Source organism: Pseudomonas sp. XS1P51, assembly GCF_054897845.1.
Window position 1 is genome coordinate 1,819,913 of sequence record NZ_CM142707.1, and the last position, 57,671, is coordinate 1,877,583.

Genomic DNA, 57,671 nt, shown 5'->3' on the forward strand with positions numbered 1-57,671 from the left:
CCGCGACTCCATTGGTGGCATCACCTCCAGCCGCTGCACCAACGAAGAAACCTACCTCGTACAAAAACTGGTGCGCGCTGCGTTCGGCAATAACAACGTCGACACCTGCGCACGGGTCTGCCACTCGCCGACCGGCTATGGCCTGAAACAAACTTTGGGCGAGTCCGCCGGTACCCAGAGTTTCGACTCGGTGATGAAAGCCGACGTGATCCTGGTAATGGGCGCTAACCCCAGCGACGCCCACCCGGTGTTTGCCTCCCAGCTCAAACGCCGCTTGCGTGAAGGCGCGCGGCTGATCGTCATCGACCCACGGCGCATTGATCTGGTGGACTCGGTGCATGCCCGCGCCGAATTGCACCTGGCCCTGCGCCCAGGCACCAACGTCGCCATGCTCAACGCCCTGGCCCATGTCATCGTCACCGAAGGCCTGCTCAACCAGGCCTTTATCGATGCCCGATGCGAGGGCAGTGATTTCGCCCGCTGGAGCGAGCTCGTCAGCCGCGCGGAAAACTCACCGGAAGTCCTTGGCCCCATCTGCGGCGTAGAACCTGCCGACATCCGTGCCGCCGCCCGTTTGTATGCCACCGCCGGCAACGCGGCGATCTACTACGGCCTGGGCGTTACCGAGCACAGCCAGGGCAGCACCGCGGTCATGGGCATCGCCAACCTGGCCATGGCCACCGGCAACATCGGCCGCGAAGGCGTGGGCGTGAACCCGCTGCGTGGGCAGAACAACGTTCAGGGCTCCTGCGACATGGGCTCCTTCCCCCACGAGCTGCCGGGCTACCGACACATCTCCAACGAGGTGGTACGAGCACAGTTCGAACAGGCCTGGAACGTTACCCTGCAACCCGACCCGGGCCTGCGCATCCCCAACATGTTCGAGGCAGCGCTGGGCGGTAGCTTCAAAGGCTTGTATTGCCAGGGCGAAGACATCGCCCAGAGCGATCCGAATACCCAGCACGTCACCGCGGCGCTGTCGGCCATGGAATGCGTGGTGGTGCAGGACATATTCCTCAACGAAACCGCCAAGTTCGCCCACGTGTTCCTGCCGGGCAGTTCGTTCCTGGAAAAAGACGGCACCTTCACTAACGCCGAGCGGCGCATCTCCCGGGTACGCAAGGTCATGGAACCTCTGGGCGGCAAGGCAGACTGGGAAGGCACCGTGGCCCTGGCCAACGCTCTGGGCTACCCGATGAACTACCAGCATCCGTCGGAAATCATGGATGAAATCGCTAGCCTGACGCCGACCTTCACCAACGTCAGCTACGCCGAACTGGAGCGCCACGGCAGCCTGCAATGGCCGTGCAACGCCGCGGCACCGGACGGCACGCCGACCATGCACATCGAGGAATTCGTGCGCGGCAAGGGGCGTTTCATGCTCACCGGCTACGTGCCCACCGAGGAAAAGGTCAACAATCGCTATCCCCTTCTGCTGACCACCGGGCGCATCCTCAGCCAGTACAACGTCGGCGCCCAGACCCGGCGTACCGACAACGTCGCCTGGCACGACGAAGACCGCCTGGAAATCCACCCGACCGACGCCGAGAGCCGTGGCATCAACGAAGGTGACTGGGTCGGCATCGGCAGCCGCGCCGGGCAGACCGTACTGCGTGCGCGGGTCACCGAACGGGTCGCTCCAGGTGTGGTGTACACCACCTTCCACTTTCCTGAATCGGGAGCCAACGTCATCACCACCGACAACTCCGACTGGGCCACCAACTGTCCGGAGTACAAGGTCACCGCCGTGGAAGTCAGTCGCGTCTACCACCCTTCCGAGTGGCAAAAACGCTTCCAGGAGTTCAGCGACGAACAACACCGCCTGCTCAACGAACGCCGCCAGGCACGCACCGCCGAAACAAAAGCCGAGGTACGCCGATGAGCACTGACAACCTGATCAAAATGGCCAACCAGATCGCCCAGTACTTCGCCGGCGAACCGGATCACCAACAGGCTGTGCTCAGTGTGCGTAATCATCTGCAGATGTTCTGGACGCCCGGCATGCGCAAGGAGTTGCTGGCCTGGCAGACAGCGCATCAGGGGGCAGACTTGCATCCGCTGGTGCAGGCGGCGGTCAGTGGGGCGGGCTGGGAGGCTTAGGCAGCACACGATGCTTCGGGATTCCGTGAAGCCCCCCCAAAAAAGGCAGGCTGACGCATTGCACGTCAGCCTGCCCTTTTAGTTACCCGAAGCGTTATGGCTTGGCGATATCCGCCCGCGAAACCGCAGGCGACTCTTTCGGCAGCGTATCCCTGAGCTGCCTGACCTGAGCGGCGCTCACCTCAGGCGCCTGATTGCCCCAACTGTTGCGGATAAAGGTCAGCAACTGTGCCGTCTCATCATCCGACAAGCGCCAGGCAAAACCCGGCATGCCGAGCTCGGAGGGCGCCGTCGCGGTGGCGGGCAGCTTGCTCCCTACCAGCACCAGACGAATCATCGACACCGGGTCTTCCGAGAGCACCGACGAGTTGCCGGCAATCTTCGGGAACACCCGCGCGTAGCCTTGACCGTCGGTGCGGTGACAGGCTGCGCAGTTGTCGACGTACAGCTCAGCACCGCGACTGTCTTCCTGTCCGACGGCCAAGGCTTTAGCCGTGCGTGGATCGGCCTTGAAGCCAGACACCTGGCGCTCGCTGGGGGGCAACGTTTTCAGGTACGCGGCCACCGCTTGCAGATCGCCGTCGTTGAGGTGCTGAGTGCTGTGAACGACCACATCGCCCATGGCGCCACCCAATACCGCGTGGGTCAAGTTGCGTGCGCTACGCATCGTCGCGACGATGTCCCCGACACTCCAATTGCCCAAGCCGTCCGCCGGGTTCCCGCGCAGGTTGACCGCCAGCCAGCCGTCGATCACCGGCCCGCCTGACAGGTAGACCGGGCTCGACTCATCCAGCGCTTTTTCCTGCAGGGTCAACGCCCGTGGCGTATGGCAACTGCCGCAATGCCCAAGGCCTTGAACCAGATAAGCACCGCGCGCCACCTGAGAGTCCTTGTAACCATCAGCCTTGAATGCCACCGCATCGGGGTCGGGTGCGAACACCTTGCGCCAGATCGCCAGCGGCCAGCGCATCGACAATGGCCACGGCACCCCATTGGCGCGGTTCTCGGCATTGACCGGGGCGACACCGTGCATGAAATACGCATACAGCGCCCGCACGTCGTCATCGCTGATCTTCGCGTAAGCCGGGTATGGCATCGCCGGGTACAGGCTGTCGCCATTGGCCGCGATACCGTGGCGAATCGCGCGATCAAAATCATCCAGCGAGTAAGCGCCGATGCCCGAGGCTTTGTCGGGCGTGATGTTGCTGCTATAGAGCGTGCCAATCGGCGAGGCAATCGGCAGGCCACCGGCGAACGGTTGGCCACCCTTGGCGGTGTGGCAAGCCGTGCAATCGCCAGCATCCGCCAGGTAGCGCCCCTTCTCGACCAGCGCCGCCTGCTCTGCTTCAGGTGCCGCCTGCAACGCACGGGTGTGGGTCGGCCAGAAGGCGAACGACAACACGACAACCAGCACCACCATACCCAGCCCAACCAGGCTCAAGAGAAACTTTTTCATGGATTTCTCTCCTTAGGCCTGAACCAGCGGGCCGGGATTTTTCAGGTATTGCTCGCGAATGGCCTTGGCAGACCAGTACGCCAGCGCGCCCACCATCCCGGTCGGGTTGTAGCCGTTGTTTTGCGGGAACGCATTGGCGCCGATGGCGAACACGTTATGGACATCCCAGGATTGCAGATAACGGTTCAGCGCCGAGGTTTTGGGGTCACTGCCCATGATCGCGCCACCACAGGTATGGGTGCTCTGGTACTTGGTGATGTTGTAATGCTCGCCCGGTTTCTTGGCGTCGCCGGCCAGGGCAGTCGGGTTGAGGATTTTCGACATTTCCAGCGCCTTGCCTACCAGGAATTGCGAGGCCTTGATTTCATTGTCATGCCAGTCGAAGTTCATCCGCAGCAGGGGTCGTCCGAAGCCGTCCTTGTAGGTCGGATCAAGGCTCAAGTAGTGCTGACGGTACGACATGCAGGCGCCCTGCACTTCGAAGTAAAACGAGTGACGGAAAGCATCGCTGGCGGCCTGTTTCCACTGCGTGCCCCAAGCTGGCGTGCCCGGCGGCACGTTGATCCCGCGTACCGGACCGGCACCCGGTTGTCGCGCCCAGATGATCCCGCCGCCGACGAACCCGGCCTTGGCATTGTCCAGCTGGTTACCGTTGAGGTTGTCCATGGTCGTGCCCGCGCCACCGATGCCGATGAACTGGTTGGCCTGCACTTCCTTGCCGAAAAACAGCACCACGCGGTTGAGGTTCTGGTACGAGTAATTACGGCCGATGGTGCCTTCGCCACTCAGCGGGTCGTACGGTTTGCCGATGCCCGAGAGCAGCATCAAATGCACGTTGTACAAAGAAAACGCGCAGAGCAGAACCAGGTCGGCCTGTTGCTCGACTTCACGTCCCTGAGCATCCAGATACGTGACGCCGGTCGCCTTTTTGCCATCGCTGTCGAGATTGACTTTCAGGACTTGCGCATGGGTGCGCAGTTCAAAGTTTTTGCGCTGGCGCAGGACTGGCAAGATGCTGATGTTCGGGCTGGCCTTGGAGTAGTTCAGGCAACCGTAATCGCTACAGAACCCGCACGCGTTGCACGGGCCCATCTGGCATCCGTACGGGTTGACGTAAGGCGCCGACGCGTTGGATGCCGGAATCGGATACGGGTCCCACCCCATCTCGCGGGCCGCACCGTAAAACATTTCCGCACCGAGATAATTAGGGTTCGGACCCAACGGGAATTCACGCGAGCGCGACCCTTCGAAAGGGTTGCCGCCCGGCTGTTTAGCGCCCTGAATCACACCGGCCTTGCCAGACGTGCCGCAAACGTATTCGAAGTGATCAAAGTGCGGCTCAAGATCTTCGTAGCTGACCGGGAAATCCTGGATGGTCATGTCGGCGGGAATGAAGTTGGCGCCATAGCGCTGCTCGACATTGCTGCGCAGCTTGAAATCTTCCGGCAGCGCGCGGAAGTGACAGCCCGACCAGTGACTGCCCGCGCCGCCGACGCCGGTGCCCGGTTTGAATGAGCCCATCTGCCGATACGGCACGGCGTTGGAGGTCAGGTTATGCCGCGCGGTGACGGTTTCCTGGGACAGGCTTTGCAGATAGCGGCGATGCACCGAACCTTCAAGTTCATCGACCACTTTCGGGTAAGCGAAATCAGGCTGCGTGTCGCGATCAGCACCGCGTTCCAATACCACGACCGTCAACCCCGCATCGGTGAGTTCCTTGGCCATGATCGCCCCGGTCCAGCCCATGCCGACAATAACTGCATCTACTTTTGGTTTAACGTTCGCCATGCTCAACCCCTCCGCCCGGCAAGATCCACCGGGGGTAACGGGTACGGCTTGTCACGCACCGTCACCCAATCCATGTAATCGGCGCGCATGCCGGGATAGCCGATCATCTTCCACGCGCCCATGTTTTTATTACCGCCGTGGGAAGGGTCGGCGAAGTAGCCGTTGCGCACTTCGTTGAGCAAGTTGCTGAAGAACAGTTTCGAAGAAATGTCTTCCAGCGCCAGCTTGCCGCTCTCGGCATTTTTCAGCAGTTCTTCCTGCTGGGCAGTCGACAGCTGCGCAAAGGTCTTGCCGGAGAACGTTTTCATGCAACTGGCGTCAACGGCCTTGATGCCGACCCGCAGGGTTTCGCGCAATGTCAGGCGGCCCTGATAACCAAACTCCGGCGCCGCTTCAATGAAGGGTCCCTGCATGTACCAGATGCCACCGTTGGCGTAGGGGGTTTGCATGTGCCGGTCGAGGAACTCCGGCACGCCCAGTTCGACGGCGCCGGGGCCAACCGGGTCGGACGGGATCAGACGGTCGCAGGCAGCAATCAGGAATGCCCACTCTTGAGGGGTGAAGAACGTGGGTTTGTAGTCATCGGCCTTCTCCGGTGCTCGCGCGCCGGACTGGGCGTCACTGGCCGGGGTCTGGGCGAATGTGGCGGTGGGAAGGCCAGCACTGGCCAGGGTTACGACAGGGATAAGCGTCAACGACTTGCGCAAAAAGTCGCGACGCCCGGGCGAGGTATCGTTATCGGACATTGGTTACTCACTCCTGGGTCTAAGCACGGGTGTACTTTTGTCTTTCTGGTTTTTCTTATGATTTGCCGCACGGCAAAAAAATAGATTGCCACCTAATCATGATCAAGCTAACTAATAAGTCGTTACTAAAACAGCTATCGCCGCCTGTTGCCAGGCAAGCGACGGGTTTAAACGGTTCATCAGATTTTGAATTGGCTCACCAGGCTGTTCAGGTTGGCACCCAGCGAAGACACTTCCCGCATGGTGCGTGCGCTTTGCTCGGTCTCATCGGCAAGGCTTTCCACCGCACCGGCAATCTGATGCACGCTGCGGTTGATTTCTTCGGCTACCGAGGTCTGCTCTTCTGCCGCGCTGGCAATCTGTGCGTTCATCGCGTTGATCGTACCGATCAAGCCCGAGATCGAGTCCAGCGACGCCCCGACTTCGTTGGTCTGCTGGTTGGCCCCCTCGCCTGCTTCGGTCGAGCGTTGCATCGCGACAACCGACGCTGTGGTGCCCGCTTCCAGGCGGGTGATCATGCCCTGGATTTCCTGGGTGCTTTGTTGCGTACGACTGGCCAGAGCGCGCACTTCATCGGCGACCACCGCAAAGCCACGACCGGCTTCACCGGCACGCGCGGCTTCAATGGCCGCGTTGAGTGCCAACAGGTTGGTCTGATCGGCAATCGAGCGAATCACATCGAGCACCGAGACAATGGAGCGCACGTCTTGCTGCAGGCTGTCGAGGCTGGTGCCGCTCAGGCGAATGTCGGACACCAGCGCGCTCATCCCGATAATGTTGTTGCCCACGACCTTGCGCGCGGCGTGGCCCTGCTGATCGGTCTCTGCCGCAGCCTCGGCAGCACGCTGGGCGCTGACCGCGACTTCCTGGGCAGCAGCAGACATTTCGTGGATGGCGGTTGCGACCTGGTCGGTCTCGTTGCGCTGGCGCTGCATGGCCTGTTCAGAGCGCAAGGTTTGCTGCGTCGCCTGATTCACCAGCCCATCCAGCTGGGTGGTCATCTGCGCCACCTGACTCACCATGGTGTGGATCTTGTCGACGAAACGGTTGAACGACCCAGCTAGATCACCCAGTTCATCGCTGCTGGTGATCGCCAGGCGATGGGTGAGATTACCGTCACCGGCCGCAATATCATCCAGATTGGTCTTGAGCACACGCAGCGGACGCACCACACCATTGGCGGTCCAGATACCCGCAGTCACGGTCACCAGCAACACCAACAGCGTCACGAGAAAGATGCTGCCGAGCAGATCCCGGGTGCGTTGTTTGACCGAGGCCTGTTCCAGCAGCATGGCGGCGTCGATGTCATCCATATTGATGGCGCTGCCCAGCACCATGTCCCATTTTTCCAGGTAAACCGTGTAGCCCAGCTTGGGGACCTGAACGCTCTCCTCGCCAGGTTTAGGCGCCGCATAGTCGATGTAGTGCTTGCCGTTTTTAGCCACTTCCACAAAGGTCTGGTAGTGGTAGGAACCGTCGGGGTCCTGGGTGTCCCAGAAACTCTTGCCCACACCCGCCGCGCTGTCGCCACGGAAGATCCGCACCCCCTTGGTGTCGTAACCGAAGAAGTAGCCTTCATCGCCAAACTTAACCGGTTTGAGGATTTGCAGCGCTTTGTCTCGGGCGGCCATATCGCCATTCGCCGAAGCATCATGCAAGGGCTTGATGGTGGTCAGCGCAACCTCGACATAGTTCTTCAACACGTCGCGATTACGCTTGATCAGACTGTCACGGGTTTCCTGCATTTGCTGATCGGCGGTGCGCTGCAACATCCACGATGCGAGGCCGCTGATGATCAATGCGAACAACAACGCGGGGATGATGGCCAGACACAGCAACTTGCCTTTGACTGTAAGCTTCATGAACGATATGCCCTTCAGATCAGTGTGGTTTTCAGCATATCGACCGGACTAGACACATCTTGATACCAATGATGGCATTTTGACGTCAAATATTTATCGATAGTCAATCTAGCGCATGAATCACTGTTCCAGGTGCAGTCAGATTGTCGGGATGCTGCCACTTGTTCACATCAAAATGCCGGATGACCCAGCCTCACTTAATGCCTACGGTGTCCTGTGACGCAGATTTCAGCGTCGCAGTGAATTCACCAATCGATCCAGTAACTCTTCGCACAAGCGCAACTGCTCGCAGCTCACGAATTCGTCGGGCTTATGTGCCTGTTCGATGGAGCCAGGGCCGCAGACCACGACCGGTACTGACAGCCGATCCGCGAAAAGCCCCCCTTCGGTGCCAAAGGCGACTTTCGTGAAGCCTGTACCGGGACTGGCCAGCGATTGCAGAAAGCGCACCGCCTCTACCGTGGGGTGCGTGTCGAGGCCGGGATAGTGGTTGAGCGGTTCAATCTGGATGCCTGCCTGCGGCGATAATCGACGCGCCTGCTGACTGATGCGTTCAGCTTGTGCCTGCAAGTTTTCGATCATGGCCACCTGGCTATCCTGGGCCAGGTAGCGAATCTCAATGTCCATGCTGCACGTATCCGGAACGATGTTCAGTGCTTTGCCGCCGTTGATGAGACCGACATGCAAGGTGCTGTAGGGGATGTCGTAGGCCGGGTCCTGATGCCCGTTGTCAGCCTGGTGCGCCTGAGTCTTGCGCAGCACGTCGATGAAGTCGCTGGCCAGGTGAATGGCATTGACCGCAAGGGGTGCGAGAGAAGAATGCCAGGCTTCGCCATGGCAATGAACCCGCATCGCCGACTTACCTTTGTGACCCAGGGCTAATTGCATCAGCGTAGGTTCGCCGATCAGGCAGAGGTAAGGCTTCACGGGCGCGAGTTCCAGGACGTCGATCAATCGTCGAACCCCGACACAACCGATTTCTTCGTCATACGACAGCGCCAGTTGAAGAGGACGTTTGAGCGGTGTTTGCGCAGCCATGAGCATGGCATTCAGGGCGCAGGCAATGAACCCCTTCATGTCACAGCTGCCCCGACCATAGATACGGCCATCTTTTTCCGTGGCGCTGAACGGTGTGGTGGTCCAGTGCTGGCCCTCAACCGGCACCACATCGGTATGACCCGAAAGCAACACGCCGGGCTGGTCGATTGGCCCGATGCTGGCAAACAGGTTGGCCTTCTTGCCGTGCTCGTCGAACACCAGCGTGCACTCGATGCCCTTGCTGCCCAGCAACGCGCGTACGTATTGGATCAACGCCAGGTTTGACTCCGATGACACCGTATTGAAGCCAATCAGACGGCGAAGGATGTTGATACTCGCGCTCATGTAAAACCTGCTTTCGATGGGTTCGGGATCGATCGTTCACGGCCCTCCGACGGTCAGCCGGGGATCACCGCAATCACATCGATTTCCATCAACCATTGCGGCTGGCCCAACGCGGAAACCACCAGCCCGGTGGAGATCGGGAAGACGCCCTTGAGCCATTTTCCAACGACCTGATAGACCTCCTCCCGGTAGCGTGGGTCAATCAGGTAGATAGTGATTTTGACGATGTCTTGTAGCTGGCTGCCGGCTTCTTCAAGCAGTTGCCTGACGTTTTTCATGGCCTGCTCAGCCTGGGCCCTGGCGTCACCCAGACCGATGAGGTTACCGTCGAAGTCGCTGCCCAATTGCCCCCTGACGTAAACGGTATTGCCCGCGCGAACGGCCTGACAGAGGTCATTGTCCAGCGACTGATTGGGGTAAGTGTCCTTGGTGTTGAACATTCGGATACGCGTGTGAGTCGGCATGATTGACCTGGCTTTATCGACAAATAAAAATGATTGAGAAGCGCCATTCCCTGGCCTCAGGGTTTGATCCGAAAACGACGTTGAATTACAGCGGCGGCGCGTCGAAATAATCGGCGCGCACGGCGGCACCGATCAGGTTGACGATCAGCCGGCCTGCGGTGATGCAGCTGATGTTGTTAACGTCTGTCGTGGGTGTGATTTCAACGATGTCCATGCCGACTACCTTGCCTTTGTTGACCAGACCATGAATCAGTTTGCGCATTTGCACGTAGGTGACGCCTCCCAGTGCAGGACCGGCGACACCGGGCATGATCGACGGGTCGAGGCCATCGGCATCAATGGTCAGGTAGTAGTTGCCATTGTCGGGAATCCGGTCCAGCACCGATTGCATGCCGTTGTCATGGACTTCATAGGCCGTGATCAGGTGTGCGCCATAGTCCACAGCCGCCTGGAAATCCGTCTGCCGGCCGCTGCCCTGAGCGCGCAGGCCGATCTGAAAGATTTCTCCGATATGATCCATCTCCGAGGCACGGCGGATCGGGCTGGAGAGGCCGTCGCGGACGCCATTGATTTCATCACGCCAATCCAGGTGCGCGTCGATGTGGATGAGTGTGATAGGACCGCGACCTTCATAGGCGCGGAGGATGGGGATCGGGATGCTGTGGTCGCCACCCAGAATAATCGGCATGGCGCCCGCCTCCAGAATCTTGCGGATCGCTTGTTCGGCTCGCAGGCCATGGCTGTTCAGATCGGCCGGATCGGCAGGCACGTTGCCGCAGTCGACGACTTTCAACGCGCGGTTGTCGTAGATCGGTCCACCCACGTCGAAGTCGTAATGGTGCAGTGCGCGGCAGATGCGATCGCTCATTGCGCGAATGGCGTCCGGCGCCTTGCTTTGATCATTGGTGATGTGTTCGGCCACATAGGCCTTTCCGAAAGGCATGCCGACAATTGCGACATGAGCGTCGAGCTGGTCGAGGTCAGTGCAGATCGGTGACCACAGAAAGCTCTGGTGTTTTTTGGAGGGCGGTACGGTCAACGGAAAAGCCATGGGTGTCTCCTGAACTGGCAGAGTGAAAGTAGGACGAAAGAGTGAAACCACCGGCTGGATGATCAATTTTCCATGGACAGGAAACGTCGCAACTCAGCGGTTTTCGGGGAAGTAAATAGAGTCTCGGGATCGCCAGCCTCGTGGACCTGGCCTTGATGCATGAAAATCACTCGGTCACTGACCCTGCGTGCAAAGGCCATTTCGTGGGTGACCATGATCAGCGTCATGCCCTCTTTGGCGAGCCCTTCGACGACTTGCAGCACTTCGCCGACCAGCTCAGGGTCCAGGGCTGAAGTGATCTCGTCGCAGAGCAATACTTGTGGGTTCATCGCCAGCGAACGAGCGATCGCAACGCGCTGTTGCTGGCCGCCGGAAAGCTGATCGGGGAAGGCATCGAAGCGTTCGCCCAGCCCTACGCGATCCAGTAATTTACGGGCGTGGCGTTCGGCGTCGGCGCTGGACGCTTTCTGTACCAGACGCGGGGCGAGCATCACGTTCTGTCCGGCGCTCAGGTGCGGGAACAGATTGAAACTCTGGAAAATCATCCCGACGTTCTGCCGCAGTTCGCGCATGGCCTGGCGGTCATCCTGGCGGATCAGCTGGCCATCGACGGCAACGCTGCCTTCCTGAAATTGTTCAAGCCCGTTCAGGCAGCGCAGCAGCGTGCTCTTGCCCGAACCGCTCTTGCCGATGATGCAGACCACTTCTTTGCGGGCGATCTGCAGGTCGACACCTTTGAGTACTTCGTTGTCGCCGAAGCGCTTGCGCAGGCCGCGGATATCGACCAACGCAAAGTCGGGCCTGGGGTCGTGAGTATGTGAGGGATTCATATTGGCAAGCCCCTATCGGCGAAGTTTCTGTTCAAGTACGCGGCTGTACCACGACAGCGGAAAGCACAGCGCGAAGTACATCAGCGCGACCGAGCCATAGATGAAGAAGGGTTGGAAGGTGGCATTGGTGATGATCTGGCCGGCGCGGGTCATTTCGACGAAACCGATGACCGAGGTCAGCGCCGTGGCCTTGACCACCTGCACCATGAAACCGACGGTGGGCGCGATGCCTGCACGCAACGCCTGGGGCAGAATCACGTAGCGCATCTGTTCGCTGAAGCTCAGCGCCAGGCTGCTGGACGCTTCCCACTGACCGCGGTCGATAGACTCGATGCCACCGCGCCAGATCTCGGTGAGGTAGGCGCTGGCGTACAGGGTCAGGCACACCGACGCGGCCACCAGCGGCGTGGTTTCGACGCCAAACATGGCGAGGCCGAAATACACCAGGAACAGCTGCAACAGCAGCGGCGTACCCTGAAACAGCTGGACATACAGCATCACCAGCCCGCGCACCATTCGGTTCCCGGTCAGACGCAATACCACCAGCAGCGCCCCCACGAGACCACCGCCGATGAATGCGATCAGCGACAGGCCAATGGTCCAGCGCATGGCCAACAGCAGGTTGCGTGCGATATCCCATACTGTGAATTCGAACATGGGGTTATCCCTCAGCGGCCAAAGATGAAGCGCGGACCGACCCAGTTCAGCAGGCGGCGCAGGGCGATGGAGAGCAGCAGATACAGGCCTGCGACCACGATGTAGGTTTCGAAATTACGGAATGAGTTGCTGGCGATCTGGTTCGCGGCGTAGGTCAGCTCTTCGGTGGATATCTGGCTGCACACCGCGGACCCGAGCATGATGATAACCATCTGGCCGACCAGAGCCGGCCACACACGTTTGATTGCCGGAGGCAGGATCACCCTGGAGAAGATTTGCCAGCGATCCAGCGCAAGGCTTTGCGCCGCCTCGATTTGTCCATCAGGTGTCGCCTCAATACCTGAACGGGCGATCTCGCTGACATAGGCCGCCAGATTAATCACGTTGGCCAGGATCGCAGCGGTCAGCGCGGTCATTTTCAGCCCCAGGCCCGGTAGCCCGAAAAAGATGAAGAACAGCTGAATGATGAACGGCGTATTGCGGATCAGCTCGACGTACAGACCCACTGTCCAGCGCGCCCACAACGGCCCTTTGCTGCGGACCAGACCGCAGGCGATACCCAATGCGGTGCCGAAAACTGCCGACAACAGCGTGAGGAATACCGTCAACAGTAATCCGTCCAGCAACAACGGCCATTGAGTGAGTACCACAGAAAAATCTAATGTCATGAGTCGGTCGGTTCCACAGGATGTGTGTAAGGCAGGAGGCGGCGAACACGGGGGGTACGCTCCAGCTGTTCCAGGCGTTCAAACAGTCCTTGCGCTTGAAGCGCTGGCATTACCGGGGTGGTGCACCCCATGAACTTGTCGCGCAGTTGCGCTTGAGACAGTGGATTGACGGCTGACCCAAGGGGCATTGCGCAAAACCGCTCGACGCTGCGGCCGTCGTTGCATAGCACCTTGACCCATGCCCCTTCAGGGGCGGAGTCAAGCCGTTCGGTGTCCCAGCGCTCGCTGCTGCACATGCGCACGCGCTTCATCAGGCCTTGCATGTCCAGGCGATTGATCGTTTCAGCGGTCAAGGCACCGAGCGTGATTTCCCCCAGCAGACAGGTTCCGGCCATGGCGAAGGGCATGCTGAACTGCGCTTGCTGGCGCTGTGTGGGCAGGTCATGGATCAGGTTCTGGATCACGATGGGTGGGACGTCGCAGATAATTTCGGCGATATCTTTAACCGCTACCACGCCGCTCCCGAGCATTGCCTTTAGCGCATCCACCGCAGCATGGGATGACAGGCAAAGCGGTATGCGCTTTATGTCGACGCCGGGGGCCAGCAGGTTCCAGTGCTGCCCCGGCAGCGGTAGCGTCTTGAGTACACCCGCGTTGAACATCGCAGCCAGGCCATTGGCATGTTCGACGATATCCACCGGCCCGCGACTGCCCTGCTCGGCGAGCAAGGCGGCCATGACCCCGGTTTCACTGGTGCGCCCGGCCATCAGGGCCTTGGCGTCGGTGCCAAAACCGGCTTTCATCGCGCCCGTGCCGGACAGTGCAATACCCAGCGCTGATGCCGTACGTTCGGCGTCGAGCCCCAGCGCATGGCACGCCGCAGCGCAGGCCCCCACCACACCCAGCAACCCTGTGGTCCACCAGCGACGTTCATAGAGCTGTCGAGTCAGTGCTTTGGCCAGTGCATATTCACACTCGGATCCGACCACGAACGCCGTCAGCAGCGCCGCGCCATCCAGGTCACGCAGCTGCGTCACGGCCAGGGCGGCTGGCATGATGACCACCGATCCATGGACAACACCCGGATAACAGTTGTCGTCGAAGTCCAGCGCATGTCCGGCCGTCGCGTTGACGAAGGCAGCTGCTGGCGCGCTGAGCCATTGTGCATGCCCCAGCAATACTGAATCTCCGGCGGCGCTGACGGCGAGACTGATCGTTCGCGCCTGAGTGGCGACGTCGCTGTCACTGCCCGCCAGCGTGACCCCGATCGTATCGATCAGGCAGCGCTTGGCAGCGAGCAGGACCGCGGGCGGAATCTGCTCCAGGCGGACTGTCGAGCTCCAGCGCGATAGCGCGACGAGGGTTGGGGTAAGTTCGCTCATGGTTACTCTGGAAGCTCGCCTGCAGGGGCTCCCAGCCATTTCTGCGAAATGGCATCCAGTGTCCCGTCCGCCTTGGCAGCACGAATAATCTGGTTCACTTTGGCACGCAGTTCAGGCTGATCCTTGTTCATGCCGATGTAGTTGGGCGAGTTGGACAGCACGACCTTGAGCGCGATGTCCAGGTCCGGGTTTTTCTGCTTGAGTGAGGCCGCGACCGTGGTGCCGATAGCGACCATTTGGGTCTGACCGGAGATGAACGCAGCAATGGTGCTGTTGTTGTCCTCGAAACGCTTGGCCACAGCCTGTGGGGCGGCGTCGGTCAGCTCGCGATCCTGCATCGATCCACGAGTCACCGAAACCGATTTGCCGGCCATGTCGGCCAGGGACTTGACCGGTAACGCAGAGGCACCAAATACCGCGTCGAAGAACGGCGAATAGGCAATGCTGTAGTCGATCACCTTCTCGCGTTCCGGTGTTTTACCCAGCGAGGAGATAGTGAAGTCGGCCTTGCCCGACTGAATGTAGGCCACCCGATTAGGTGCGGTGACCGGCACAAGTTCAAGCTTCACGCCCAGCTTGTTTGCCATCAGCTTCGCCACGTCGATATCCAGGCCCTGGGGCACCATGTCCGGGCCGACATAACCGTAAGGTGGATAATCCACCGGTACGGCGACACGCAGCTCTTTACTTTTAAGAATCTGATCGAGAGCTTCACCCGCCTGGACGAACGAGCTGGAAAGCAGGGCGCAGAGCCCCGACACGATGAGGGTTGTTTTAAAGGGCTGGCGCGGATTGACGTTCATAGTGGTGCTCCGATGGTTAAGCGGCTCAAGGTTCGAAAAAAGGTACGGATGAAGGCGGGTCGGTTGTTCACCCCAGGTCCCACCACTCTCCAAGGCTCAGGAGTTGTTCTTCGGTGTGGGTGACCGAGGCTTCGATGTTCTGGCTGGAGGTGGCCGACATCAGCGCCACCAGAATTTCGCTGACCAACATAGCCGGCACGATGGTGTCGTAGAAGGACGGTGTCTGGTTTTTCACGATGATGGTTTCAGCCGCCAACCTAGCGGTTGGCGAGGTGACACTGTCTGTGATGGTGATGATGCGCACGCCCTGCTGGTGCAGGTAATTGGTCAGGGTGATCAGGCGTCGCGAATAGCGCGGCAGACTGCACACCAGCGCCACATCTTTCGGGCTGGTCTGGTTGATAATCGACATCACGCCGCTTTCGCCAGCGCCTTCGACCAGGCGCACGTTCTTCGCGAAATAAGAAGCTACGTGGGAGAACTGAAACGCCACGCCAAACGACGAGCGCATCCCCAGGCAATAGACTTGGCGAGCACCGGCGAGCAAGGCCACCGCGCGTGAAATCGACTCCAGGTTTTCCTGACCGCACATCAACTGGATTTGCTCGATGGCGTTGTTGGCCATGTCCTCGATCACCCGGTGCGCGCCGACGCGCTGCTTGAGTTCGACCAGATCATGGGCCCGAGAGCCATAAGCATTGTTGTGCCCACGCAATGAATCGATGAACAGTTCGCGGAGCTCGTCGTATCCAGCCATGCCCACACGCTTGGCCAGTCGGGTCATGGTGGAGGGCGGCACATTGGCCAGGCGTGCCAGATCACGCATGGACATCACCGCGACCTCATGCGGGTTATCCAGTATGAAACTGGCTGCCGCACGCTCTTGCCGGGGGAAGGCTTCGAACTGCTGTTTCAGTTGCGCGCAAAGAAGGTCACGGTCCATCGGCATAACCACGAATGAATGCGGAAGATGCAGGTTAAATTGCAACAGATGTGCCATAAAAAAAACGAATGATTCAAATGAACCAGTATTCGGACGTAGCCTTTTGGCACAGGTGTTAGCCGCTCAGTGTGCCTGTCACCCAAATTCGATTGGCCTGATTCACTAATTGATTCGATTGAATCGCCGCGCTCCGGACGGCAATACCGTCACGGCAGTGCAATTCAATGCTGACCCTGGTTTTTCCGCATTCCCATGGTGCAGCGCACCGGCGTGGTGCGGGGAGAAGGCATCGTTACCCCCTCCTTACGCGTTCTACCGTTTATGAAGTTTTCCTTCATAGGGCATAGCCATTCAGAGGGATTATCCGTCGCACGACCCGCTCCTACCATGAAGCGCCCCTTACCAAACAATGATGTTTTGAGGGCGTTCAGGAGCAATGAACAGACAATGTCAGGCCAAACTGTACTTGTATCGGGCTTAACGTCACGTCGCCGTAACACCCACTATGGCATTGCCTTCGGGTCGATAGCGGCGGTTATCTGGGGCGCATTTCTTGCCGTTTCCCGCCACGGGATCGGTGCCGGACTGCACGCCAGTGACCTTGCGTTCATTCGCTATGCCGTCGCCGGTGCAGTCCTGCTGCCATGGGTGCTGACCCATTCACCTCGCACACTGGCAGGTATCGGCTGGCGACGCGGCATCGTTTTGTCGCTGCTGGCCGGTCCGCTCTTTGTACTGATCGGCGCGAGCGGTTACCTGTTCGCGCCGCTTGCACACGGCGCGGTCATTCAGCTCGGCGTACTGACGCTCATGAGCGTCTGTCTTGCCGCCCTGCTGCTTCGCGAACACCTGAGAACATCACGGATGATCGGGCTCGGCATCATCATCGCCGGGCTGGTGACGATTGCAGGCCCAGGGCTCCTGGATGGCCAGTCCCAAGCCTGGATCGGGGATTTGCTGTTTGCTTGCAACCGCACGCCTCTGGCGTTGGCCCACAGCCAGGGTAAGGTCTACAACATGCCACCGCCCACTCAGGGGTTGGTATCGCTGATGATTCTGGGCCTGATGGACCGGCTGCAAGGCAGCGCTGCCCACCATTTGAGTGCGGACTACGTGCACAGCGCGGTGGAATCGGCCAAGCAGGCGTTCAAGATTCGCGACCGACACATTACCGATCCGCGGTACATGAACATCGACCCTTCGACGTTCCTTGCCCCCGATGCGCTGGACGCCATGGCCAAACACATCGACCCGCAGGTCGCTGCGGCATGCGGCATGGGGCAGCGGCAAGGGTCCGGCCGATACGGTCTGGATGGGTGTGATCGACGGGCAAGGCAATGCCGTTTCGATGATCCAGAACATCTACCACGAATTCGGTTCCGGCATTGTGCTGCCCGGCAGCGGCGTGAACTGGCAGAACCGTGGTGCGTCGTTTTCGCTCGACCCGCAACACATCAACGGCCTGGCACCCGGTAATAAGCCATTCCACACCTTGAACCCGGCCCTGGCACACCTGGCGGACGGCCGGACCCTTGTATACGGCAACATGGGCGGCGACGGCCAGCCACAGAGCCAGTCGGCCGTTTTCACGCGCACCGTCGTCCATGGCCTCAATCCTCAGGCAGCCGTCAGTGCGCCACGCTGGTTGCTGGGGCGCACCTGGGGCCAGGCTTCCGACACCCTAAAGCTGGAAGGCCGATTTGCTCCCGACACCCTGGCCGAGCTTCGGGAGCGAGGGCATGACGTCGAAGTGCTCGCCGACTACGACGAAGCGTGCGGGCATGCCGGCTGTGCCCTGCGTTATCCCGATGGAAGCCTGGAAGGCGGTTCTGATCCTCGCTCCGACGGGGCGGTGGCAGCCTTTTAAGCACAGAGCAAGCGTATGGAATGCTGGTGTGAGTGGCGTATGGAAATCCTGCCGGGTCAGCGGTAGCCACTCCAGCCCTTGGCGCAGGATCAATTCGGCTGATTCCCCTGCCCACCGTAGATGATCGACAATTGAGGGCGCGCCCGGGCGACCCTGGCCATTTCGACACCACGGCCTTGGCTTGACTGAGGGGCTTTCAGGTTTCCCCCCTTACCTTCCGGACACCTGTGAGTTCTACCGTGTCACGGTACTCCGGCACCGAGACAGACCAGCCCAGTTCAAGGCTGATGCGCCGCCGCAATACGTCCGAGGCATTGGGTTCCCCGTGCACCACGTAGGTGTGTTTCGGCGGCTGTTTGAACCCGCGCAACCACTGCATGATTTCATCGGCGTCGGCATGCGCCGACAGGGACTCCATCGGCACCACCTCGGCCCGGATCGGCACGTCTTTGCCATGGATACGCACCGATGGCGCACCGCCGACGATCTGCGCACCGCGGGTGCCACCTGCCTGGAAGCCCGGTACCAGCAGCGTATTGACCGGGTTGGGTGCCAACGCCTTGAGGTGATGGAGCACCCGCCCGCCGGTAGCCATGCCGCTGGCGGCAATGATCACCGCCGGCGTACGTTGCTGGTCCAGGTCGATCGAGTCTCGGGTCGAGCGCACAAAATGCGCGACATGGCACATGCCTTCGCATTCTTCCTGGGACAACCGGTGCTCGCTGCGAAAGCGCTGGTACAAACGCGTGACGTCGGTGGCCATGGGGCTGTTGAGGTAGATCGGCAGGTCGGGAATCGCCTGTTTCTGTTTCAGGCGATACAGGTGGTAGAGCAGCAACTGCGCGCGACCGACGGCGAACGACGGCACCAGCGTAATGCCGTGACGCAGCGCGGTGCGGGTAATGACCTCGGCCAATTGCGCCTCTGGAGAGTCGTCGGGATGCCGACGGTCACCGTAGGTCGATTCCACCAGCAAATAATCGGCCTGCTCGATAGATTCCGGGGCGAACATCAACGGATCATTCGGCCGCCCCAAATCCCCGGAGCACACCAGCGTGATGCCGTCGGCGACGATTTCCACCGTCGCGGCGCCAAGAATATGCCCGGCACAGCGCAACTTGATGCTCATGCCCGGAGCGATGTCGACCCGGTGGTGCAACTCCACCGGCCGCAACAGTTTCAACGCCCGCTCGGCGTCCTGTTCAGTGTAAAGCGGCAGGGCCGGATCATGTTTCGAGAAGCCGTGACGATTGGCGAACTCGGCTTCTTCTTCCTGCAAGCGACCACTGTCGCGCAGCAGGATTTTCACCAATTCACAGGTTGCGGCCGTGGCGTAAACCGGGCCGCGATAGCCGTTGCGCACCAACACCGGCAAGTAACCGCTGTGATCCAGATGAGCGTGAGTCAGAACGATGGCTTCCAGGTCGCGGACCGGTAGCTGGAACGGGTCCCAGTTGTGCAAGCGCAGTTGTTTATAGCCCTGGAACAGGCCGCAATCGATCAGCACGTGTTTGTCGTGATGTTCCAGCAAGTACTTGCTGCCCGTGACCGTGCCAGCCGCACCGAGAAAGGTCATTCGCATGGTCGTCTCCTTGAACATTCATGTAAGTGCTATCGATCGTGTCTTCAGGCTCACGAACCGCTGACTTCCATCCACGGTGGGCGAGACCGATCGCCCTGTCAGTCGAGCCAGGGCAATGGTTGGACCACCGTCAAACTGCAAGGCGCGCGATTCAATACGCGCTCGGCGGTACTGCCGATGAACCTGTCAATCCCGCCTCGGTAGATCGTGCCCAGCACAATCATGTCGAAGGCACGACTTTGTGCGAATTGGACGATGACCTTATGGGGAATGCCGGTCAGTAGATGTCGCCGTTTTTTCTCGATTCCGTAGCGTTCGGCAAGCACATCAAAGGCTTCGTCCTGGGCATCGTTGACCGCGTCTCTCAAACTGTCATCCAGGGTCAGTGTCGGCACACTCGTGACCACATCGCCCACCACCGCCCAACGGCTGACATTGAGCATGTGCAAGGCAGCGCCGCAGGAGGCCGCCAGCGTCGAGGCCAGGTCGAGAATCCGGTCATTCAGCCCTTGTGTCAGCTCCTCCAGATGCGACAGGTCGATGGCCGCGAGTATGTTCAACGGCTTGGGATTGTCGGCATCGGTCACCAGATGCAAGTGGGCCGGACAGTCGCGCAGCAACAGCCAGTCCAGGGGTCGATGGAAGGCTCGGTCGAGGGCCTGCACCTGGTGGGTGTCCTTGATCACCATGTCCGCATGGAAGTCATTCACGTACTCAAGCACGTGCGCCAGGCTCGATTTGGCCCAGACCACTTCAGTGGTGACCTGCAACCCTATGCATCGTTGAAACCGGGCTTGCTGCTCCAGCCAGTGCCGGTGCACTTGCAAGTAACCCTCCCGTGCCTGAGCCATCGCGTCGTGGTCAAACAGCCCGGCCACCGCCAGCGCCTGGACGTAATCGAATGCGACGATGTGCAACAACGCACCGGTTGCGCAGGCCAATGCATGCGCCCGGTCAAACGCCGGAGTGCGGATCATCTCGCTGGGAGCAATCAATAGGATACGTTTGAGTTTCAGCATCACAGACCTCGTCCCGGGAATGCTTTACCTGCCTTACTGCACGCCCGACGTCCTGTCGGGGGAAGGCATCAGACTGTTGCCTCAGTATCTGGCGATATCCCGTGGGGCCTCTGATTTTTGTCAACTAATGGTGGCTATCTATCGGCGAACAGATCGACTTCTGTCTCACAGAAGCCTTGTTGATATAGCTCAATGATTTTCCGTGTCCCTGGCGTAGAACAATGCTGACCGGGCTCTCGCGGTCCGTCGTAAACGTCGAATCAGACAGAGGACATCATCATGAGCGATTTGAGTCTGCGTAAAACCATTATGGAAGAGCTTGAATTCCAGCCCGAAATCGATGCCGCCAACATCGGTGTGACCGTGGACAACGGCGTCGTCACGCTCTCCGGTCACGTCAACAGCTATGCCCAGAAAATCACCGCCGAACGCGCTGTAAAAGGCATCAAAGGGGTGCGGGCGCTGGCCGAAGAAATCCAGGTCCGACTGGAGAAAGGCGCTGGCACGGCGGATGACACCATCGCCACCCGTGCCTTGAACATCATCAACTGGAGTTCCGACGTGCCCGAAGGCAGCGTCCAGGTCATCGTGCAAAAAGGGTGGATCACCCTGGAAGGCGAAGTGGATTGGCAGTACCAGAAAGAAACCGTGGAGTGGGCCGTGCGCAAGTTGTCCGGCGTGGTCGGCGTGGACAATCGGCTCACCCTCCGTCCCCGGCTGGACGTCAACGATATCCAGCATCGCATCGAAGAAGCGCTCAAGCGCCACGCCGAAGTGGATGCCAAGAAGATTCACGTCAAGGTCGACGGTGATGCCGTGAGGCTCGAAGGCAAGGTTCATTTGTGGCGTGAACGCAAGATTGCGGAACGCGCGGCCTGGTCGGTGCCGGGTGTAATGACCGTGGACAATCATTTGCTTCTTGCTTGAGCCAATAACCCTGGGACCCTTTGCGGTTTCCCGGGGAAATTAGAGCTGCCTGCCCGGCCCATGCCGATATCACCACCGGTTTCACTGGCGCTGATTTGACCAACCGGGTCAATGAAGCCGCGTCGGTATCCCCCGACTGACCATGACGCCACCCTGAGGAACGACAAGATGGATGTTTGCCTTCTTTCTGATCTAAATCAAACAGGCGCTGGACGTTCACATAGACATTGAGAATCAGCGTTCGCAACTGCGCATTCGCGGTGAGTGCAGAACATCTCGTCTCATGGAGGCTTCCCATGGCTACTGACCTGCAAGGCACGCAACCGACAGTCCCGACGGCGTCACCCCACCCACTCGCCGGCAGCTTGCGAAAGGTGGAACCCAAACGCCTGTCCTTGAGCCTGCTGATCGCCTTGGTGGTCGGCTCGATGATTGGCAGCGGCATTTTCAGCCTGCCGCAGAACATGGCCGCCAGTGCGGGTGCCGGGGCGATCCTGATTGGCTGGCTGATCACGGGCGTCGGCATGCTGTCATTGGCGCTGGTCTATCAAACCCTGTCCAACCGCCAACCGGCGCTGGACAACGGCGTGTTTGCCTATGCCCGCGCATTGGGCGGCGAATTCCTCGGGTTCAATTCAGCCTGGGGCTACTGGATCAGCGCCTGGATCGGCAACGTCAGCTACCTGGTGATTCTGTTCGCCGCACTGAGTTACTTCTTCCCGCAGTTCGGCGAAGGCAATAACACCGCGGCGATTGTCGGGGCGTCCGTGGTGCTTTGGTCGTTGCACTGGATGATCCTCAGGGGCATGCGCACGGCGGCGCGAGCCAACGCGCTGACCACCGTGGCGAAAATCGTGCCCTTGCTGCTGTTTATCGGTCTGGTGATCGCGGCCTTCCAGCGTGAAACCTTCAGTGTCGACTTCTGGGGTTCACCCGCATTGGGCAGCACCCTCGATCAAGTCAAAAGCACCATGCTGGTGACCGTCTGGGTGTTCATCGGGATCGAGGGCGCCAACGTGTTCTCCGCCCGTGCGGCGGAACGGGCCAATGTCGGCCGCGCCACCGTCATCGGTTTTGTCATCACCCTGTTGCTGCTGATTGCGGTGTCCCTGCTGTCGCTGGGCATTCTCAAACAACCGGAACTGGCCGCCCTGAAAAACCCTTCGATGGCCGGTGTGCTTGAGGCGGCAGTCGGGCCATGGGGAGCGGTCCTGATCAGCATCGGCTTGATCATTTCGGTGGGCGGCGCCCTGCTCGCCTGGACGTTGCTGGCGGCTGAATCGGTGTTCACGCCGGCGAGGGAAAAGGTCATGCCGGGGACACTCGCCGTGGAAAACACCCAGGGTGTGCCGGCCAATGCGCTGTGGATCACCAACGGCTGCATCCAACTGTTCCTGTTGCTGACGCTGTATTCGAGCGCCAGCTACCTGGCCCTGATCTCCCTCGCTACCTCGATGATTCTGCTGCCGTATCTGTTCAGCGGGCTGTACGCGCTGAAATTGACCTGGCAGGGCCAGACCTACGCCGGCCACAGAGGGCTGCAACTGCGCGACATGGCCATCGCCTCTGTCGCCACGCTGTATTGCCTGTGGCTGCTGTATGCCGCCGGGCCTAAGTACATGTTGCTCAGCGCGTTGCTCTACGCCCCCGGTTCGTTGATTTACCTGGGCACCCTGAAAGCGCGTCAGGGACAAGCGCTCAGCGGCCCCGAGACAGGACTGTTGATCATTATCTGGATAGCAGCCGCCTTTGCAGGCTGGATGTTGTGGTCCGGGACACTGGCCCTGTAAAGCCGAGTGCCGGTTTTTTTGTGCTGTCGTGGTGGACCTGCATACGGGTTGTCTGCAGTCCTCCCATTCACCAAGAGGAGAAATGAAAATGGCCAATTCCGTGAAAAAAATGCCGGTTCATGACGACGACAAAACCAGTCAGCATCCGGTGGCGACAGACCCTTGGCGGCCCCTGGAAAAACTCCGGCAACAGGTCGATCACCTGTTCGAAGACTTCACTCGCGGCTCGGGGCTGTCGCCATTCGGTCGAGGACTGTTTGATGTCGAGCCGTTCTGGCGTCGGGAACTGACGGGGCATAGCCTGCCCGCCGTGGACATCACCGAGAAGGACAAGAGCTACGAAATCACCGCTGAGCTACCCGGTATCGACCAGAAAAACATTGAGATCAAACTGTCCAACGGCAGCCTGATCATCAAAGGAGAAAAGAAAGAAAGAGGACAAGGAAGAAAAAAGGAAGGGCTATCACCTCAGCGAGCGTCACTATGGTTCCTTCGAGCGGGTGTTCAGCCTGCCCAAAGGGATCGATGCCGAGAAGGTCGAAGCAAGTTTCAGCAAAGGCGTGCTGAGCATCTCGTTGCCGAAAAAGCCCGAAGCCATGAAAGCGGATAAAGTCGTGCCGATCAAAGCCGACTGAATCCACGGCAGTTCTGCCCCTTGCCGATAAACCGGCAGGGGGCGTTTTATTGTCAAAGCGATGGGTTTGCCCTCAACAACCTTCCACAGGCGTCCATTGCCAGTTCAGCACTTCCGGCAGGTCCTGCCCGTGTTCGATCAGGTAGAGCTTGTGTTTCTCCATGGTTGACCAGTAACGCGATCGCGCGGTTTGCAGTTGATCGTGCAGTCGGGGCACCCGCCCGATAACGTCCAACGCCAACTGATAGCGGTCCAGGTTGTTAATCACCGCCATGTCGAACGGTGTCGTGGTCGCGCCCTCTTCCTTGAAGCCACGAACGTGGAAATTGCCATGATTATTGCGCTTGTACAGCAGTCGGTGGATCAGCGCCGGGTAGCCGTGGAAGGCGAAGATCACCGGTTTGTCGACGGTAAACAGTTCATCGAATGCACTGTCCGGTAAACCATGGGGATGCTGGTACGACGGCTGCAGCACCATCAAGTCCACGACATTGACCACCCTCACCCGCAGATCCGGCACGTACTCACGCAACAGGGTCACGGCGGCCAGGGTTTCCAGGGTGGGGACGTCACCGGCGCAGGCCATCACCACGTCCGGGTCTTGATCATCCCGACTGGCCCAGTCCCATCGACCGATCCCGACCTGGCAATGACGGATGGCGGCATCGATATCCAGCCATTGCCACTCCGGTTGCTTGCCGGCGACGATGACGTTGATATAATTGCGACTTCTGAGGCAGTGGTCAGCCACCGACAGCAGGCAATTGGCGTCGGGCGGCAGATAGATTCGCACCAGATCCGCCTTCTTGTTCGCCACCAGATCAATGAACCCCGGATCCTGATGTGAGAAACCGTTATGGTCCTGGCGCCAGACGTGGGAAGTCAGCAAATGGTTAAGCGAGGCAATCGGTTTTCGCCACGGCACCTCGGCGGCCGTTTTCAGCCATTTGGCGTGCTGATTGACCATCGAATCGACGATGTGGATGAACGCCTCGTAACAGGACATCAAACCATGCCGGCCTGTCAGCAAATAGCCTTCGAGCCAACCCTCGCAGACCTGCTCGCTGAGGATTTCCATCACCCGACCATCAGCCGCCAGGTTCACATCATCGGGCTCCAGCGGGCCCATCCACGCTTTGGCACTGACTTCATAGACCGCATCCAGTCGGTTGGAGGCGGTTTCATCCGGCCCGAACATGCGAAAATTGCCCGACGCCAGGTTGTTCTTCATCACTGCGCGTAAAAACCCACCCAGCACCCTCGTGGCCTCTGCCCGCAGGCACCCCGGAGCCTCGAGCTTCACCGCATAGTCGGTAAAACGCGGCAGATCCAGCGGACGCAACAGCAAGCCGCCGTTTGCGTGGGGATTGGCGCTCATCCGCCGGTGCCCGGTCGGCGCCAGCGCGGCGATCTCGGGTAACAGCGCACCGTCGGCGTCAAACAGCTCGGCAGGACGGTAACTGTTGAGCCACTCCTCGAGTTGACGCAGGTGAAGTGGCTGCTGGAAATCGGCCAATGGCACTTGATGCGCACGCCAGGTGCCTTCGACCCGATGGCCATCGACGAATGTCGGCCCGGTCCAGCCCTTGGGCGTACGTAATACCAGCATGGGCCAAAGGGGCCGTTCCAGGGTCTGGCCACCCTTCGGACTCCGGCGCGCGACACGTTGGATCTCGCGAATTTTCAGCAACATCGTGTCCAGGGTCCTGGCCAGGGCCTGATGCACTTGCATGGGGTCGTCGCCTTCGACGAAGTACGGATCGTAACCGTAGCCGTACATCAAGGCCGACAACTCATCCTCGCTGATTCTGGAAAGCACCGTGGGGTTAGCGATCTTGTAGCCGTTGAGGTGCAGAATCGGCAAGACCGCACCGTCCCGCGCCGGGTTGAGGAACTTGTTGGAATGCCAGCTCGCCGCCAGCGTCCCCGTTTCGGCCTCGCCGTCACCGATCACACACGCGACGATCAGATCCGGGTTATCGAACGCAGCGCCATAGGCATGGGCCAGGCAATAGCCCAACTCCCCGCCCTCATGGATCGACCCCGGAATCTGCGCCGAAACATGGCTGGAGATCCCGTAAGGCCAGGAGAACTGTCTGAACAACCGGATCAGACCGTTGGTGTTGCGCTCCACCGATGGATTGAATTCGGTGTATGTCCCTTCCAGGTAAGTCTGCGCCACGACGGCCGGCCCACCATGACCGGGGCCGGCGACAAAGAGCATGTCGAGGTCATATTGGTTGATCAATCGATTGAGGTGGGTATAGATGAGGTTCAACCCCGGCGTGGTGCCCCAATGCCCCAGCAGCCGAGGTTTTATGTGCGTCAGTGTCAGTGGCATCTTTAAAAGCGGGTTGTCCTTGAGGTAGATCTGCCCGACAGCCAGATAATTGGACGCCCGCCAGTAGGCATCCAGCCCTTCCAGTTGCTCAACGCTCAGAAAGTCGCTCATGAAATCCTCCGTCAGGGGGCGCCTACCGATAGACATTCATCGATTCTGGGAGTCTGAAACGCTCAAGAGTTGATCTATATCAAGTCCCTGAGACACCGCTCAAGCTGAATGGCGAAAAGTTCTATAGGTGTCGATCACGCCAGCGCAGCCGGGCCCACTCCATTCGTCGACTACGCACTTTAAACACCCGAACAACTGAGTTTCAGCGACTACGCTCTATCAACCGTTAAATGGACGTACGCCATGCCTGAAGCCCGGCCGTATCAACCCCCCGCTCTCAAGACGGCATGCGCCAACTGCAGCGTGCTGGAGCTGTGTCTGCCGATCGGGCTGACCGGCCAGGAAGTCGAGCGGCTGGACACCCTGATCGTCCAGCGCCTCAAGGTTAAAAAAGGCGCAGCTCTGTACCGTACAGGCGATATGCTGCGTTCGCTTTATGCGGTACGCATCGGCTCATTCAAGACCAGTGTGGTCTCGCTCGATGGTCGCGAGCAGGTCATCGGATTCCAGATACCCGGCGAAATGCTCGGGCTGGGCGCCATCAGTACCGACCTGCACACCTGCAACGCGTTTGCTCTGGAGGACAGCGAAGTCTGCCCCATTCACTTCGCCCATCTGGAGAAACTCGCGCTGGAGCTGCCGTCACTGCAACACAACCTGAACAAAATTCTCAGCCGGGAAATCGTACGCGATCGCGACATGCTGATGATGCTGGGCAACATGAACTCGGATGAGCGCCTGGCAGCCTTTCTGCTGAACCTGTCGCAACGCTTGAGTCTGCGAGGCTATTCGTCGAGGGAGTTTGTACTCAAGATGCGCCGTGAGGAGATCGGCTCCTACCTGGGGCTGCGGCTGGAAACCATCTGCCGGGGCATTGCACATCTGCGGGACTGGGAACTGGTGGAGATATCGGGTCGTGAAGTCAAAGTCCTGAACATCGACGGGCTCAAGCAACTGGTCACGGGCTGCCATCGGCCAGCTTCCCGCTGACACCGGTGCGATGCATTGGCTTTGGGAGAGTCGTCATGCGTGCCATGGTTCTGCATATCCCCGGTCAACCGCTGCAACGGGAAGAACGCCCTTTGCCGACACCCGGGGCGCACCAACTGTTAATCAAAGTACTGGCCTGTGGGGTGTGCCGCACCGACCTGCATCTGGTGGACGGTGAATTGCCGCAAGCCGTGTTGCCTCGCGTACCGGGCCATGAAATCGTCGGTGAAGTCACGGCGGCAGGTGCCAACGTCGCCCCTGGCTGGATCGGTCAGCGCGTCGGTGTTCCCTGGCTTGGCTGGACCTGTGGCCAGTGCACATTCTGCCGCTCGGGCCAGGAGAATCTGTGCGATCAGGCGCAATTCACCGGTTGTCATCTGGATGGCGGTTATGCCGAATACACCGTAGCCGACGAACGCTTCTGCTTCCCGATTCCCGACGCACTCTCGGCCACCGAAGCCGCACCACTGCTGTGTGCCGGTCTGATCGGATTTCGTGCGTTGCAAATGGCCAAAGGTGCACGCCACTTGGGCCTCTATGGCTTTGGGGCAGCGGCGCATCTGGCGATCCAGGTGGCGCGGGGCCGGGGCCAGCAGGTGTATGCCTTCACCCGGCCGGATGACAGTGAAGGCCAGGCCTATGCCCGATCATTGGGTGCCGAGTGGGCCGGCCCTTCGGATCAACCACCGCCTCACTTGCTCGATGCCAGCCTGATCTTCGCTCCCATCGGTGCGTTGGTGCCGTTGGCACTGGCCGTCACCGTCAAGGGCGGTTGCGTGATTTGCGCCGGTATTCACATGAGCGACATCCCCGCGTTCCCTTATCGACTGCTGTGGGGCGAACGCAGTGTCCGCTCGGTGGCGAACCTGACCCGGGCCGACGGCACGGCGTTTTTCGAAGAACTGGGCCGTACGCCCATCCACAGTGACGTCACCTGCTTCGCACTGGACGATGCCAATCAGGCACTGGCGAGCCTGCGGGCCGGCCAGGTCAAAGGCGCGATCGTACTCACCCCCTGAGCGTCGACCCTGGCTGCTTGACCGCCAGAATGCTGCCCGGCACGGAATACAGTGCGCGCTCGGTGTTGCTGCCGATCAGCCGGTCGATCCCCATCCGATGCACCGTGCCCATGACCACCACATCGGCCAGGTATTCCTCAACAAACTCAGCGATGGCCGGAACCGGCGGGCCCATGACGAAATGCCGGCGCTCCGGCGGAACACCGTAGCGGTCGGCCAGGGTAACGAACGCCAGGTGCAGGGATTCGCGCAGCTCTTCGACCACGTCCACGCCCCAGCCATCGCTGACCAGCGGTGCATCACCATTGAAGGCTGGCGACAGGTCATAGGCGTGCAGCAGATGCAGCGGTGCATCGCATTGCAGCGCCAGTGCATTGGCTGTCTGGATGATGGTGTCGTTCAGGCCACTGATTTGCGTCGACGGGTCAAACGGGTCCACCGCCGCCACGACCCGATGCGGCAACCCATAACGGACCTGATTGACCAAGTGCACGGGGGTCGGGCATTCGCGAAGCAGGTGGCAATCAAGGGGGGTGATGAACACTCGCTTGAGCGCCGGCTCCAGGGTGACGTCCTTGATCAGCAGGTCGGGTTTGAGTTCTTCGACGGTTTTCAAGATATCCAGCAACGGATGAGTCGTGAAAACGATCTCGATCGACACCTCCAGCCCCTGGCCACCGAGCCGCTGGACTTCTTCGGCCACCCAGCGGCGATAGCGGCGCAGGTAGCGCTGATACCCTGCATCGTCGATTTTCTCTTCCCACAAATGAACGATCGGCGCCGGCTCGACAAAGGCCCGCACATCCAGCACCGCGCCGCTGGCCTTGGCCAGTGCGACAGCACGCAGCAGGGCTGGGGACTGATGCAGGGTTCGGTCGGCGATCAGCAGTAAACGTTGATATTGACCCATCACACACCTCGGCTCGACGCCGGTCCATCGAGCCGGCATGTCCCAAGACTGCGCTTGTTGCACCCTCCTCCAGGTTGATTTACATCAAATTCAAGCGATTGAGCGGGCCCGGCACCATAGTCTGATCCAGATCATATTCAGGTACCGCCAGCGGCGTAAAAAGAAATGAGCCGTGTGATTCGTTACCGCACGCGAACCTTTCAAGCCAGATGGAGGATCGCACCACACTCAATGTAAAAGACCACAAGGACCGATGAATCGAGAGTATTTGCGAGGGAGACAGACATGACCCGAATAAACCGCATACTGGCCGCCACCGACCTTTCCGTACCAGCCCGCCACGCCGCCGAGCGCGCAGCAATGTTGAGTAAAGAACTGTCAGCCTCACTTGATTTGCTTTACGTGGCGAACCTCGCGCCGCTGGAGCGACTCAGACAGATGATGGTGCCTCAGGATGACTTGCTTGAGCGCGTGCTCGATGCCGCGCGGGAGAAGCTTGAGCAGCTTGGCGCCACACTCTTGCAGCGCTATGACGTTGCTGCCGGTGCGCGCGTTCTGCCAGGTTCGGTTCTCACGGAGCTGATCAGGCAGGTGGATGAGATGGCCATCAACCTGTTGGTCTGCGGTGCCAAGGGAGAGAGCCTGGCCCGTCATCTGCTCCTGGGTTCCACAGCCCAAAGGTTACTCAGTCGCATGGTTTGCCCTGTCCTGGTGGTCAAGCAGACGCCACGCCGCGAGTACCGGATTTTACTTGTCCCGGTCGATTTCTCGCCTTCGTCGCTACGCGCGATCAGCAACGCCCAGGCCATTGCCCCTCATGCTGAAATCATTCTGCTGCATGTGTTCGAGGCACCCTTCGAGGGAAGTCTGCGCTTTGCCAATATTGATTCCGATACCCTCGATCATTACTTGGTCCTCGCCAGGAAGGAAGCCACGGAAAAGCTTTATGCATTACGCGAGGAAGCCGGACTGTCGCCTGATGCCGCGCGGCTAGTGGTGGTGCATGGTGATCCTTCCTGGCGCATCACCGAGCAGGAACAAGAGCTCGACTGCGACCTGATCGTGATGGGCAAGCATGGCGAGAACGCGCTCGAAGAACTGTTGATCGGTAGCGTCACCAAACATGTCCTGGCCGAATCTCAGTGCGACGTCCTGGTGTCGGTGTGACTCGGTCCATGGTGCAAGTCACGCTCGTTTGATCCTAGCCACGGAAGAGGCCTGACCCGATGACAGCTCCTTTCAACCCTCCGCCAATCCCCCACTCGCCAACCTCCTGGCATACGCTCGACGTCAAAGACGTCGAGCACAGATTGCAGACCGGGCCAGAGGGTTTGCAGGATGCCGAAGCGGCAGACCGTGTTGCTCGATATGGCCCGAACAAACTGATTCCGCCCAAGCGCCGCGGGCCGATACTTCGACTGCTGGCGCAATTTCACAACATATTGCTTTACGTGATTATCGGTGCGGCATTCATCACTGCCCTGCTCGGTCATTGGGTCGACACCGGCGTACTGCTCGCCGCCGTGGTGATCAACGCGATCATCGGTTTCATCCAGGAGGGCAAGGCAGAGCACGCGCTGCATGCGATTCGCGCCATGCTCGCCCCCCACGCCATGGTGGTTCGCGATGGCGTTCACCACGAGATCGATGCCGCGGACCTGGTACCGGGCGATCGGGTTCTACTGGCCTCCGGCGACCGTGTGCCGGCGGATTTACGCCTGGTGGCCGTCAGGGATTTGCGCATCGAAGAAGCAGCGTTAACGGGTGAATCCCTCCCGGTTGAAAAAGGCACCGAAGCCGTACAGCTGGATGCCCCGCTGGGGGACCGGCACTGCATGGCATATTCCGGCACTGTCGTGGTTTACGGCCAGGCGACTGGCATCGTCATCGGCACCGGCGCCTCAACCGAGCTCGGAAAAATCAATCAGACGCTGGCGGACATCCAGAGCCTGGCCACGCCGTTGCTGCGCAAGGTGGATCGGTTCGGACGGATGCTGGCCCTGACCATTCTCGGCAGTTGCGTGGCGACCTTCGTGCTCGGCACCCTGTGGCGCGGCCATCCACCGGCGGAAATGTTCATGATGGTCGTGGCACTCGCCGCCTCGGCGATACCCGAAGGCCTGCCGGCAATCATGACCGTGACCCTGGCACTCGGCGTTCAACGCATGGCCCGACACAACGCCATCATCCGTCGCCTGCCAGCCGTGGAAACCCTGGGATCGGTGACGGTCATCTGCTCCGACAAGACCGGCACGCTGACCCGCAATGAAATGACCGTGCAACGTGTGGTGTGCGCCGGCCATGTGTTTGATGTCGGCGGTGTGGGTTATGCGCCGGTCGGCGATTGCAGCATTGATGGGCGCATCATCGATCCCGGCCATTATCCGGCGCTCAGCCTGGCGATCCGCACCGGCGTGTTATGCAACGACGCTCATCTGCGCAATGAAGACGGCCTGTGGCGCATCGAAGGCGATCCCACCGAGGGCGCCCTGCTCGTACTGGGCGACAAAACCGGTTTCACCCAGGATGCCTGGACACGACTGGATTCCATCCCTTTTGAGTCACAACACCGCTTCATGGCCACCCACCATCGGGACAGCGATGGCCAGTCCTGGATATTCGTCAAAGGCGCCCCCGAACGCATTCTCGATATGTGCGACACGCAGTTGAACCACGATGGCGAACACCCGCTCGATGTCGATTACTGGCGCCGCATGACCACAGACACAGCAGCCCAGGGCTTGCGGCTACTGGCCCTGGCTTGCAAACGCTCAAGCCCGAAGGAGGATCGCCTGACCTTTGAGGATACGGAGTCCGGCCAGACGCTGCTGGCCCTGGTCGGTATCGTCGATCCACCGCGAGAGGAGGCTATCAAGGCCGTTGGCGAATGCCACCACGCAGGCATCAGGGTAAAAATGATCACCGGCGACCACGCGGAGACTGCACGCGCCATCGGCGCACAGCTCGCTATCGGCGTCGGCAAACCAACCATGACCGGTGCAGAAGTGGCCCTGATGAATGACGAAGCCCTGCGCCGGATCGCGAATGACGTGGATGTATTTGCCCGGGCCAGCCCGGAACACAAGCTGCGGCTGGTGAACGCGCTGCAGAACAACGGTCATGTCGTGGCAATGACCGGCGACGGTGTAAACGACGCCCCCGCGCTCAAACGCGCGGATGTCGGCATATCAATGGGCATGAAGGGCTCGGAGGCGGCCAAGGAAGCGTCCGACATGGTCCTGGCCGACGACAACTTCGCCACGATCGCCACCGCCGTCCGCGAGGGCCGGGCGGTTTACGACAACCTGAAAAAATTCATCCTGTTCATGCTGCCCACCAATGGTGGCGAAGCCCTGGTCGTGATTGCGGCCATCCTCTTTGAACTGGCACTGCCGCTCACCCCCGCCCAGGTACTGTGGATCAACATGGTCACGTCTAGCACCCTGGGCCTGGCCCTCGCCTTCGAACCCGCCGAGCACGGCATCATGAGGCGCCCGCCACGGCCACCGGGCGAAGCGCTGCTGTCCGGGTTCTTCATCTGGCGGATACTCATGGTTTCGGTATTGATGATGTGCGGCGCCATCGGCCTTTTCCTGTGGCAGTTGAGCGAAGGGAGCAGCCTTGAAACGGCACGCACCATGGCCGTCAATACCGTCGTCGTCGCGGAAATGTTCTATCTGCTCAATACCCGGTCTCTTCTCGCCCCCGTCACCAACCGCGAAGGACTGAGCGGTAACCGCCATGTATTGCTCGCTATCGCGACCTGTATTCCCCTGCAACTCGTCTACACCCACATGCCGATCATGCAGGAGATTTTCGGCTCGGCCGACCTGTCCCCACTGGAGTGGGGAAAAGTCATCGGTGCCGGACTGCTGGTGTACATCGTGGTGGAACTGGAGAAATTCGTGATCCGCAATACGCGTCTTGTTGAACACGTCCGCCAACGCAATGAGGTCTTTGATCGATACCGGTAACCCCTGCAACAAGCCCAATGGTTCACCGGCCAGCACCTTGCGCTCAGCCTCGCGGGCAGCGTCCAGCGTCTCATTGCCGAAGGCGTGGAAACAGCAGAAATAATTAGAGCTTTGGGTGCGTACGGTTGCGACATCGCCCAGGGTTTTCACGTATGCCGTCCGATAACCGCTGAAGCGTTTACCCTGTGGTATGAAGAACGCCCCCCACACATACCCCCCGTAACCTCCGGAGGGATTACATCAGCGCCTTCTGGTGATTGAGTGCTTTTAGGCCGATTCTGTTGAAAAAGTAGCTCCTCTGGCTGACCTCCGGAAAAATCTCTGCATTGGTCGGAGGGGGATCACGCAGCATGATGGGACAGTTATCGAGTGGGCAGGAGCGACTGTTTTACTCGTTCAACCTTGAAGATCACATCCCTGCCAATCACCTTCTGCGCAGCATTGATCGGTGTCTCGATCTGAGCGACCTGCGCCATTACCTCGCCGATTTCTATAGCCCGATTGGGCGTCCGTCGATTGATCCCGAACTAATGATTCGCATGCTGATCGTGGGCTATTGCTATTGCTACTGCATTCGCTCAGAGCGGCGGTTGTGCGAAGAGGCCCATCTGAACCTGGCGTATCGCTGGTTCTGCCGGTTGAGCCTTGAAGATGAAGTCCCCAACCACTCGACCTTTTCCAAGAATCGACACGGCCGTTTTCGGGACAGTGATCTGTTTCGCTGGTTGTTCAATGAAGTGCTGCGTCGCTGCATGGACGCAGGCCTGGTTAAAGGCGAAGGATTTGCCGTGGACGCCAGCATCATCAAAGCGGATGCGAGTCGGCAGCGCGGCGTACCCGATGATGAACAGGTCAACTGGAGCGATCCGGCCCTGAGCACTCGCGCCGTGCGTGAGTACCTTGAAGCCCTCGATGAAGAGGCTTTGGCCGAAACGCTACCGAAGCGCCTGTCGCTGACGGATCCTCAGGCTCGCTGGACCGCTGCTCCAGGCGGCCCGGCGTTCTACGCTTATTCCACGAATTATCTGATCGATACCGAGCACGGCGTCATTGTGGATGTGGAACCCACACCCAGCTCATCGCACAGCGGAGGTCGAGAGCACCAAGACCATGATCGATCGCGTTGAAGCGCAATTCGACATCAAGCCGGAACGCCTCATCGGCGATACCGCTTACGGGACCGCGCCGATGTTGGCCTGGATGGTGGAGGAAAAAGACATCGAACCGCACGTGCCGGTGTGGGACAAAACGGAGCGCAAGAACGACAGTTTTTCGAGCACCGATGTCCACTGGAATGAAGAGACTGAGGAATACCGCTGCCCGGCCGGCAACGCATTGCGCAGCGACTCATTGGTTGAGCGGTTTAACCGATAACCGATCAATCCTCATGGAGAGGCCCGCCTTTACGCGGGCTTTTGCCAGCGTTTTCGTATCCGCCCTGTCATGCCTTCGTCACACCCACCAAGCACAATGCGGTCAGCAAAAGGGATTTGGCCCCATCGACAGAAAGCCCGGCTAAGTGCCTAATGCCAGTCAGTTAAGCTGACTGGAATTTTTATTTTTGATCGGATACTTCGGGGATTTAAGCCTGATGGCCCGGGGATAAACGCGCTCCTCCCGTCGATGAGGCAGGACGTAATGCGTGGCTGAAGCATGCAGCTCGGCCAGGTATTTGGGGATGTTCCCAGAGCGATCAGCCGAGACGCTGTTGATAAAACCGAGGATCGCCCAGGTGCACGCGGTAAAGCTCATTTCGCATGGGTAAATACCGGGACAATGGCAGCTCATTTCCACCATCTGATAGCGCAACAAGTTGTAGCCCAACAACACGCCCCACAACTCTTGTTCGATCATCTCGGGCGTTTTGCTGCGCAGCGTATAACTGCTGTTGAGCAGCGTCTGCTTCATCTCCCAAAACCCTAATTCGATCTCCCAGCGCTGGCTGTACAGATCGACGATTTCGTCGGACGGGAAGCGCAGCGGGTCGGCCATCGACGTCAGGATCTGACACACCTTATGTCCACATCCGAAAGCTTACCGGCCAGGAAGCGTACTTTCAGCCACGATGTCAGGTAGGCATAGCGCCCCACGGCCGCCGATACACCACCGGCAAAGATCCGAACGCTGTACTGCATTTTTCTCCAGGCATTAACCATCTCTGAAGAGGCTTCAGTCTCTTCGACGAAGTAAGGGTCATCGTCAGCGTCGTCCCCGCTCCATTCCTCAGACGAGGTGTGTATGGCGCACGGCGGGTGTTTGCTGACTTGCGTGATGCTGGAGAAAGCTGCGGCAAACATCGTATCGCCGGGTTGATGCGCACCTAAAAAGTCAAGGCGCTCATAGCTCTACAAAGCCCCTCGCCCACTCAAAGGGCGGCCATCGATCATTGTTCCTCTCCAAGTAGACCGAGCCGATAGGCCCACTGGGTCATATCGGCAGCGTTGTGTGCGTCCAGTTTCCTCATCAGGTTGAGCCGATGGGTCTCTACGGTTTTGAGGCCTATACACAAGATCTCGGCAACGTCTCGATTGCGCGCGCCTTCGGCGACCAGCTTCAAGACCTGGCGCTCTCGCCCGGTCAGGCTGACACCACTGGTCGTTTGCCCACCGCCGCGTAGCGCCATGACTTGAGCGGCATCGAGACCAGAATCGATATAGACTCTCCCCGCGCGCACCTCGGCGATGGCCTGGAGCAGATCCTCTCGCCGGCTTCGCTTGAGCACATAACCTACCGCGCCGGCCTCCAGCGCCAGTGCGGCGTTATGTTCAGAGACCGTGGAAGTCAGTGCGATGATGAGGATGGCGGGCCAGCGCCTGGCGATCAAGGTCAGGGCCGAAACGCCATCGAGCAAGGGCATATTCAGGTCCATCAACACCAGATCCGGTTGCAAGGCGCGGCACATGGCAATGGCTTGCTGACCGTCTTCGGCCTCGCCAGCCACGCTCAGTTCCGGCACATCGGCCAGCAGAGCACACAACCCTTCGCGAATCATTGCGTGATCATCCACCAGCAGTAAACGGCACTCAGGCATCGTCAGGTTTTCCAGTTTTTCCAGAGAGGGCTGGCCGACGCGCAGCCAGGGTCAAACCATCCATTTCCATTTCCATTTCCAGTTGCAACAGCGCAGCGACGATCGTGGCGACATCCGCCTCAGACGCGGCCCGCTCCATCAACGCAGCCGACGCCTCCAAAGCCGCTTCACCGAATTGCCCGGCGCTCCCCTTGAGGCTATGGGCGATACGCGCGGACTCAGCATGATCGACCTGCGCGACCGCCTCCTTGAGCCGAACCAGCAAGTCCTGGCAGTCCGCCATGAACAAACGCTGCAGACGCGGTGCACGGAGCGGGTCCGGTTCATGGAGTGGCATCACGGGCGGCATGGACGTCGCCAGACCCGGTTCCGGTTCCGGTTCCGGTTCCGATGACGCTGCGCTGCGCAATTCCATCCCCCGTGCCTGTTGTCGCACGATCACTCGCGTGATCGCATCGAACAGCTGCATCGGTAACACCGGTTTGGCGAGATAGTCATTGGCGCCGGCTTCGATGAACCGTTCACGGTCACCGCTCATGGCGTTGGCGGTCAGGGCGATGACGTAAACATCCTCATCCAGTACTGAGCACTGCCCCGAACGCAACTGACGAACAGCCTCCATGCCATCCATTCGCGGCATTTGTCCGTCCATCAATACCGCATCGAAGACCTTCCGGCCGAGTATTTCCAGCGCTTCGACGCCGTCACGGGCATGAACGACGCGATGGCCGAAACGCTCCAGGAACAACTGAGTAATCTCCCGATTGGTGGCGATGTCATCGACCACCAGGACGTCTAGGCTGAAGTCATGCCGCTCCAGACTGCGCAACGGCGACGGCGTTTCGCTGAGCGTCGGCGTTGCGCCGCTCTGCACCTCGCACAAGGTCCGATAGAAATGCTGCCGACGCAGTGGCCTGACAACGCATGCCGCGAGGCCATGGGCACGCAGTTCATCGGCAGACGGCAGTGATTCCACGTGCGAAGCCATCAGCACGATGCGCGTGGTCGCCAATGTCGGGGCTGCACGGCACAGGTCGGCGAACTCCACGCCATCGACCATAGGCAGGCGCCAATTGACCAATACCAAGTCGAACATGGCACCCAACTGCGCCTGCTCGCGCATCAGGTTCAATGCTTCTTCGGCTGACGCCGCTCCCTGGCACAGCATCTGCCACTGGCCGAGCATCTCCATCAATGCCCCACGCTCATCAGCGTGCTCATCGACCACCAGGGTTCGTAGCCCCCACAACCTTGGGGCATCCGCCGCACGCGCCGGGCATTGCGGCAAGGGCAAGGTCAGCGTGAAGGCAGACCCCACACCCGCTTGGCTTTGCAACTCAATACCCCCGCCCATCAACCTGGCCAGGCGCTGGCTGATGGACAAGCCCAACCCGGTACCGCCGTAGTTTCGGGTGGTGGAGGCATCCGCCTGCAAAAATGCCTCAAACACCGAACACTGTGCGGACGGCGCGATGCCGATGCCGGTATCGATTACCTGAAAGCCAAGCCGGTCGCCATCCGCCCGCCATACCAGCAGGCGAATCGAGCCACTGGCCGTGAACTTGACAGCGTTACTCAGGAGATTGAGCAGAATCTGCCGCAGTCGCCACGGATCGCCGGTCACTTGCCCCGGTACATTGGTGGCAATATGACAGATCATGCGCACGCCCTTCTCCGCCGCGCGCGGCGCCAGCAGTTCGGTAACATCTTCCAGCACTTCGGTCAGATCGAATTCGACCTGCTCGATATTCAAGTTACCCGATTCGATTTTGGAGAAATCCAGGATGTCGCTGATCAGCGCCAGCAAGGCTTCGGAGTTCTCGCGGATTGCCGTGACAAAATGTTGCTGTTGAGGCGTGAGCGGCGTATCCGCCAGCAAGTGATTCATGCCGATGACGGCGTTCATCGGGGTACGGATTTCATGACTCATATTGGCCAGGAACTGTCCCTTGAGCTGGTTGGCCTGGTCGGCGATATCCCGGGCGCCCTGCAGTTCCTCAGTGCGCACCGCCACCAGGTTCTCCAACCCGGCCTGCTGGGCCTGCAACGCATCGAGCAAGCGGTTGTAAGCCCTGGCGAAGCGGCCCAGCTCATCCGCGCGCGCCTCCGGCAAGCGCCGGGACAGGTCGTCGCCACGAGCGGTCTCTTCGATTTCCCGCGCAAACCGTGCCAGCGGCCGCGCCAACTCGCGATGCAATACCCAAAGTAAACCAAGGGCCAGCAGGATAAAGCCGACAATCGCAAAAGGAACCTCGGCGAGAATCATACCCAACGCGCCTGCGCGCAGCTGTGCTTGCGGATACAGCGTCAACAGATACCAATCCGGTTGCCCCAGGTGAGCGACGACCATCGGCGTGTCGGCGTCGAAGCGACCGATCTGTGGGAAGCCGGCCGCGACAGGCAAATCCGCGATCAGTTGCTTGAGCCTGTCGTGGGAAACCGCCTCCAGCGTATTGCCGGAAAGATCGGCAATGCGTTGACCTTGTGCATCCAGCAACAAGGTGGGATAGCCATTGAGCAACTGCCCGATACGGGCCAAACGCTCATCCAGCTTCAATTCATAGCCCGTCATGAACAATGGCTTGCCCGATGCATCCCGGGCGACCACCGCAACGCTGATCAACTGGCGGCCCAGCGACGGCTCGTAATAGGGCCCGTCCCAGACAACCTGGCGCCCATCTGCCTGCAGTCCGTCGAACAGCGCGCGCAAATGAGTCGCTCGGGCCTGGGCGAAGCCCGAAGGAATATCGACTTGCGTGGAAAACGCCGCCCCAGCGTCGGGAAAATAGAAAAACGTATCGACCGTCATCGCCTGGCCGGCCGTACCGAATGCTTCGGCGGCGGAAGCGGCGCGGGACAACCGTTCAGTGGCCGAGGCGTCTTGTGCGGACTGATTGAGCACCCAGTGCATCGTACTGCGCTGGAAAATATTGCCGCCAAACTCGTTAGCCGCGCCGCTGTTCCAGCGCGTCATCAGTCGTCTGGCGCCCTCCTCCGCGTCGCGAAAATCGTCATTGTCCACACTGGAGAGCAAGGCAAGGCGCTGGCTGAGATCCTCCAGCGCCTTGCCTTGCAGTTGTTCATAAGTGCGCCAGGCGCTAAGCCCGGCGGCCACGCACCAACTCAACGCCAGCACCAGCGCCAGGACACCGGTAATGCGCAGCGCCAGTGACGCGCGCCAGCCCTTCGTCACAGGTCGACCTTGCTGGCAACCGCACTGTCGAGTGTGGCGGCCACGCCCATTTTGCGCACAATGTCGCGAATCGCCCGTTGCGCGGCCGCGTCGTCACGCAGCGCCACCACCAGCAACCGCGTCACCTTGTCACCCGTTATCGCCTGCGTGGCTTCGCGCCGGCTGGTCAAGCCCAAGGTGCGCAGCTGCGCCTCAAGGTTCTTCAAGCGCGTCTCGTTGCCATAGGTGCCAAGATCCAACCGCAGCCCTTCACCTGCCGACAGACCTGTTGCCACGGGCCGGGGCGTCCAGCACCAGGCAATCTGGGTCGGTGGTTGAATACTCGCGACCCCTTGCTCGGTGGGCGACCCGAGAGCGGCCAGACGGACATTCGTCGCGGCCGCCTGGGCATCCATCGCTGTCAACTGTTCGGCGATGCCGTTCAACTGTGCATCGATGAGGGTGGCCTGGCGCTGCAATTGGTCGGCCTGGGCATACTTGTCCAGCAACGCCTGTTCGCCTTCCTGGCGGTAAGTCAGTTGAATGCCGACCAGATTCTCGCTTCCCATCAAGTTACGCTGGCTCGGAAAATCACCGGCGCTGAAGGTGTGTTGCCCACCGTTGAACAGTCGCAGGAAGTCCACGAACGCCCGGTCCCCGGTCCAGTGCCGGGTCAGCTTGAAGTTGGCGAAGCTGATCTCCAGGATGACATCAGCGCAGGCCCCCGGTGCCCAGACGAAGCTGGCGCTGGTGGGAAAGTTGAAGTTATCCAGCACCGTCGACCGGCCACTGCATTGCAGTGTCAGGCGCGTCTGCTGGGGCAGCGAACGGGCGCCGAGGTTGACCTGTGACGGCGCGGCGGACAATTCCACCACGGCCGCGGTGGCCTGCAGTATGGCAATGCTCTGCTTGAGCTCAGCCCGTTGCGCCACAAGGCCTTTCTGCTCGGCTTCCAGTGCCTGTCGACTTTGGTGCTCCGTGGCCTGCTGGGCCTGACTCTGTCGCTCGGCACCGAGCAGATCGTTGCGCGCATGCTGCATACGACTGACATAGGCGTAGAACGCACCGGTCAGCGGAATTTGCACACCCAGCGCTTCCCGTCCGCTGTAACGCTGCACATCGCGTTGCACAAAGGTTTTTACCGCTCCGCTCATAAAGGCCGGCAGTTGACCGCGCTCGCCGTATAGCAGCTCGTTGAGCATGACCGGGTCCTGCACGCCCTGGATCGAACTGAGCAACTGCCCGCTCCAGTCACTTTGCAGGCGACAGGCCGCCACTTCGGAGGCGTAATGTGAGGAAAAATCCAACTGGCCGGTCGCCAACGACCAGACCACATCTTCACGCGAGTCAGGCCCCTTCAGCGCCTGGATCAAGGCGCTGCGCACGCTATCGGCTTCCCACAGCGGCGCGGACTTCACCGAAGGATCGGCGCCGAAGCCCCAGGTATCCATGGCAACCTGGAACGCTTGCGCATCGCTTTTCTGCAGATCGGCCACCACACCTTTCATCAACTGCTGAAACCTGGCCAATGCACGGGCTTGGGCCAACTCGTCACGCAAGCCGTTGACGCCACTCTCGATCGAGCCGCCATTGGCCACGCCCTTGAGCACATCGCCCCCCAGGGCATTGGTGATTTTCAGACTGCCCAGCGCGCCCGCTTCGGCATGCAAATCGTTGTTACTGGCCAGTTCAAGCAAACGATCGAGCGACACCGCGCGGCTCGCCCAAGGTGCGCGTTGCTCGACAGGGATCAGGGCGAACCGTTCGGCACTGCGATGCAACAGCTTCAGGAACGGATCGTTGGGCGTACCGACGACACTCAGGGCCAGTTGCCAGTCACCGCGACTTTTCAAGCGTGTCTGCGCACTGAGCAGGCTGCCCTGGAGAAACCGATACCAGGCTTCCTGGGTATCGCTTCGGTACTGATCGAGGAATTTCACCCGCTGTGTCTCCCACAGCGCGCTGTCACGGCTGGCGAGGCCGAGTTCATCCATAAAAGCAAAAATCGCAGTATGCCCTTGTGACGTATAGGCACCGGAAAGACTCAGCCCCGGGTTATCGCTATCGCTCCAGTATTCAGACAGCCGGATCGGCTGCAGATTACCCTGCAGTTCCGCCCAGGCATTCAGCCACGTCAGGGGACGTCCTTCAAGTCCCATGCTTTCCAGCTGGCCCAGCAAGGCCGCGCGCTGGCCCTGCATCTGCGCCATATCGGTTTGCCACTCCAGATAGGAGCGATAGCTGCTCCCCAGAGTGACCAGTTGTCCGGCGCTGATCGCTTCCTTGGAGCCATAGGTCAAGTTCAGGAAACCCACCTCGGAACCGGGCAGCGGCAAGTTATCCATCGACTGATTATTCAGACGGGCATCGAGCAGGTTGATCCGTCGCACGAGGAATTCGGCATAAGCGGCAATCAGTCGTGGATCGCCGCTGTTCAACGCGCCGCGCAGGTTTTGCGAAATGAAACCGTCGAATACCGGCGTGCGTATTTCGCTGTCGAACAGCCTGACGTAGTCGGAGCGATAGTGCGCCTGGACTTGATCGATATGGCGTGAGAACGGCAGCAAACCATGCCATCCGCGCTGCTGCTGGGCAGACAGGCTGATCAACGCTTGGCGGAAGCGACGCAGCGCATCCAGATCGGTCTCCAGCCCACCGTCGAAATCCTCGGCCGCTGGCGGCTCGTCGAGCGCTTCGGTGATCACGGCCTGAGTGTGATGGTCGGCATACACCAGCAATGCGCCAAAGCCGACACACAGTCCCAGCCAGCCGATGACGGCGGCATGGGCCAACAGCCTGCGCCAGCGATGCCAGCTATCGATGGGTTGATAGGCGTGGCGTTGCGCGGGCAAAAGCTGCCCCAGCAACTCATGACTGAACCAGCCTTCGTTTGTGCCGTCTGCCTCTTGCCCTTGTGCCGTCAGGAACAGCCCGCAGAGCAGCGGCAACTCGCTGTAGGGGTTGGCGTCAAATGCCGGCAACAGCAGATGCTCGAGACGTGAGCGTAAGTCAACGATGCGCTCCGGCAGGCTGAAGGCATCTTGATCAGGCAGGCCACGCACGCCCAACTCTATGCGCAGATTGAACAGGCGCTGACCAAGCCCGCTGAACATCTCTTCGAGAAACACCTGCGCTGCGCCCGTGCGCTGCCGGCTGAGCAGGCCAAATGGCTGCTCACGTTGTGGTGGTGTGAGGGCGGCAGCCCATTGGGCGAAACCCGGTAAGGCTTCGGCACCGGTAATAATGAAATACACCGGCAAACGGGCACCAAAGACCTTCACCAGATCATCAAGACGGCGGCGCAGATTGTGTCCCTGCTCGGCCAGGCGCGCATCAGAATCGCTCAACAAGCGCTGGCAGTCGATCACCAGCACTACACCGTTGAGGGGTTCGCGGCGTCGCGAACGCAGCAACCAGTACAGCAACCGCCGCCATTCCGGGCCCGCGTCGCTGTTGCCCTCGGCCATGCGCCCGGCGGGCTCAATGATCACGCCACGCTCAAGGAACCACCAATCCAGGGTCCCGGTCGAGGCAGCCGGCTTTCCACCGCGGGTCGAACGCAAGGCCGAGGTCAACCCGCTGTTGCCCAGCAAAGCACGGGTGTCGCTGCCACTCTCGCCCAGCATCAGAAACCAGGGCAGCACATACAGTGGTGACCCCAATCGACTCAGGCGCGACTGGCGCAACATCTGCACGCCGCTGTTCCAGTCCTGATCAAGCGCCGGCGTCTCATCGCGACGACTCTGGGGCAACTCGCTGTTCATCCGGCGACGCAAGCGCCAGGCATACCAGCGTCGCCTGACACCACGCAGGCAAAAAACCACCAACAAGGTAACGATGAAAATCACCGGCACGTACCACAATGGCCAGTTTTCGTAGAGCGCCAGGCCCCAGAGCAACAGCACAAAGCCTGCCAGCAGCAGCCCCCAGAGCAAGAACACCCCTGCTTTCCTCAACATCAGCGCATCTCCAGCAGTTGGCTGACTTGTCGACCCAGCGAGAGATCGAAACTGATGTAAAGCACGGTCAACAGAATCAAGGGCACCCCGATCAGCAGCAGCACCGAAATACCGGGCAAGCCCCGGCGCACCACACGCAGGCGTGTTGGCAACTGCGCCTCGGGTTGTTCAAAGAGATAGCTGGTGGCATCCAGCGGGACCATCTGCCGATCGAGAATGATCCGTTCCAGGCAGAGCCGACGGTATTGCATCAACTCACCACCCGGACGGGTCGCGTAGCGCCCCTGGAAGCCGCCGAGCAAGGCCAGGCCGAAGACCTCGCGGGCACCGACCGCCGCCTCGGGCAACGCCTCCAGGCGCTGGAAGAACTCGACACCGGCACGACTGGTGGAAAAGTAGTGACGTTGCAACGGGGCGCGCCGCCATTGTGCTGCCCCGGGCCATTCGCCAGACATGGCCGCCTCATCGATCCAGGCGACCACCGCGAACAACGCCTCACGCACTTCGGCTTCGGCAAAATGCAGCTCGCGGGCCCGATTGGCGGCGCCATCGAGCAGCACGATGAGCGCCGGCGCAAGCGTCTCGTAGGACTGTGCCGGATCAATGAAGCCGCGCTTGGCAGCCTCGAAACTCGACATCCAGCAGTCAGCCAGGCGGGGATTGATCATGTGCGCACCACCACCAGGTCGATACTCAGGTCAGCCGGCGGCTGGGGCAGGAAAAACGCCGCCTGCCGCTCCTGCTGTAGCGTGTCCCAACCATCGCTCAGCGTTTCCAGGCGGAAGTACAACGCGCCGGCCACCCGCGGCAGCCCCTGGGGCGGAACCTGCAGGTAGATCAACTCGACGCCGGGCAAGGCGCGGTTGACCAGGCCTTGCATGACACTCAGCGCTCCGAGCTTGCCATCCATCGGCAGGCACTCGGCCAGCCACACAGGATCGACCACACTGCGCGCCACCAGAAAGTAACGATGCCGTGGGCCGAAAAACGCGTCCGGTAACGGAGCCTGATAAAAACCTTCCTGCAGTTGCAGGTGCACCAGCAACTCTGAGCCGATGCTGATTTCATTGAGCTGCTGGCCGATCAGGGCCACCAGTGCAATCGTCGCGGCGCCCGCCTCCTCGTGTTTGTAGGGTGGCACCAACAGACGCCCATCCGGGGTTTCGCCGAGCATGTCGCAGACATCGGAAAACAGACTCAACTCACCGACAAGTTCGCGCAGGGTGCCGTAAAGCTGCCATGGCGAAACCTGCGGTGTTTCCAACAAGTGCGTCAGCAACGGGCCATAGCGATTCAATACCGCCAGGGCCATCAGATGGTTGACCTGCGCAGCGTCGAGATCGCCCCGCCGCGACTCTCCCGGCTGCTTGTACACCGACAACTGCCGCGCCCGGCCGACCAGTTCGTCACGGACTTCACGCAAGGTTTGCAGGAGCATCGGCGATGCCGCCAGATTGATCGACGGCGGCACGTAGCGCTGGGCCGGCCGGACGCGATCACCGTCCAGCTCAAGGCGGGCAATCGGCAGCAGCTCGTAGGCGCTCAAATGCTCCAGCTCATCCTCCCAGAACAGCCGCAACACATAGGACATCGGCCTCACCCGCGCTTCCGGGGAATTGCCGAGACGATCACCGATCACTTCCGGGTCAGCCGCCACGATAAACCGCGCTTCCGCCCGGGAACCCGCAGAGAGGGTCTCGAACACTTGCGCGTTGACTTCGCCTGGCAACAAGCGGCGCAACCCCACAAACAGCGTGCGGCCGCCACTGAATTCGCCCAGGTCAAGGCTGCGCGACTCCAGCACCGCATTACCCGGATATTCGGCCAACGTGCCTTCGGCGAAGCGCACCGACAATTGATCCAGCAGGCACTGTTTGGCAACCAGCGCGGGTTCGTTGATCTTCAGCGAGATCAGGCCCCACGGGTAAGGATGGTTCAACCCCGTGGTACGGGCAAGACGATGCTCGATACGGGCATCGTTCTGTTGGAAATGCTGAGGCTGGAGGAACAAGCCCTGGTGCCAATACAACAACTGATCGATATTCATAGGGCTCGGTTTCAGGCAAAAAATTGAAAAAGCGTGGCCGTTGCAACGCTCACGACAAGCAGGTCAGTCCTGTGCGCCGGGCAGGCGCACCTCGCCCTCTCGGGGCTGCACAGGCTTGGGCAACGCCAGACGACTTTCCTTGCCGCGCAACAGCGCATCGGGCCCGACGAGCAGGTCAATGGCGATGGGGCGCGGTGTGGCGGTCCAGGTCTTGCTGAAGAACCCCGTCGACGTCACGTCGACGCCGATCTGGTAGAGCTTGACGCTGCGCGTCGGGTCCAGGTGCGCATAGCCAACGGCGACGCCGACCATCTTCGCGCCCTCGAGTCGCGGCAGGCTTAACTGGCGGGACTGACCCGGCTCGATAAACAGCCGCGTAAGCCCGATCATCCCGGGCGGCGCGCTGTTCAGCAGCAGCAGGCTGCTCAGTTGCTGGGAGCTGCCGGTGTAGGCGGAAAACGCACTGACCTGATCGAACTGCGTGACCACCACCAACAGGTTATGCGCCTGGCCGTCGTACTGATTGAGGTCGTTATCAGCGGTGAAGCTCAGCTCGATGGCGTTTTCGGTGTAGTCCCATTTGAGCTCGGTGAGGGCCTTTTGCTCGGGGGTCAGTTCCTGGGAGCTGCAGGCGGCGAGCAGCAGACAGAGCGTGAGCAGTATCGCGAATACCTTAATCATTCGAGCACCCGTACGAGTGTCCGCGTTTTGCACCTTCCGAAAGCAGTGAGGCTGTTTGGCACGGCTCCATTTTTAAGCATCATCACACCTACCCTTAACCCAATTTATTCATTCGCCGTCGGGCGACTGTAACTTCACCGTTTAGAACCGGGATGTGGAGCGCTGCCTGCTTATTGCCTGGCACCGCTGCATTGATCAGGACATGACCATGACCATGGTCTGGCTTGGAGCGCTGACCATACCCATGGTGTTGGGCGGGGTTCCGTTGTGAGCTGTCTGCGAGGTGAGCCGTACGGCGGGCATACCGCCCACCATGACCGTGGCGCTGCCATCAATAAAAGCCATCGAACCCATTATTTTTCCGCTCACCACGCCCCCCGCCGCGCCAGCCTGGTCGCCGTTGCTCAACAGAACCTTGCTCATGAGATTCATTGCAGGCAAACCACAGACCAAAACCATCATTACCAAGCCACCGGGATCAGCCATGGATGTATCAGCCGTATTGGGATAAGGCATTGGCACCGGCCCAGCAGGCGTAGGCGTTTTGCAGATATCAGGCACTGTAGAATTTGCGGTCGCTCCGCCATTGTTGAGCATGTACATAGCTACTTCCCTCTTAGCCCAGTTTGATTCGTTCGCCGCTTACGGCGACGGTGACTTCGGCAAACAAATCCAGCGTCTCGCCGCGCAGGCTCCAGCCTTTGTCGACTCGCTGACGAAGCGACCCCGAGGTGAGCTCCTCATGGCCTTTGACTTCACGGCGGCTCTGACTGTAGTTCGCGGTATGTCGCGCAGCTTTTTCGCAATGCCTGATTGCACTGTCGTTGCGCTCGCTCCAATAGTGATCAGAACGCTCTCCCGTGACGCTAAGCGTGGTGACGCCAACTTGAGCCTCAGCGAAATGCACCACCGTCTGATCGGCACGCAATGCAAGCATGGTGCCCGCATCCACCGAAAGGCCGTCTCGGGCTTCAATGCTCAATGCGCCGCTGGGCAGGTTGAAATGCACGTCACCCTCTACACGCAGTTGAGCGGGCTGCGGTTGAGTACGCTCCAGAACGCTAAGGATGTAGCCGTCCTCACCCGCCAGAGTAATAAGCACCGTGTCGCCAACAGCAGGCTGAAGCAGGCACCCCATGGCCGGTTTCAACCAGTAGCGATGGCCTTGGGTGCTGACGACGCCAAAACGTTCGCCGCTGACCGCATTGATCTGCGCATGGCGCAATACAGCAGGAGTATCGATAAAGTTCAGGGCTTCTTGCATCGCTGGTTCCTATAGGGCTGGTAGCCAGCGTTGCGCCGCCAGGCGCTCGCTGTCTTCGGGACGGATGGCGTCTAAGTTGGCACCGCGCCAGTCACAATGGGCGAGGTCGGCACCGTGAAAATCGGCGCCATTGAGGTTGGCGTCGATGAAGCTTGCCCGCGGCGCATGAAGCGCCTCGCACAGCGCGTACTCAAGTGAAGCCCTGGACAACATTGCATCGGATAAATCGGCGTTATTGAGACACGCCATGTTCAGGCTGGCCCCAGTAAAATTGGCACCTGACATCTGCGCATTGGAAAAAATAGCGTTGTCCAGGCGTGCACCTTTGAACACCACACGTTGACCCTGGCTCTGGTAGAAAGACGCTGACTGGGCATCGCACCCCGTGAAATCCGCATCCGTCAGCGTCGAACGATCAAAGGCGCACTGATGGAGGACAATTGCGACGAAACGCGCCCGCTCCAGCAGACAATTGATAAAGCGTGCCTGTGACCAGCGAGTTTGAGCGGTTTGCAGATCAGTCAGGGTGCAGGTATCCCACTGACTGGACTCCATGCTTGCCTCGATGAAACGCGCGCGGGCAAACACGCTCTCGATCACCGACAAGCCCTTGATGCGGGTCTTGCGCAAATCCAAGTCATTGCCACTGCAGCGCAGCCATAGACCATGATCCAGCCGGGCACCTAGCAGGCTCGCACCGTTTAACGTGCAATCGGTCAGCATTACGTCCGTAAACGTACAGTCGTCAAATTGCGCAGCGGACAATTCGCTGGATATCCATGAACAGCCTTCAAGCTGCGCCTGGGAAAAGATTGCGCCACGCGCATTGACGCGCTCAAAACGGGCATTGCGAAGATCAATTGCGCAGTAGTTTCCACCTTCCAGATCAAGGCCAACTAACGGTTCATGCTCCGCGACCAGTATTTGCAACTGATCAGCTGTCAATGTTTGCTCAGACATGGGCGAGATCCTCTTTCAGGCGGCACCGTCCTAGCAGGACTCGATCCAGTACAACGTCCTTACCCCGGACCGCTTCGGTCACGGCACCGAATAGGTTGCTCCCGGTTAGATCCGCTGCATCCAGTTGCACTTTACGTAACCGCGCCTCCATCAGGTTTGCACCTTGCCAACGGACCTGCCTGAGATCACTGCCGGTGAAGTCAGCCTGTACCGCGTTCAGGTGGTAACCGTCGCTGTCTCGCAGATCGCAGCGACTGATAAGCGCCTGCTTGAGTGTCGTGCCTTTTAAACTGGCCCCCCGTAGATTCGCGCCTTGAAAACTGGCCCGCTGTAATTGCGCAGCATCCAGACAGATACCGGGCAACTGGCAACTTTGATCAAGGCGAAAATTAACTGCCTTCGCGCCTTTGGCATCCACTGCAGTGCCGGTCACTTGCGACCAGGACGCTTGCTCAAGATCGGCGCCAGAAACCTGCAAACAGTCCACCTTGCAGGCATCCAGGCTGGATTTTGACAGGTCGACTTCAACGGCACTCACCGCCGTCAGCGTACAGTTGCGAAAGCTTGCACCGGCCAGTCCGGCGCGGGTGAAGTCGGCGTTGTCCAATGCACAGTCGACGAACTGTGCTTGAGGCAGGATGGCCGCTGTAAATTGTGTTCGCAGGAGGCTGCACTCGGTGGCGTAAAGTTCACTAATCCTCGCGCCACTGAACTTCGCGTCGTCAATATTGCAATGTTGGAAGAACGCACCTTTAAGGTGTGCTTCGCACATATTGATCCGGGTTAGATCACAATCGATGAATACTCCATCATTCATCGTGGCACCGTTCAGCTTTGCATCCTTGAGTTGGCAATGTTCAAAATACACGCCGCTCAAAATTGCACCGCTCATGTCGACACCAGAAAGATCAATATCCAAAAATCGCTGTCCGATCAACGATTGTGAGGCCGAGTGAGCGGCCTCCAAAAGCTCGCGAGTCCAACTAACAGTAGGTAAGGTCGATAGAACCTCAGGCAAATACTCAGTTCCCCCAGTTAGTTGCGAGGTCATTTCAGCAATTGCATGAGTGATTTCAGCTTGCACCGATTTGGCTTGGGTAAACCCTTCTTCGATTTTGGCTTGGTATTCAGCCTTTTTAGCGGTCGACAGGGGCAGTCGAGAAACCATCGAGAACGCATCAAATTGTTTGCCCGCAGCGGTGCTATCAGCAGAGGCTGCCTGACCATAAATCGATTCAGAGCTACGGTTCATGCGCTTAGCGATTTGCTCAACATAACGATGCGCCCCGTTAAGCGCTGCTGCGACGGATGCGCGAAGATCAGCCTCAAGTGCGACCGCATCGAAAATCGGGACAGGCGCTACCTCGCCTCGCCTTATGGCGGCGGCAAAACCAGGGCGAGCCGGAGGCGGATACTGTGACGGGTCAAATGGATGACCCAAACGACTGGCGATTTTCTTTGCTGACTCGATAGCTTGCTGATGCCTATTTGCGACTTCTGCATAAATTATATTTGCATCCGCCTCAAGTGCGCTCAAGCTAACTTCGTCATCCACTGGCAGTGAAACCATTGCTGCCTGGAGGGGTTCGACCTCCGCTTGAGGCCACAGTTTGTCGACCCACTCTTCCTTACTCAGAATCGGATCGTTGCGCCGCTCACATCCCACACCCAACGCTGCGATGTCTTGCGCATCGGTTTCGTGAAGCGGCAATTGTGCTCGGTACAGCAGCAACTGATATTCCTCGTTTGGAAACAGCCAGACGGTGTCCAGATCGAGTGATACTTCAGTAATATTTAGCGCCGAGTGCGCATGCTCGACAAACAACCGCGGCCTTAGCCCGGGCAGCGTCCCCTTCACTTCTGGAAATCGGGGGTGCATACCAATCACCGACCATGCCTCGTCCCCTCGCCAGTATTGATTGTGGCATTGATCCTCAGCGACTTCGTTGAACCAGCGCACGTCGGTATCCGCGGGCAACCATGGAGCACCGTCAGCCTGCCACCGCTCATCAACCGTCCCGATGAATGAACGGCGTTCTGAGCATTGAGGCGGTAGCGGCAGAAAACTGGCCAGCGGTAGACGTTCTAGAGGGCTTCGAAGTCCTGGTGAAGGATATTCGATTTGGGCCAGCGCGCTACCGGCAATCCGATCCGGTTCGGCTACGAAACCCACTCCATCAGGATTATCTGAGAAACCAGCGCCCCCGAATGCGTGTTCAAAATCCAGCGCGACAGCATCAAGCCGAGCCGTCGCAACGCCACTCCAGCCCGTCAATTCGCGCCTCCACACTCGAGAAGGGAAAACGTGAAGGGTTTTGTCGCAAGATCCCATCCGCACGCGGACAGCCATACCATCGCGTTGCTTTTCGTTAAGCGAAAAAGCAAGCCCATAAACGGCAAAAGTGCCGACGCTTTTTTTCAATCCACGATCAAAAGATTTGCCTGAAAATCGTGAGTTGATCCATTCAACGCAAGCCTGGGTAGACAATGGGTTTGCGCTAGCATCGATCAAAATGCAAACAGTTCCTACCAAATACGGCACCTTCAGGCCCTGGTAGCGGGCCGTCAACAAAAGACAATGCTCATCCAGCTTATAGTTCATATACGGCGTCCTCGAAGAATGAATGCCGCACGCTCAGGGAGCGCCAGATATTGCTGCCAACGCCCTAACAATCTGGGCTGCGTTATTTTCAGCCGCTGCGGCCGCATTAATGTTTTTGCCCGTCGTCTCTGTTGCTTTTTGCGCAAGACCAGCGGTGTTCACGGCCGCTATCATCGCAACTTCCTTTACCACTACACTCGGAACAAACGGAGCAGGTGTTTGGGACTTCATGCTTTTGAACGATAAACAAGTTATATTTAGAGCATTCATCGACCGACCCACCTTGAGAAAATCCGTCGTGCAGGTTTTGAAAATACCTGTATCGGAAACGACAAGACTTCCATTGATATTGACATCGGCATTAATAGAAACCGGAATCACTGAGTTAATGGATATCCCGGACGGTGTTAACGAAATACTGTGCGCCCCGCAGCTAAAAGTGACCAACTCCACTGTGTTATGAACGTGGGTACCTGTCATTACCGTAGAATTCACTGCTGCCTTCAATTCATTGACGTTGGATTTTTTAGAGTTAATTGCATTTTGATTCCTCGCCTCATTTAACTCTTCAAATCCAGTTTTAAACTCCTTTACTCCCGGATGTAGCGTGTATGTCGTTTTGGGGCCGGCAATACTGACGGCAATCTCCCATCCCATGACATTCAAGCTTTGCTTCAGCAAGCCTATCGACGCAGAGGTCTGCTCCAGCGTCGCTTCCATTTTTACAGACCAAGACGGCGTAAATGTCGCAGTCGGAGCGATCTGATAATCCTGGAATCTCCCTGTGTGCGAAAAAGTAGGAAAGAAGTCATGTGATTTTTTCGCCGCCGCCGCTGGCGTCGTTGACGCAGGTTCAGATGCGGGTGCGGGTGCGGGTGCGGGTGTAGGCGTGGGTGCCGGAGCGGGATCAGCCGCGGGCGGGTCCTGACTGTCCTCACTGTTCACGCCATTGGACGAAATGCCGATTCCGCCTCCCATGCTATGGGAGTACATGTTGGAAACCTCGTGCTTGTACGAGTTGGATGCCAACTGCATATGATTGTCGGTTTGAAGATGCGCGCCGCTGATATTGCCCTCCCCCAGGGTCAACTTCGTATTGCCCACGGGGGCGCCCATTCGCATCATCGGGCCTGATGCACTGTCTTCCATCGCCAGATAATGGCCGCCCGGGGTATTGATACCGCTCTGTGTCGAATTATCCATCGCGACTCGCGCCGGATTTTCCGAGTTGGGTACGCTGCCGGTGATGACGGGGCGGTCAGGATCCCCACCGAGAAAAGACACCAGCACTTCCGTGCCCTTGAGCAGTGGAAATGCCATGCCATGGCTTGAGCCATTGGAGACTGTCGCCATACGCAACCAGGCCGAACCACGCGTCGCATTCTTCTCACCGCGAATGAACGGGAAACTCACCCTGTAGCAACCATGCTCGTTGAGCAGCGGCCGACCGGTATCTTCATCACCGTCCACTACCGCACTGAGCACGCCCTGCACATAAGGCCGGGGGGTCACGCAGGGTGCGCGGAACTGCACGTCGCCGGGCAAGGCGATAAACCGCGTATTGATACCCTGCCCAGGGCCTTCCCCCTCCGAACCCAGGCCCGGCAACGGCTGATAACCGTCATGGTGAACTTCAATAACCTGATAACCAGCATTGAACAGCGGACGCGGGTGGCCCACTAACAGCATCGGATAGCCGGCGCGCAGCCCCGTGGCTCGGCCGCTGCCATGAAACTCCCGTTGACGACAACCGATGGCCTGGGCGCGGCGATTGGCCAACCATTGCCCCTGTTCGAGCGAACCGAAGTGCTCGCCATACAACCCTTGCCCACCGACAAATACAGACGAACTCGAGACTGCCTCTCGTTGTTCGGTTGAGGCATCTACCCCAAGGCTGGCACTTGCCACCGAAGCGTTGACCTCTAACTTCAACTGCGCGTTGCTCGCGGAAAAGTCCTGTAGCGTGACCCCCGCCGCCTGCCGGACCAGCTTGCGCTCGAAGGTACGCGCCACCGCCAGGACCCGACCTACATCCAGTTCCGAATCTTGACGGCGATAGGTCAGCAGACTGGGGAGTTGCGGCTGGTACAGTCGGTCGCCACAGAACACCAGCGCCTCGCCGTCAGGCCCCTGTTCAAAGAAGTAATACACGCCGAAATATTCAAGAAGACGTGAAATAAAGGCGAAACTGGTTTCTTCGAACTGGCAGGTAAACGTCGCCTGAGTCAGCGGATCATCGGCCAGCGGCAGGCGAATATCGAAGTCATACGCCGCCCCCGGCAAACCGTTCATACCCGGCCCTTCGACATTAAGGTCGGCCAACTTGAGCACGTCACGAATCAGTTCCGGCAGGCTTTTGTCCAACCAGATTTCCGAAAAACGGAAATGACGCAACTGCACGAAGCGTGGCTCCAACACCACCCGGTAGTAGTAATACAGGGAATCGGCGTCGAGATAATCCACCTCCGTGACCACGCCCTGATAGGGATGCGGCTGCCCCAACGCATCGCTCAGGGTCAATACCGCTCGGTTGCCAAGCAGCGCTTCGTCGTCGAACAACGGATTGATCGTGGCCAGCCGAACCTCGAAGCGATAGGGCTGAGAGAGCTTTTCCTCGCCCTGCCACTGCTGCACCCATAATGTTTCGAGCAGCAGCGAGGGTGCCAGGCTGGCGAAAGTGCAGAGCGCGTGATCATTGAGAGCCATCAATCAATCCTTGTTCTTCAGTCGATAAACGAGCGGTCACTCTAGGGGTTCAAGCAGCGCTTCACGCTCGGGTAAAGACCTGATCGCATCGGCTTCTTGCGCGGTAATGATCCACTCGCCGCGCGCATCCACCGCCACATGCAACCCAGCCAGCGGGCGCTGATCGGCAATCGCCCCCAGCAAGACGTCCGACAGACGCGGTGTCAGGCTTTTACGCAAAATGAAGTCGATATTGCGCGCCCCGCTCTCCACTTCCGTGCAGCGCGCGGCGATGGCGTCGGCGACCTCTTCTGCAAACGTCAGACGGACTTTCGACGAAGCCAGCAGGCGCTCGCTGAGCCGGCCCAGCTTGAGGCGCACGATGCCCGCCAGTTGTTCGCCCGCCAGGGTGAAGAACGGCACGATGGTCATGCGCGCCAGCAATGCGGGTTTGAAATGGCGGGACAGGATTGGCCGGATCTTTTCCGCCAGGGTGTCCGGATCGGGACGCCCGTCGATGCACAGGTTCTGGATCTCTTCGGTGGCCAGGTTGCTGGTCAGCAACACCACGGTGTTGGAGAAATCGATCTGCCGCCCTTCGCCATCGGATAGGCTGCCCTTGTCGAAGACCTGATAGAAAATGTTCACCACGTCCAGGTGGGCTTTCTCCACTTCATCGAGCAGCACCACCGAATACGGACGCTTGCGCACCGCCTCGGTCAACATGCCGCCCTCGCCGAAGCCGACATAACCGGCGGGCGAGCCCACCAAGCGGCTGACGGTGTGCTTCTCCTGGTACTCGCTCATGTTCACCGAGATCATCGCCTGCTCGCCGCCGAACAAATGTTCGGCCACGGCCAAGGCGGTTTCGGTCTTGCCGACACCCGAGGGGCCGACCAGCAGGAACACCCCCAACGGCTGTTGCGGATCGCGCAGGCCGGATTGCGCGGCCTTGAGAATTTCCGCGATCTGCTCGACGGCGGTGTCCTGACCGCGAATGCGCATCTTGAGGTTGTCGGCCAGGGCCAATACGCCGCCCGCCGCATCGCGCAGCACTTTGCCCAGCGGCACGCCGGTCCAGTCGGAGACGACCTGGGCAATCGCATCGGGACTGACTTCGGTGAACAGCAGCGGCTCGTCGCCTTGCAGCGCGGCCAGGGTTTCACGGGCCTGATCCAGCTCGGCCTGACGTTCCTCCAGCGATGGCAGTACCTGGGCAACCTCGCCTTCGGCCGGAACCGGCAGGTCCTGTTCTTTAAGGGTCAGTTGCTTGCGTGCTTCAAGGACGCGTAGCGCCGCATCACGCTCGGCCAGCCAGCGGATTTCCAGCGCAACACGACGCGCGTCGATGTCGGCCTGCTCGTCGGCGATATCCGTCAGGCGCTGATCTTCCACAGGGAAACCATTGGCACGGTCGCGCTCCAGGGCGTTCAGCTCGCGTGCCAGACCGGACAACTGCCGCTCCATGCGCTCCAGCTCGGCAGGCTTGATACCCAGGCCGATCCGTACCCGGGCGCTGGCGGTGTCGAGCAAGTCCACGGCCTTGTCCGGCAGCAAGCGCCCGGTGATGTAGCGATCCGACAATTCGGCGGCGGCAACGATAGCGTCATCACGTACGCTGACACCGTGGACTTTTTCGTAGTGCCCCTTGAGCCCGCGCAAGATCAACACCGCGGTTTTGACACTCGGCTCGTCCAGTTTGACCAGTTGGAAACGGCGCGCCAGGGCCGGGTCTTTCTCGAAGTACTTCTTGTACTCCGACCAGGTCGTGGCGGCGATGGTGCGCAGCTCGCCACGGGCCAATGCGGGTTTGAGCAGGTTGGCCGCATCGGAGCCACCCGCTGCGCCGCCGGCGCCGATCAGCATGTGCGCTTCATCGATGAACAGGATCACCGGCGTGGTGGAGGCCTTGATCTCTTCGATGACGCCACGCAGGCGGTTTTCGAATTCGCCCTTGACGCTGGCGCCCGCTTCCAGCGCACCGAGATCCAGGCTGAGCAGGCGCGTGTTTTTGAGGAAGTCCGGGACTTCATTCTGGCTGATCAACAACGCCAGCCCCTCCACCACGGCGGACTTGCCCACACCCGGTTCGCCCACCGCGATGGGGTTGTTTTTACGCCGCCGGGCGAGGATGTCGATCATCTGGCGAATCTCATCATCGCGACCGAAAATCGGGTCTATGCGCCCCGCCACTGCCTTGGCGGTCAGGTCCTCGCAAAAGCGCGCGATATTGTCTTCGGCAGCGGGCGCAACACCGCCGGCACTGCCCAGCGAAGCGGAGGCCGTGCCGGTCTGCAGGCTGTCCAGCGGACCTTCACTGGAGCCGCCCAACAGCTGAGCAAACTCTGCCGTCAGGGCATCGGTGGAAATCGGCTTGAGCAGTTCGCCGTAACGGGTGCCGGCGGTGTAATAACCCAGGCGCGATACCAGCGCCAGCAGCAGCGAGCCGCCGCGAATCCTCCCGGTGCCGACCACCAGCGAGGCAATCAGCCAGGCGTCCTGAATCCACTCGGTGAGTAGGCCGGCGAACACCGGCCGCCCGGGGTTGCCGTTTTTCAGTTGCGCCAGGCCCTCATCCAGCAACGCACGCAAGCGCATCGGATCAATCTCGAATCGAGCGAGGATGCGCGTCGTATCGGCATTCGGATCTTCCAGCAACTGACGCAGCAGGTGCTCCAGGGAAATCTCGTAGTGAGCGCGCGCCAGGGTCTGGCCCGCCGCGTTCTCCAGGGCCTTGGTGCTGTAGACATTGAGCCGTGCGAACAGCGGTTTGAGTTCTACCTGAATCATCTAGCGAGCCCTCTCTTCGAGCATTGGTCCGTGTTCGGCCGTCAGCATGAATACAACGTCGTCCTGTGTGTCACCGTCACCGAGCCAGGTATCAAGGCCCAGCCGCTGCCAACCGCCCCCCAGCGAAGCGCACTGCTGCTTATCTGCCGCAAGACGCATGACCAATCGGCTGCGTAGCGGTGTCTGCAGGTACAACGCTACCAACCGTTCGAGCTTTTGATACAGCGCTTGCCCCGGCAGTAACCCGTGAAAACGCTCGGGACTCAGTGACGTCAGGCGGATATCCAGCGTGCCGCTGCGGTCCATGACTTCACGACCAAGCAGGCTGTTTTCGCCCAACACACCGCACTGCGTACCCAGGTAAGTGCGCGCCGCACGGTCGATCCGCAGACGCGTCTCGACACACGGCACGACTTCCACCGCGACATCATCGAGCACGGCCTTGACCAGTTGTTGCAGACCAAGGGCCGAGCGTGGGTACTGGTTGAACAACCCGGCGTAACGCAGCAAATCGTTGGATTGATCGCGCTGCTCGGGACGCGCATCGGCAATGCCGATCAGCGCCTGCAGCTGGCGCAGGCTCTTGACGTCGCGCCGCTCGGTAATATCGATCCAGATCCGGTGCTTTTCCCAAGCACGAAACAGCAACGGATAGAGCGAGGCATGCAGGATGTCGAGAAAGTCACGTCCCGCAGAGTGGCCCAGCAGTTGCTCGTCGATCAGGTCTTCGGTGTAAAACGTCGGCAAGGGTGAGGTGACGCCATACAGACCGAAAAAGTTGGCCTCGATCCGATAGTGCCCGTCTTCGTCCTGCTCGATCCGCTCGATATCCCGCAGCGGAAACCCGAGCCCCAGCCGCGGCCGGACCCGCACGTTCTCGACGAAATCTTTTTCGTTCGGGAACCGCAATCGCAACAGGCGCAAGGCCTGGAAAAAACCGAACTCGCCGCCGTCATCGAGCAGCGGATCGATCACAGCAGGCGTTGGTGCCCGATCTTCGCTGGCCATTTCAAGGTCTCATGGTTGACGCTGTCGAACAGCGTGAAAGCGGTAAAGCTGTTGATTGCCGTACAGCCAGCGAAAAACTCATCGAGCACACAACCGAACAGGTAAAAATTGCCGGGGCTGAGGAAATGGTCCCCCCGGCACTCGACCCGGACCACACTGCCTTCGATCGGCAGCC

41 protein-coding genes and 6 pseudogenes (2 of these 47 running past the window's edge) are annotated in these 57,671 nt (G+C 59.7%); 13 read left to right on the top strand and 34 right to left on the bottom strand.

Annotated features, from left to right (window positions below; all coding sequences use genetic code 11):
- A protein-coding gene (fdhF, locus tag ACYZUD_RS08320; protein WP_462023515.1) for a formate dehydrogenase subunit alpha crosses the window boundary here: on the top strand, window positions 1-1,882 show its 3' portion. Its footprint begins 1,007 nt before the window's first position; only the last 1,882 of its 2,889 coding nucleotides appear in the window; its start codon lies beyond the left edge, outside the window; the stop codon is at window positions 1,880-1,882.
- Window positions 1,879-2,100: a formate dehydrogenase subunit delta gene (locus tag ACYZUD_RS08325; protein ID WP_462023516.1), complete on the top strand. Its 222-nt coding sequence runs from the start codon at window positions 1,879-1,881 to the stop codon at window positions 2,098-2,100. The genes fdhF and ACYZUD_RS08325 overlap by 4 nt, the downstream gene beginning before the upstream one ends.
- Before the next feature lie 94 nt (window positions 2,101-2,194).
- Here ACYZUD_RS08325 and ACYZUD_RS08330 read toward each other — a convergent pair whose 3' ends face one another.
- From ACYZUD_RS08330 to ACYZUD_RS08395, 14 genes and pseudogenes are all read right to left on the bottom strand, one after another.
- Window positions 2,195-3,556 (bottom strand): cytochrome c, encoded by a 1,362-nt coding sequence (locus tag ACYZUD_RS08330; RefSeq protein WP_462023517.1) that lies wholly within the window; start codon window positions 3,554-3,556, stop codon window positions 2,195-2,197.
- Between the two features lie 12 nt (window positions 3,557-3,568).
- Entirely contained in the window at window positions 3,569-5,344 is a 1,776-nt protein-coding gene (locus tag ACYZUD_RS08335; RefSeq protein WP_462023518.1) for a GMC family oxidoreductase, read from the bottom strand.
- A gap of 2 nt (window positions 5,345-5,346) precedes the next feature.
- Window positions 5,347-6,090: a gluconate 2-dehydrogenase subunit 3 family protein gene (locus ACYZUD_RS08340; protein ID WP_462023519.1), complete on the bottom strand. Its 744-nt coding sequence runs from the start codon at window positions 6,088-6,090 to the stop codon at window positions 5,347-5,349.
- A gap of 179 nt (window positions 6,091-6,269) precedes the next feature.
- Window positions 6,270-6,764: pseudogene (locus ACYZUD_RS08345) on the bottom strand (methyl-accepting chemotaxis protein); the annotation flags it as partial.
- 363 nt (window positions 6,765-7,127) lie between these two features.
- Window positions 7,128-7,952, bottom strand: a pseudogene (locus ACYZUD_RS08350) (cache domain-containing protein); the annotation flags it as partial.
- 228 nt (window positions 7,953-8,180) lie between these two features.
- Window positions 8,181-9,335 carry an acetylornithine deacetylase gene (gene argE, locus ACYZUD_RS08355; protein WP_462023520.1) on the bottom strand — a complete coding sequence of 385 codons (1,155 nt, stop codon included), beginning with the start codon at window positions 9,333-9,335 and terminating at the stop codon, window positions 8,181-8,183.
- Window positions 9,336-9,388: 53 nt separating this feature from the next.
- The gene (locus ACYZUD_RS08360; protein WP_462023521.1) at window positions 9,389-9,799 is read right to left on the bottom strand and encodes a RidA family protein; all 411 of its coding nucleotides are present in this window, start codon (window positions 9,797-9,799) and stop codon (window positions 9,389-9,391) included.
- 85 nt (window positions 9,800-9,884) lie between these two features.
- A complete protein-coding gene (locus ACYZUD_RS08365) occupies window positions 9,885-10,850 on the bottom strand; it encodes an agmatinase (protein WP_462023522.1) in 966 nt (321 codons plus the stop codon).
- A 62-nt stretch (window positions 10,851-10,912) separates the two neighbouring features.
- Entirely contained in the window at window positions 10,913-11,680 is a 768-nt protein-coding gene (locus ACYZUD_RS08370; RefSeq protein WP_462023523.1) for an amino acid ABC transporter ATP-binding protein, read from the bottom strand.
- 12 nt (window positions 11,681-11,692) lie between these two features.
- Window positions 11,693-12,337 carry an amino acid ABC transporter permease gene (locus ACYZUD_RS08375; RefSeq protein ID WP_462023524.1) on the bottom strand — a complete coding sequence of 215 codons (645 nt, stop codon included), beginning with the start codon at window positions 12,335-12,337 and terminating at the stop codon, window positions 11,693-11,695.
- A gap of 11 nt (window positions 12,338-12,348) precedes the next feature.
- Window positions 12,349-13,005, bottom strand: coding sequence for an amino acid ABC transporter permease (locus ACYZUD_RS08380; protein WP_462023525.1), 657 nt, complete (start codon window positions 13,003-13,005; stop codon window positions 12,349-12,351).
- Entirely contained in the window at window positions 13,002-14,387 is a 1,386-nt protein-coding gene (locus ACYZUD_RS08385) for an MmgE/PrpD family protein (RefSeq protein WP_462023526.1), read from the bottom strand. The genes ACYZUD_RS08380 and ACYZUD_RS08385 overlap by 4 nt, the downstream gene beginning before the upstream one ends.
- A gap of 2 nt (window positions 14,388-14,389) precedes the next feature.
- Complete coding sequence (locus ACYZUD_RS08390) at window positions 14,390-15,190, bottom strand: transporter substrate-binding domain-containing protein (protein ID WP_462023527.1); 801 nt, start codon at window positions 15,188-15,190, stop codon at window positions 14,390-14,392.
- Between the two features lie 67 nt (window positions 15,191-15,257).
- A complete protein-coding gene (locus tag ACYZUD_RS08395; protein ID WP_462023528.1) occupies window positions 15,258-16,133 on the bottom strand; it encodes a MurR/RpiR family transcriptional regulator in 876 nt (291 codons plus the stop codon).
- A gap of 447 nt (window positions 16,134-16,580) precedes the next feature.
- Here ACYZUD_RS08395 and ACYZUD_RS08400 point away from each other — a divergent pair.
- Window positions 16,581-17,342: pseudogene (locus ACYZUD_RS08400) on the top strand (DMT family transporter); the annotation flags it as partial.
- Window positions 17,343-17,481: 139 nt separating this feature from the next.
- On the top strand, window positions 17,482-18,000 hold the full coding sequence (locus ACYZUD_RS08405) for a gamma-glutamyltransferase (protein WP_462023529.1): 519 nt from the start codon (window positions 17,482-17,484) through the stop codon (window positions 17,998-18,000).
- A 196-nt stretch (window positions 18,001-18,196) separates the two neighbouring features.
- Here ACYZUD_RS08405 and ACYZUD_RS08410 read toward each other — a convergent pair whose 3' ends face one another.
- Window positions 18,197-19,582, bottom strand: coding sequence for an MBL fold metallo-hydrolase RNA specificity domain-containing protein (locus tag ACYZUD_RS08410; RefSeq protein WP_462023530.1), 1,386 nt, complete (start codon window positions 19,580-19,582; stop codon window positions 18,197-18,199).
- 98 nt (window positions 19,583-19,680) lie between these two features.
- Window positions 19,681-20,601 carry a universal stress protein gene (locus ACYZUD_RS08415; protein WP_462023531.1) on the bottom strand — a complete coding sequence of 307 codons (921 nt, stop codon included), beginning with the start codon at window positions 20,599-20,601 and terminating at the stop codon, window positions 19,681-19,683.
- Between the two features lie 279 nt (window positions 20,602-20,880).
- On the opposite strand from ACYZUD_RS08415, the gene ACYZUD_RS08420 reads away from it, so the two are divergent.
- The 3 genes and pseudogenes from ACYZUD_RS08420 to ACYZUD_RS08430 all read left to right on the top strand — a co-directional run bounded on the left by ACYZUD_RS08420 (window position 20,881) and on the right by ACYZUD_RS08430 (window position 23,953).
- Entirely contained in the window at window positions 20,881-21,528 is a 648-nt protein-coding gene (locus ACYZUD_RS08420; RefSeq protein WP_462023532.1) for a BON domain-containing protein, read from the top strand.
- Between the two features lie 296 nt (window positions 21,529-21,824).
- Entirely contained in the window at window positions 21,825-23,318 is a 1,494-nt protein-coding gene (gene arcD, locus ACYZUD_RS08425) for an arginine-ornithine antiporter (RefSeq protein WP_462023533.1), read from the top strand.
- Window positions 23,319-23,406: 88 nt separating this feature from the next.
- Window positions 23,407-23,953, top strand: a pseudogene (locus tag ACYZUD_RS08430) (Hsp20/alpha crystallin family protein).
- Between the two features lie 72 nt (window positions 23,954-24,025).
- On the opposite strand, the gene ACYZUD_RS08435 reads toward ACYZUD_RS08430, so the two are convergent.
- Entirely contained in the window at window positions 24,026-26,404 is a 2,379-nt protein-coding gene (locus ACYZUD_RS08435; protein ID WP_462023534.1) for a phosphoketolase family protein, read from the bottom strand.
- A 243-nt stretch (window positions 26,405-26,647) separates the two neighbouring features.
- On the opposite strand from ACYZUD_RS08435, the gene ACYZUD_RS08440 reads away from it, so the two are divergent.
- Both ACYZUD_RS08440 and ACYZUD_RS08445 read left to right on the top strand, forming a co-directional pair.
- Window positions 26,648-27,394 carry a cyclic nucleotide-binding domain-containing protein gene (locus ACYZUD_RS08440; RefSeq protein ID WP_462023536.1) on the top strand — a complete coding sequence of 249 codons (747 nt, stop codon included), beginning with the start codon at window positions 26,648-26,650 and terminating at the stop codon, window positions 27,392-27,394.
- A gap of 35 nt (window positions 27,395-27,429) precedes the next feature.
- Window positions 27,430-28,413 carry a zinc-dependent alcohol dehydrogenase family protein gene (locus tag ACYZUD_RS08445; RefSeq protein WP_462023537.1) on the top strand — a complete coding sequence of 328 codons (984 nt, stop codon included), beginning with the start codon at window positions 27,430-27,432 and terminating at the stop codon, window positions 28,411-28,413.
- Here ACYZUD_RS08445 and ACYZUD_RS08450 read toward each other — a convergent pair.
- Window positions 28,403-29,323 carry a universal stress protein gene (locus ACYZUD_RS08450; protein WP_462023538.1) on the bottom strand — a complete coding sequence of 307 codons (921 nt, stop codon included), beginning with the start codon at window positions 29,321-29,323 and terminating at the stop codon, window positions 28,403-28,405. The genes ACYZUD_RS08445 and ACYZUD_RS08450 overlap by 11 nt on opposite strands.
- Before the next feature lie 285 nt (window positions 29,324-29,608).
- Between ACYZUD_RS08450 and ACYZUD_RS08455 the strand changes: the two genes are divergently transcribed.
- The 3 genes and pseudogenes from ACYZUD_RS08455 to ACYZUD_RS08465 all read left to right on the top strand — a co-directional run.
- Entirely contained in the window at window positions 29,609-30,490 is an 882-nt protein-coding gene (locus tag ACYZUD_RS08455; protein ID WP_462023540.1) for a universal stress protein, read from the top strand.
- A gap of 59 nt (window positions 30,491-30,549) precedes the next feature.
- Window positions 30,550-33,297, top strand: a complete 2,748-nt coding sequence (locus ACYZUD_RS08460; protein WP_462023541.1) for a cation-transporting P-type ATPase — start codon at window positions 30,550-30,552, stop codon at window positions 33,295-33,297.
- 350 nt (window positions 33,298-33,647) lie between these two features.
- Window positions 33,648-34,644: pseudogene (locus ACYZUD_RS08465) on the top strand (transposase); the annotation flags it as partial.
- 186 nt (window positions 34,645-34,830) lie between these two features.
- Here the strand turns inward: ACYZUD_RS08465 and ACYZUD_RS08470 are convergent.
- Window positions 34,831-35,310, bottom strand: a complete 480-nt coding sequence (locus ACYZUD_RS08470) for a transposase (protein ID WP_462023542.1) — start codon at window positions 35,308-35,310, stop codon at window positions 34,831-34,833.
- The gene (locus tag ACYZUD_RS08475; RefSeq protein WP_462023543.1) at window positions 35,295-35,594 is read right to left on the bottom strand and encodes a hypothetical protein; all 300 of its coding nucleotides are present in this window, start codon (window positions 35,592-35,594) and stop codon (window positions 35,295-35,297) included. Before ACYZUD_RS08475 ends, ACYZUD_RS08470 begins: the two co-directional genes overlap by 16 nt.
- On the opposite strand from ACYZUD_RS08475, the pseudogene ACYZUD_RS08480 reads away from it, so the two are divergent.
- Window positions 35,529-35,706: pseudogene (locus ACYZUD_RS08480) on the top strand (IS3 family transposase); the annotation flags it as partial. The gene ACYZUD_RS08475 and the pseudogene ACYZUD_RS08480 overlap by 66 nt on opposite strands.
- Here ACYZUD_RS08480 and ACYZUD_RS08485 read toward each other — a convergent pair.
- The 14 genes from ACYZUD_RS08485 to tssF all read right to left on the bottom strand — a co-directional run.
- On the bottom strand, window positions 35,681-36,328 hold the full coding sequence (locus ACYZUD_RS08485; protein WP_462023544.1) for a response regulator: 648 nt from the start codon (window positions 36,326-36,328) through the stop codon (window positions 35,681-35,683). The pseudogene ACYZUD_RS08480 and the gene ACYZUD_RS08485 sit on opposite strands and share 26 nt — an antisense overlap.
- A complete protein-coding gene (locus tag ACYZUD_RS08490; protein WP_462023545.1) occupies window positions 36,321-39,521 on the bottom strand; it encodes a response regulator in 3,201 nt (1,066 codons plus the stop codon). The genes ACYZUD_RS08485 and ACYZUD_RS08490 overlap by 8 nt, the downstream gene beginning before the upstream one ends.
- Window positions 39,518-43,459, bottom strand: coding sequence for a type VI secretion protein IcmF/TssM N-terminal domain-containing protein (locus ACYZUD_RS08495; RefSeq protein ID WP_462023547.1), 3,942 nt, complete (start codon window positions 43,457-43,459; stop codon window positions 39,518-39,520). The genes ACYZUD_RS08490 and ACYZUD_RS08495 overlap by 4 nt, the downstream gene beginning before the upstream one ends.
- Window positions 43,459-44,127 carry a DotU family type IV/VI secretion system protein gene (locus ACYZUD_RS08500; protein ID WP_462023548.1) on the bottom strand — a complete coding sequence of 223 codons (669 nt, stop codon included), beginning with the start codon at window positions 44,125-44,127 and terminating at the stop codon, window positions 43,459-43,461. Before ACYZUD_RS08500 ends, ACYZUD_RS08495 begins: the two co-directional genes overlap by 1 nt.
- Window positions 44,124-45,506 carry a type VI secretion system baseplate subunit TssK gene (tssK, locus tag ACYZUD_RS08505; protein ID WP_462023550.1) on the bottom strand — a complete coding sequence of 461 codons (1,383 nt, stop codon included), beginning with the start codon at window positions 45,504-45,506 and terminating at the stop codon, window positions 44,124-44,126. The genes ACYZUD_RS08500 and tssK overlap by 4 nt, the downstream gene beginning before the upstream one ends.
- A gap of 63 nt (window positions 45,507-45,569) precedes the next feature.
- On the bottom strand, window positions 45,570-46,187 hold the full coding sequence (gene tssJ / locus ACYZUD_RS08510; RefSeq protein ID WP_462023551.1) for a type VI secretion system lipoprotein TssJ: 618 nt from the start codon (window positions 46,185-46,187) through the stop codon (window positions 45,570-45,572).
- Window positions 46,188-46,382: 195 nt separating this feature from the next.
- Window positions 46,383-46,790, bottom strand: coding sequence for a DUF4150 domain-containing protein (locus tag ACYZUD_RS08515; protein ID WP_462023552.1), 408 nt, complete (start codon window positions 46,788-46,790; stop codon window positions 46,383-46,385).
- 13 nt (window positions 46,791-46,803) lie between these two features.
- A complete protein-coding gene (locus ACYZUD_RS08520; RefSeq protein WP_462023553.1) occupies window positions 46,804-47,451 on the bottom strand; it encodes a DUF3540 domain-containing protein in 648 nt (215 codons plus the stop codon).
- 9 nt (window positions 47,452-47,460) lie between these two features.
- Window positions 47,461-48,411 carry a pentapeptide repeat-containing protein gene (locus ACYZUD_RS08525; protein WP_462023554.1) on the bottom strand — a complete coding sequence of 317 codons (951 nt, stop codon included), beginning with the start codon at window positions 48,409-48,411 and terminating at the stop codon, window positions 47,461-47,463.
- A complete protein-coding gene (locus ACYZUD_RS08530; RefSeq protein ID WP_462023555.1) occupies window positions 48,404-51,013 on the bottom strand; it encodes a DUF2169 family type VI secretion system accessory protein in 2,610 nt (869 codons plus the stop codon). Before ACYZUD_RS08530 ends, ACYZUD_RS08525 begins: the two co-directional genes overlap by 8 nt.
- Window positions 51,014-51,046: 33 nt before the next feature.
- A complete protein-coding gene (locus tag ACYZUD_RS08535) occupies window positions 51,047-53,719 on the bottom strand; it encodes a type VI secretion system Vgr family protein (protein WP_462023556.1) in 2,673 nt (890 codons plus the stop codon).
- 36 nt (window positions 53,720-53,755) lie between these two features.
- Complete coding sequence (tssH, locus tag ACYZUD_RS08540; RefSeq protein ID WP_462023557.1) at window positions 53,756-56,488, bottom strand: type VI secretion system ATPase TssH; 2,733 nt, start codon at window positions 56,486-56,488, stop codon at window positions 53,756-53,758.
- Window positions 56,489-57,496, bottom strand: coding sequence for a type VI secretion system baseplate subunit TssG (gene tssG, locus ACYZUD_RS08545; RefSeq protein ID WP_462023558.1), 1,008 nt, complete (start codon window positions 57,494-57,496; stop codon window positions 56,489-56,491). It abuts the gene before it with no gap.
- On the bottom strand, window positions 57,460-57,671 hold the end of the coding sequence (gene tssF, locus ACYZUD_RS08550) for a type VI secretion system baseplate subunit TssF (protein WP_462023559.1). The gene runs 1,504 nt beyond the window's last position; only the last 212 of its 1,716 coding nucleotides appear in the window; its start codon lies beyond the right edge, outside the window; its stop codon occupies window positions 57,460-57,462. The genes tssG and tssF overlap by 37 nt, the downstream gene beginning before the upstream one ends.

Coding starts and splice junctions, on each gene's coding strand:
- ACYZUD_RS08325 (WP_462023516.1), top strand. CDS start 1,879: ATGAGCACTGACAACCTGATCAAAATGGCCAACCAGATCGCCCAGTAC.
- ACYZUD_RS08330 (WP_462023517.1), bottom strand. CDS start 3,556: ATGAAAAAGTTTCTCTTGAGCCTGGTTGGGCTGGGTATGGTGGTGCTG.
- ACYZUD_RS08335 (WP_462023518.1), bottom strand. CDS start 5,344: ATGGCGAACGTTAAACCAAAAGTAGATGCAGTTATTGTCGGCATGGGC.
- ACYZUD_RS08340 (WP_462023519.1), bottom strand. CDS start 6,090: ATGTCCGATAACGATACCTCGCCCGGGCGTCGCGACTTTTTGCGCAAG.
- argE (WP_462023520.1), bottom strand. CDS start 9,335: ATGAGCGCGAGTATCAACATCCTTCGCCGTCTGATTGGCTTCAATACG.
- ACYZUD_RS08360 (WP_462023521.1), bottom strand. CDS start 9,799: ATGCCGACTCACACGCGTATCCGAATGTTCAACACCAAGGACACTTAC.
- ACYZUD_RS08365 (WP_462023522.1), bottom strand. CDS start 10,850: ATGGCTTTTCCGTTGACCGTACCGCCCTCCAAAAAACACCAGAGCTTT.
- ACYZUD_RS08370 (WP_462023523.1), bottom strand. CDS start 11,680: ATGAATCCCTCACATACTCACGACCCCAGGCCCGACTTTGCGTTGGTC.
- ACYZUD_RS08375 (WP_462023524.1), bottom strand. CDS start 12,337: ATGTTCGAATTCACAGTATGGGATATCGCACGCAACCTGCTGTTGGCC.
- ACYZUD_RS08380 (WP_462023525.1), bottom strand. CDS start 13,005: ATGACATTAGATTTTTCTGTGGTACTCACTCAATGGCCGTTGTTGCTG.
- ACYZUD_RS08385 (WP_462023526.1), bottom strand. CDS start 14,387: ATGAGCGAACTTACCCCAACCCTCGTCGCGCTATCGCGCTGGAGCTCG.
- ACYZUD_RS08390 (WP_462023527.1), bottom strand. CDS start 15,190: ATGAACGTCAATCCGCGCCAGCCCTTTAAAACAACCCTCATCGTGTCG.
- ACYZUD_RS08395 (WP_462023528.1), bottom strand. CDS start 16,133: ATGGACCGTGACCTTCTTTGCGCGCAACTGAAACAGCAGTTCGAAGCC.
- ACYZUD_RS08405 (WP_462023529.1), top strand. CDS start 17,482: ATGATCCAGAACATCTACCACGAATTCGGTTCCGGCATTGTGCTGCCC.
- ACYZUD_RS08410 (WP_462023530.1), bottom strand. CDS start 19,582: ATGCGAATGACCTTTCTCGGTGCGGCTGGCACGGTCACGGGCAGCAAG.
- ACYZUD_RS08415 (WP_462023531.1), bottom strand. CDS start 20,601: ATGCTGAAACTCAAACGTATCCTATTGATTGCTCCCAGCGAGATGATC.
- ACYZUD_RS08420 (WP_462023532.1), top strand. CDS start 20,881: ATGAGCGATTTGAGTCTGCGTAAAACCATTATGGAAGAGCTTGAATTC.
- arcD (WP_462023533.1), top strand. CDS start 21,825: ATGGCTACTGACCTGCAAGGCACGCAACCGACAGTCCCGACGGCGTCA.
- ACYZUD_RS08435 (WP_462023534.1), bottom strand. CDS start 26,404: ATGAGCGACTTTCTGAGCGTTGAGCAACTGGAAGGGCTGGATGCCTAC.
- ACYZUD_RS08440 (WP_462023536.1), top strand. CDS start 26,648: ATGCCTGAAGCCCGGCCGTATCAACCCCCCGCTCTCAAGACGGCATGC.
- ACYZUD_RS08445 (WP_462023537.1), top strand. CDS start 27,430: ATGCGTGCCATGGTTCTGCATATCCCCGGTCAACCGCTGCAACGGGAA.
- ACYZUD_RS08450 (WP_462023538.1), bottom strand. CDS start 29,323: ATGGGTCAATATCAACGTTTACTGCTGATCGCCGACCGAACCCTGCAT.
- ACYZUD_RS08455 (WP_462023540.1), top strand. CDS start 29,609: ATGACCCGAATAAACCGCATACTGGCCGCCACCGACCTTTCCGTACCA.
- ACYZUD_RS08460 (WP_462023541.1), top strand. CDS start 30,550: ATGACAGCTCCTTTCAACCCTCCGCCAATCCCCCACTCGCCAACCTCC.
- ACYZUD_RS08475 (WP_462023543.1), bottom strand. CDS start 35,594: ATGTTTGCCGCAGCTTTCTCCAGCATCACGCAAGTCAGCAAACACCCG.
- ACYZUD_RS08485 (WP_462023544.1), bottom strand. CDS start 36,328: ATGCCTGAGTGCCGTTTACTGCTGGTGGATGATCACGCAATGATTCGC.
- ACYZUD_RS08495 (WP_462023547.1), bottom strand. CDS start 43,459: ATGTTGAGGAAAGCAGGGGTGTTCTTGCTCTGGGGGCTGCTGCTGGCA.
- ACYZUD_RS08500 (WP_462023548.1), bottom strand. CDS start 44,127: ATGATCAATCCCCGCCTGGCTGACTGCTGGATGTCGAGTTTCGAGGCT.
- tssK (WP_462023550.1), bottom strand. CDS start 45,506: ATGAATATCGATCAGTTGTTGTATTGGCACCAGGGCTTGTTCCTCCAG.
- tssJ (WP_462023551.1), bottom strand. CDS start 46,187: ATGATTAAGGTATTCGCGATACTGCTCACGCTCTGTCTGCTGCTCGCC.
- ACYZUD_RS08515 (WP_462023552.1), bottom strand. CDS start 46,790: ATGTACATGCTCAACAATGGCGGAGCGACCGCAAATTCTACAGTGCCT.
- ACYZUD_RS08520 (WP_462023553.1), bottom strand. CDS start 47,451: ATGCAAGAAGCCCTGAACTTTATCGATACTCCTGCTGTATTGCGCCAT.
- ACYZUD_RS08525 (WP_462023554.1), bottom strand. CDS start 48,411: ATGTCTGAGCAAACATTGACAGCTGATCAGTTGCAAATACTGGTCGCG.
- ACYZUD_RS08530 (WP_462023555.1), bottom strand. CDS start 51,013: ATGAACTATAAGCTGGATGAGCATTGTCTTTTGTTGACGGCCCGCTAC.
- ACYZUD_RS08535 (WP_462023556.1), bottom strand. CDS start 53,719: ATGGCTCTCAATGATCACGCGCTCTGCACTTTCGCCAGCCTGGCACCC.
- tssH (WP_462023557.1), bottom strand. CDS start 56,488: ATGATTCAGGTAGAACTCAAACCGCTGTTCGCACGGCTCAATGTCTAC.
- tssG (WP_462023558.1), bottom strand. CDS start 57,496: ATGGCCAGCGAAGATCGGGCACCAACGCCTGCTGTGATCGATCCGCTG.